Annotated in this window: 50 protein-coding genes (1 of these 50 only partly in view); 17 read left to right on the forward strand and 33 right to left on the reverse strand. The window is 66.0% G+C overall.

Features of this window, described 5'->3' with window-relative positions; translation table 11 throughout:
* The first annotated feature begins 19 nt into the window (after positions 1 to 19).
* Together VFA60_07740 and VFA60_07745 are read left to right on the forward strand one after the other, a co-directional pair.
* Positions 20 to 1045: a hypothetical protein gene (locus VFA60_07740; GenBank protein HZQ91665.1), complete on the forward strand. Its 1026-nt coding sequence runs from the start codon at positions 20 to 22 to the stop codon at positions 1043 to 1045.
* A gap of 179 nt (positions 1046 to 1224) precedes the next feature.
* Positions 1225 to 2355: a beta-propeller fold lactonase family protein gene (locus VFA60_07745; protein HZQ91666.1), complete on the forward strand. Its 1131-nt coding sequence runs from the start codon at positions 1225 to 1227 to the stop codon at positions 2353 to 2355.
* A 99-nt stretch (positions 2356 to 2454) separates the two neighbouring features.
* Here the strand turns inward: VFA60_07745 and priA are convergent, their stop codons facing one another.
* The 9 genes from priA to rapZ form a co-directional block, all read right to left on the reverse strand.
* On the reverse strand, positions 2455 to 4878 hold the full coding sequence (priA, locus tag VFA60_07750; GenBank protein ID HZQ91667.1) for a primosomal protein N': 2424 nt from the start codon (positions 4876 to 4878) through the stop codon (positions 2455 to 2457).
* A 224-nt stretch (positions 4879 to 5102) separates the two neighbouring features.
* Positions 5103 to 5885, reverse strand: coding sequence for a uracil-DNA glycosylase (locus tag VFA60_07755; GenBank protein HZQ91668.1), 783 nt, complete (start codon positions 5883 to 5885; stop codon positions 5103 to 5105).
* Positions 5886 to 6015: 130 nt separating this feature from the next.
* Positions 6016 to 7227 (reverse strand): bifunctional phosphopantothenoylcysteine decarboxylase/phosphopantothenate--cysteine ligase CoaBC, encoded by a 1212-nt coding sequence (coaBC, locus tag VFA60_07760; protein ID HZQ91669.1) that lies wholly within the window; start codon positions 7225 to 7227, stop codon positions 6016 to 6018.
* Between the two features lie 138 nt (positions 7228 to 7365).
* Entirely contained in the window at positions 7366 to 7599 is a 234-nt protein-coding gene (rpoZ, locus tag VFA60_07765) for a DNA-directed RNA polymerase subunit omega (GenBank protein HZQ91670.1), read from the reverse strand.
* Between the two features lie 17 nt (positions 7600 to 7616).
* Entirely contained in the window at positions 7617 to 8309 is a 693-nt protein-coding gene (gene gmk / locus VFA60_07770; GenBank protein ID HZQ91671.1) for a guanylate kinase, read from the reverse strand.
* Positions 8310 to 8447: 138 nt separating this feature from the next.
* On the reverse strand, positions 8448 to 9347 hold the full coding sequence (locus VFA60_07775) for a YicC/YloC family endoribonuclease (protein ID HZQ91672.1): 900 nt from the start codon (positions 9345 to 9347) through the stop codon (positions 8448 to 8450).
* Complete coding sequence (locus VFA60_07780) at positions 9347 to 11233, reverse strand: ABC transporter ATP-binding protein (protein HZQ91673.1); 1887 nt, start codon at positions 11231 to 11233, stop codon at positions 9347 to 9349. The genes VFA60_07775 and VFA60_07780 overlap by 1 nt, the downstream gene beginning before the upstream one ends.
* A gap of 154 nt (positions 11234 to 11387) precedes the next feature.
* Positions 11388 to 12155 (reverse strand): hypothetical protein, encoded by a 768-nt coding sequence (locus VFA60_07785; protein HZQ91674.1) that lies wholly within the window; start codon positions 12153 to 12155, stop codon positions 11388 to 11390.
* A gap of 164 nt (positions 12156 to 12319) precedes the next feature.
* Positions 12320 to 13273 (reverse strand): RNase adapter RapZ, encoded by a 954-nt coding sequence (rapZ, locus tag VFA60_07790; GenBank protein ID HZQ91675.1) that lies wholly within the window; start codon positions 13271 to 13273, stop codon positions 12320 to 12322.
* A 196-nt stretch (positions 13274 to 13469) separates the two neighbouring features.
* On the opposite strand from rapZ, the gene VFA60_07795 reads away from it, so the two are divergent.
* Positions 13470 to 14264 carry a hypothetical protein gene (locus VFA60_07795; protein ID HZQ91676.1) on the forward strand — a complete coding sequence of 265 codons (795 nt, stop codon included), beginning with the start codon at positions 13470 to 13472 and terminating at the stop codon, positions 14262 to 14264.
* A gap of 644 nt (positions 14265 to 14908) precedes the next feature.
* Here VFA60_07795 and raiA read toward each other — a convergent pair.
* From raiA to lptC, 4 genes are all read right to left on the reverse strand, one after another.
* Complete coding sequence (gene raiA, locus VFA60_07800) at positions 14909 to 15505, reverse strand: ribosome-associated translation inhibitor RaiA (protein HZQ91677.1); 597 nt, start codon at positions 15503 to 15505, stop codon at positions 14909 to 14911.
* A gap of 124 nt (positions 15506 to 15629) precedes the next feature.
* Positions 15630 to 17462: an RNA polymerase factor sigma-54 gene (gene rpoN, locus VFA60_07805; GenBank protein ID HZQ91678.1), complete on the reverse strand. Its 1833-nt coding sequence runs from the start codon at positions 17460 to 17462 to the stop codon at positions 15630 to 15632.
* A gap of 120 nt (positions 17463 to 17582) precedes the next feature.
* Entirely contained in the window at positions 17583 to 18311 is a 729-nt protein-coding gene (lptB, locus tag VFA60_07810) for an LPS export ABC transporter ATP-binding protein (protein ID HZQ91679.1), read from the reverse strand.
* Between the two features lie 6 nt (positions 18312 to 18317).
* Positions 18318 to 20624 carry an LPS export ABC transporter periplasmic protein LptC gene (gene lptC, locus VFA60_07815; GenBank protein HZQ91680.1) on the reverse strand — a complete coding sequence of 769 codons (2307 nt, stop codon included), beginning with the start codon at positions 20622 to 20624 and terminating at the stop codon, positions 18318 to 18320.
* Between the two features lie 200 nt (positions 20625 to 20824).
* Between lptC and rlmB the strand changes: the two genes are divergently transcribed.
* From rlmB to VFA60_07830, 3 genes are all read left to right on the forward strand, one after another.
* A complete protein-coding gene (gene rlmB / locus VFA60_07820) occupies positions 20825 to 21598 on the forward strand; it encodes a 23S rRNA (guanosine(2251)-2'-O)-methyltransferase RlmB (GenBank protein HZQ91681.1) in 774 nt (257 codons plus the stop codon).
* 142 nt (positions 21599 to 21740) lie between these two features.
* Complete coding sequence (locus VFA60_07825) at positions 21741 to 23465, forward strand: hypothetical protein (protein ID HZQ91682.1); 1725 nt, start codon at positions 21741 to 21743, stop codon at positions 23463 to 23465.
* Between the two features lie 94 nt (positions 23466 to 23559).
* On the forward strand, positions 23560 to 24993 hold the full coding sequence (locus tag VFA60_07830) for an MBL fold metallo-hydrolase (GenBank protein HZQ91683.1): 1434 nt from the start codon (positions 23560 to 23562) through the stop codon (positions 24991 to 24993).
* 131 nt (positions 24994 to 25124) lie between these two features.
* Here the strand turns inward: VFA60_07830 and trpD are convergent, their stop codons facing one another.
* On the reverse strand, positions 25125 to 26234 hold the full coding sequence (gene trpD / locus VFA60_07835; protein HZQ91684.1) for an anthranilate phosphoribosyltransferase: 1110 nt from the start codon (positions 26232 to 26234) through the stop codon (positions 25125 to 25127).
* Positions 26235 to 26380: 146 nt separating this feature from the next.
* Here trpD and VFA60_07840 point away from each other — a divergent pair, with 146 nt between their 5' ends.
* From VFA60_07840 to VFA60_07875, 8 genes are all read left to right on the forward strand, one after another.
* Complete coding sequence (locus tag VFA60_07840; protein HZQ91685.1) at positions 26381 to 28411, forward strand: adenylate/guanylate cyclase domain-containing protein; 2031 nt, start codon at positions 26381 to 26383, stop codon at positions 28409 to 28411.
* Positions 28412 to 28515: 104 nt separating this feature from the next.
* The gene (locus tag VFA60_07845) at positions 28516 to 28938 is read left to right on the forward strand and encodes a hypothetical protein (protein HZQ91686.1); all 423 of its coding nucleotides are present in this window, start codon (positions 28516 to 28518) and stop codon (positions 28936 to 28938) included.
* A complete protein-coding gene (locus tag VFA60_07850) occupies positions 28935 to 29993 on the forward strand; it encodes a M48 family metalloprotease (protein ID HZQ91687.1) in 1059 nt (352 codons plus the stop codon). Before VFA60_07845 ends, VFA60_07850 begins: the two co-directional genes overlap by 4 nt.
* Positions 29994 to 30158: 165 nt before the next feature.
* On the forward strand, positions 30159 to 31376 hold the full coding sequence (sucC, locus tag VFA60_07855) for an ADP-forming succinate--CoA ligase subunit beta (GenBank protein ID HZQ91688.1): 1218 nt from the start codon (positions 30159 to 30161) through the stop codon (positions 31374 to 31376).
* Entirely contained in the window at positions 31373 to 31723 is a 351-nt protein-coding gene (locus VFA60_07860; GenBank protein ID HZQ91689.1) for a VOC family protein, read from the forward strand. The genes sucC and VFA60_07860 overlap by 4 nt, the downstream gene beginning before the upstream one ends.
* Positions 31720 to 32607, forward strand: a complete 888-nt coding sequence (sucD, locus tag VFA60_07865; GenBank protein HZQ91690.1) for a succinate--CoA ligase subunit alpha — start codon at positions 31720 to 31722, stop codon at positions 32605 to 32607. The genes VFA60_07860 and sucD overlap by 4 nt, the downstream gene beginning before the upstream one ends.
* Before the next feature lie 89 nt (positions 32608 to 32696).
* Positions 32697 to 33125 (forward strand): nucleoside-diphosphate kinase, encoded by a 429-nt coding sequence (gene ndk / locus VFA60_07870; protein ID HZQ91691.1) that lies wholly within the window; start codon positions 32697 to 32699, stop codon positions 33123 to 33125.
* A gap of 63 nt (positions 33126 to 33188) precedes the next feature.
* The gene (locus VFA60_07875) at positions 33189 to 33377 is read left to right on the forward strand and encodes a 2-hydroxymuconate tautomerase (protein ID HZQ91692.1); all 189 of its coding nucleotides are present in this window, start codon (positions 33189 to 33191) and stop codon (positions 33375 to 33377) included.
* Between the two features lie 161 nt (positions 33378 to 33538).
* Here VFA60_07875 and VFA60_07880 read toward each other — a convergent pair whose 3' ends face one another.
* Positions 33539 to 33829 (reverse strand): putative quinol monooxygenase, encoded by a 291-nt coding sequence (locus VFA60_07880; GenBank protein ID HZQ91693.1) that lies wholly within the window; start codon positions 33827 to 33829, stop codon positions 33539 to 33541.
* A 56-nt stretch (positions 33830 to 33885) separates the two neighbouring features.
* Complete coding sequence (locus tag VFA60_07885; protein ID HZQ91694.1) at positions 33886 to 35292, reverse strand: adenylosuccinate synthase; 1407 nt, start codon at positions 35290 to 35292, stop codon at positions 33886 to 33888.
* 169 nt (positions 35293 to 35461) lie between these two features.
* Here VFA60_07885 and mutM point away from each other — a divergent pair, with 169 nt between their 5' ends.
* Together mutM and VFA60_07895 are read left to right on the forward strand one after the other, a co-directional pair.
* Entirely contained in the window at positions 35462 to 36280 is an 819-nt protein-coding gene (gene mutM, locus VFA60_07890) for a bifunctional DNA-formamidopyrimidine glycosylase/DNA-(apurinic or apyrimidinic site) lyase (protein HZQ91695.1), read from the forward strand.
* Positions 36281 to 36412: 132 nt separating this feature from the next.
* Positions 36413 to 37441: an ROK family protein gene (locus tag VFA60_07895; GenBank protein HZQ91696.1), complete on the forward strand. Its 1029-nt coding sequence runs from the start codon at positions 36413 to 36415 to the stop codon at positions 37439 to 37441.
* Between the two features lie 3 nt (positions 37442 to 37444).
* On the opposite strand, the gene VFA60_07900 is transcribed toward VFA60_07895, so the two are convergent.
* From VFA60_07900 to VFA60_07930, 7 genes are all read right to left on the reverse strand, one after another.
* Positions 37445 to 38362 carry a hypothetical protein gene (locus VFA60_07900; protein HZQ91697.1) on the reverse strand — a complete coding sequence of 306 codons (918 nt, stop codon included), beginning with the start codon at positions 38360 to 38362 and terminating at the stop codon, positions 37445 to 37447.
* Positions 38363 to 38468: 106 nt separating this feature from the next.
* Entirely contained in the window at positions 38469 to 39593 is a 1125-nt protein-coding gene (gene hisC, locus VFA60_07905; protein HZQ91698.1) for a histidinol-phosphate transaminase, read from the reverse strand.
* Between the two features lie 194 nt (positions 39594 to 39787).
* On the reverse strand, positions 39788 to 40573 hold the full coding sequence (locus tag VFA60_07910; protein HZQ91699.1) for a pseudouridine synthase: 786 nt from the start codon (positions 40571 to 40573) through the stop codon (positions 39788 to 39790).
* 85 nt (positions 40574 to 40658) lie between these two features.
* On the reverse strand, positions 40659 to 41357 hold the full coding sequence (scpB, locus tag VFA60_07915) for an SMC-Scp complex subunit ScpB (GenBank protein HZQ91700.1): 699 nt from the start codon (positions 41355 to 41357) through the stop codon (positions 40659 to 40661).
* 132 nt (positions 41358 to 41489) lie between these two features.
* Positions 41490 to 42323, reverse strand: a complete 834-nt coding sequence (locus tag VFA60_07920) for a segregation/condensation protein A (GenBank protein HZQ91701.1) — start codon at positions 42321 to 42323, stop codon at positions 41490 to 41492.
* Between the two features lie 102 nt (positions 42324 to 42425).
* Positions 42426 to 43484, reverse strand: a complete 1059-nt coding sequence (gene trpS / locus VFA60_07925; GenBank protein HZQ91702.1) for a tryptophan--tRNA ligase — start codon at positions 43482 to 43484, stop codon at positions 42426 to 42428.
* Entirely contained in the window at positions 43484 to 44278 is a 795-nt protein-coding gene (locus VFA60_07930; GenBank protein ID HZQ91703.1) for a site-2 protease family protein, read from the reverse strand. The genes trpS and VFA60_07930 overlap by 1 nt, the downstream gene beginning before the upstream one ends.
* 382 nt (positions 44279 to 44660) lie before the next feature.
* Here VFA60_07930 and VFA60_07935 point away from each other — a divergent pair, with 382 nt between their 5' ends.
* Positions 44661 to 48176 (forward strand): TonB-dependent receptor, encoded by a 3516-nt coding sequence (locus tag VFA60_07935; protein ID HZQ91704.1) that lies wholly within the window; start codon positions 44661 to 44663, stop codon positions 48174 to 48176.
* 143 nt (positions 48177 to 48319) lie between these two features.
* Here the strand turns inward: VFA60_07935 and VFA60_07940 are convergent, their stop codons facing one another.
* The 10 genes from VFA60_07940 to VFA60_07985 form a co-directional block, all read right to left on the reverse strand.
* The gene (locus VFA60_07940) at positions 48320 to 48817 is read right to left on the reverse strand and encodes a DinB family protein (GenBank protein ID HZQ91705.1); all 498 of its coding nucleotides are present in this window, start codon (positions 48815 to 48817) and stop codon (positions 48320 to 48322) included.
* A complete protein-coding gene (locus VFA60_07945; GenBank protein ID HZQ91706.1) occupies positions 48814 to 49653 on the reverse strand; it encodes an acyltransferase in 840 nt (279 codons plus the stop codon). The genes VFA60_07940 and VFA60_07945 overlap by 4 nt, the downstream gene beginning before the upstream one ends.
* Positions 49654 to 49761: 108 nt before the next feature.
* The gene (locus tag VFA60_07950) at positions 49762 to 50361 is read right to left on the reverse strand and encodes a hypothetical protein (GenBank protein HZQ91707.1); all 600 of its coding nucleotides are present in this window, start codon (positions 50359 to 50361) and stop codon (positions 49762 to 49764) included.
* A gap of 5 nt (positions 50362 to 50366) precedes the next feature.
* On the reverse strand, positions 50367 to 52928 hold the full coding sequence (locus tag VFA60_07955; GenBank protein ID HZQ91708.1) for an AsmA family protein: 2562 nt from the start codon (positions 52926 to 52928) through the stop codon (positions 50367 to 50369).
* 52 nt (positions 52929 to 52980) lie between these two features.
* A complete protein-coding gene (gene lepB / locus VFA60_07960; protein HZQ91709.1) occupies positions 52981 to 53763 on the reverse strand; it encodes a signal peptidase I in 783 nt (260 codons plus the stop codon).
* A gap of 24 nt (positions 53764 to 53787) precedes the next feature.
* A complete protein-coding gene (gene lepB, locus VFA60_07965) occupies positions 53788 to 54549 on the reverse strand; it encodes a signal peptidase I (protein HZQ91710.1) in 762 nt (253 codons plus the stop codon).
* A gap of 23 nt (positions 54550 to 54572) precedes the next feature.
* Entirely contained in the window at positions 54573 to 55421 is an 849-nt protein-coding gene (gene lepB / locus VFA60_07970; GenBank protein ID HZQ91711.1) for a signal peptidase I, read from the reverse strand.
* A gap of 35 nt (positions 55422 to 55456) precedes the next feature.
* On the reverse strand, positions 55457 to 56317 hold the full coding sequence (gene rnc / locus VFA60_07975; protein HZQ91712.1) for a ribonuclease III: 861 nt from the start codon (positions 56315 to 56317) through the stop codon (positions 55457 to 55459).
* 48 nt (positions 56318 to 56365) lie between these two features.
* Complete coding sequence (locus VFA60_07980) at positions 56366 to 57343, reverse strand: hypothetical protein (GenBank protein HZQ91713.1); 978 nt, start codon at positions 57341 to 57343, stop codon at positions 56366 to 56368.
* A gap of 40 nt (positions 57344 to 57383) precedes the next feature.
* Positions 57384 to 57671 carry the final stretch of a tetratricopeptide repeat protein gene (locus tag VFA60_07985; GenBank protein ID HZQ91714.1) on the reverse strand. It continues 1176 nt past the right edge of the window, so 288 of the gene's 1464 nt are visible here — the last part of the coding sequence; its start codon lies beyond the right edge, outside the window; the stop codon is at positions 57384 to 57386.

The raw sequence follows: 57671 nt of genomic DNA on the forward strand, positions 1-57671 counted from the left end.
TAAACTGTAAACTGTGAACTTGTTCCACCATGCAATTCTGCTGCTCGCGTGCGTTGCCGCGCTGCATGCCCAGATTCCCGTACCCCCGGCCGCGTCGGCCCCGTCTTCCACCGGCTCCCACACCGATAGCGCAGATGTCGCCGAGCTCGCCTCGAACTTCGCCTACGATCCTGAAGAGCCGGCCGACGTGAAGCAGGTCTCGGCCGAGCGTCGCGATGGCGTGATGCTCTATGACATCACCTACGCCAGTCCGCGCGGCGGACGCGTGCCCGCCTACGTCGTCATCCCGCGCGGCAAAGGTCCATTTCCGGCCATCCTGTGGGCTCACTGGATGATGGCCGGCTCGCCGCTGCGCAATCGCAACGAGTTCCTGGAGGAAGCGCTGGTGATGGCGCGCGCCGGCGCCGCCTCGCTGCTGCTCGACGCGCCGCTGGTGCGTCCCCATGTGAAGGAAGACGACGACCCGATGAGCACGCAGGGCATCTACGCCTCGCAGCAGGAGGTGCTCGACTTCCGCCGCGGCATCGACGTGCTCACCGCGCGCTACAACGTCGACGCCAGGCGTATCGCCTTCGTCGGGCACAGCTTCGGCGCGCACGTGGGCGCCATTCTGCTGCCGCTCGACCGCCGCGTGAAGGCGGCGGTGCTCATGGCCGGCGGCTTCGCCGACGAAGAGTATGTCTTCCGCCCCGACGCCGGCCAGAAAATGCAGACCCTGCGCGACCGCTACGGCGACGAAAAGGTCCGCGAGTTCCTGCACAAATATCGGTGGGACGATCCGGTCTACTACGTTGGCCACTCCAGCCCGGCCTTCGTGTTCCTGCAGTTCGGCAAACAGGACCCGCCTATCCCGGAACCCCTCGCCCGCCACTACTTCCAGATGTTCGGCGATCCCAAGAAGCTCGCCTTGTACGACGCCGGACACGCCCTCGACGCCGCCGCGCGACGGGACCGGGCGCAGTTCCTGCGGGAGCAGTTGGGATTGGGTGACGTGGAGACGGCGGCGCTCGACAAGATCCCCCAACTCAACGGAAAGCCCAATTGAACGCCTTCGGACTGTGAGTGCTGTTTGCTGGACGCACGAGCAAGTCTTTTTCGCTTTCCTGAATCAAAGCAGCTCAACGAACATCCAAGCTCCAAACCAGTTGCTCGAACGTTCTTCCCGTGGGGACGCGTGGCCGCGACCCACTCCCGAACGATCCCGAACGATGAGGAGCTGCGATCATGCGGAAGAAGTGTGTGCTGTTGGGCCTCGTTTTGCCGATTGCGCTGTTGCTCGCCGGCTGTAGTGGCGCTGTTCACGTTGGGGGAGGCAATACCGGCGGCGGTCCGCAACACTCGCGGTTCGTCTACGTGGTGAACACGGTCTCGTCGAGCGTCTCGGGATTCTCGGTGAATCCGGTGAACGGCTCGCTGGCGCCGGTGGGGCCCGATGTTCCCGCCGAGGCCAACCGCACGCCCAGCTACGCCGCGGTCACGCCGTCTTCCAGCTTTCTTTATGTCGCGAATACCGGCGGCAACACGGTCTCCGGCTACAGCATCAACGGCATCACCGGAGCGCTCACGCCGCTGGACCCGCCCGCGTTCGTCACCCAGGGTGACACGCAGCCGTTCGGCATTGCCATCGATCCCGCTGGAACGCACCTCTACACCGCAAACCAGAGCAGCGTCTCGGCATTCAACATCAGCCCACTGACCGGCGCGCTCACGCCGGTGCAGGGGACGCCGGTAGCAGTGACCGGTTTCAACGCGCTCCCGGAACAGCTCAAGGTCACCGCGAACGGGAAATTCCTGTACGTGACGAATGGCCCGGCGAACAGCGTCTCCGGATACACCTTCAACAACGCCGGCCTGCCGGTTTCGATCGGCGCACCCTTTGCCGCCGGCAATTTTCCCCTCGCACTCGTAATCGATCCCTCAAGCCGCTTCCTTTACGTTTTCAATATCGGCTCGCACGATATTTCCGCGTTCAGCATCAGCGCGACGACGGGCGCGCTCACGCCGATTGCAATTCCCATCGTGCTGCCCACGAGCTGCCGCAGCGCCGAGCTGGCGGTGGACAAGGATTCCAGGTTCCTGTTCGCGACCTGTCAGGAGCTGAACACGGTCGCCCAATTCAACATTGACGCCATCACCGGCGCCCTCAGCCAGGTGAACACCACGCTGGTCACGAGCGGCGCTCCGCACGGCATCGCGCTCGACGCGTCCGGTTCATTCGCTTACGTCACGCTTAGTAACGTGGCGCAGGTCCAGACGGCAAACGTCGCCGCCAACGGCGCGATGACGGCCGCGACGGTTGCGCCGGCAACCACAGGCGCCAATCCCATCGGTGTGGTGGTGGCGGGGACGCAGTAAGCGCGTGGAAGCGTGTGTTTCTCAAGTTGGCCGCGCCGCTCACGCCGGCGCGACGGCCCTGCGGCGAAAAACAAGAAACGTGAAAACGGAAAACGGCAGTCAGAGCAGCGACTGCGCGTCCACGTCCACGACCAGGTTGCCGCGGGAGATCTTTTTCTCGGCCGCGAAGGCGACCAGCGACCGCAGGGCCGCGTTCAGCGCCTGCCGGCTCTCCGACTTCACCAGGAAGTGATAGCGGTAGTCGCGCTTCAGGCGCACGATCGGCGCCGGCGCCGGCCCGAGCACGCGCACTTTCGGCAGACGTCGCGCCTCGAACCATTTGCCCACAGCGCCCGTGATCGTCAGCGCTTCGTCGAGCTTGCCGCTGCGTACCAGCACGTTCGCAACCGACGTGAACGGCGGATAGTGCATCCAGCGCCGAAAACGGATTTCCTTCTCGAAAAATCCCGGGTAGTCGTGCTGCGCCGCGTACTGGATGGCGTAGTGATCGGGAAAGTAAGTCTGCAGGATGACCTTGCCCGGCGTGGTCCCGCGTCCGGCGCGGCCGGCGACCTGCGTGAGCAGTTGGAAAGTGCGTTCTGCGGCGCGGAAGTCGGGAAAGCCCAGCGCGTGGTCGGCGCCGAGAATGCCGACCAGCGTGACGCCGTGCACGTCGTGCCCCTTGGCGATCATCTGCGTGCCCACGAGGATGTCAATTTCTCCGGCATGCATACGGTTGAGCACGCGCTCGAAGTCGTTGCGCCCGCGCACCGTGTCGCGGTCGAGCCGCGCGATGCGGGCCTGCGGGAACAGCCCGTGCAGCAGCTCTTCCAGGCGCTCCGAGCCGGCGCCGAGAAATTGCACGTACTCGCTGCCGCACCTGGGGCACGTTTGCGGCACGCCGCGGGTAAAGCCGCAGTAGTGGCACTCGAGGCGCATCTTGCGCAGGTGGTGCGTCATTGAAATCGCGCAATTCTTACATTGCACCGTCTCGCCGCAGGCGCGGCACAGCACCACCGGCGCGTAACCGCGGCGATTGAGCAGCACCAGCGTCTGCTCGTTGCGCTCCAGGCGCGCGGCGATCTCGGCGTGCAGGCGCTGCGAGACCACCTGCTCGCTGCCCGCTTCGCGGAACGCCGCGCGCATGTCCACGATCTCGACTTCCGGCAGCGGACGCTGTTCCACCCGCTGGCGCAACTGGATGAGCGCGTACTTGCTTTCGCGCGCGTTGTGGAACGATTCCATCGCCGGCGTCGCCGAGCCGAGCACAACCGCCGCTCCGCCCAGCTTGCCGCGCATGATGGCCACGTCGCGCGCGTGGTAGCGCGGCGTTTCCTCCTGCTTGTAGGACGAATCGTGCTCCTCATCCACCACGATCAGCGCCAGGTCGCGCACCGGCGCGAACACGGCCGAACGCGTCCCGACGGCGATGCGCGCGTCGCCCGCGCGCAGCCGCCGCCACTGTTCGGCACGCTCGTCGTCGCTCAGCGCCGAGTGCAGGATGGCAACCTGGTCACCGAATGCTTCTGCCAGCTCGGCGGCGGCCGCAGGCGTGAGTCCGATTTCCGGGACGAGCAGCAGCGCGCCGCGTCCGGAATCAAGCACGTGCTGCATGGCTGCGAGATACACGGCGGTTTTTCCCGAGCCGGTCACGCCGTGCAGCAGCGAAACAGAAAATCCGGAACCGGCAGCCTTGGTGGTCCGCGCCAGCGCCTCCTGCTGCGCGGCGTTCAGCTCCAGCACGCGCGGCTTGCGCTTCAGCGACGACACTTCGAAACCGGCCGGCTCTTCGACAATGGCAATCAGCCCGCGGCGGACGAGTCCTTCGGCTGAGCTGCGCGGCACGTCCAGGCGCAGCACTTCTTCCCACGGCAGCCGTCCGCCGGCCTTGGCCAGCGTCTCGACCAGACGCCGCTGATTGTCGTTCAGCTTGCCTTCGGCGCTGGCCAGCGTCGCGAACTTCACCGTGCGCGCCGCGTCGCGCACGCGCGACACGTCTTCGCGCACGATCCAGCGCTTGCGCATCATGCCTTCGAGCAGCTTGCGGGTTGCGCCGGTGGCCGAGCGCAGCGCCTGCTCGCGCGAGGGGCCGCGATCCGCCAAGTGGTCGAGCACGCTGTACTCGGCGTCTTGCTCCTCGGCGGTGAGCCTGGTCCGGCGCGACGAGCCGCCGGTTGCGCCCGCGTGCAGCGCCATCAGGCCGTCGTCGGTGATCCGATACTGCTTAGCGCGGCTCACCTCGGCGCTCAGCGGCAGCATGGCGCGGAACACTTCTCCGATTGGCGCCAGGTAGTAATCGGCGATCCACGCCGCCAGCTTCATGAGCTGCGGAGCGAGCACCGGCGCGGCGTCGAGGACGTTGAGCACGTCCTTGATCGCGACCGGCGGCGGCGCATCGTGCAGCTTGACCACCACGCCCGGCAGCCGCTCGCTGCGGAAGGGAACCAGCACGCGCCCGCCCACGACCGGTTCGGCGCCGTTCACGCGGTACGTGAACACCGCGTCGAGCGGCACCGGAAGGGCGACGTCGCAGTAGGCGGGCATCGTTCAGAGATTAACGCGGGCGCGGAGAAAACACCTACCACAGACACAGAGGCACAGAGAAAAAAGAGAAGTCATGCTGAGCGGCGGACGCCCGCCAAAACGGGCCGGAGTCGAAGCATCCCTACCCGACCCGTGAATATCGGGCGAGGGTAGGGGTCCTTCGACTCGCCTTCGCAGCCGCTCAGGTTTCGCTCAGGATGACGATGGAAAAACGGCGTTAGCCGTCAGCCCTTCGCCGGCGCCTTCAGCCCCAGCTCGCGCATGACCATTTGCAAGTCCTTCCACGTCTCCGCCTTCTGCCGTGGATCGCGCAGCAGGTACGCCGGGTGATATGTGACGGCGAGCTTCACCGGCTCGGGCGGCGGACCCTGATCGGAAGAGTGAAGTGGCGGCGTGATCTCGTAGAAGCGTCCGCGCAGGTTGCTCATCGAGTCATTCAGGCCCAGCAGATACTTCGCCGCGGTCGCGCCGAGCGCCACAATCACCTTGGGCCGGATCGCCGCGATCTGCCGCATCAGGAACGGCCCGCAGGTGTCGCACTCGTCGCGCTCCGGCGTGCGGTTCCCCGGAGGCCGGCACTTGACCACGTTGGCGATGTAGACGTCCGAGCGCTTCAGCCCCATGGCGCCGATCATGTTGTTCAGCAGTTGCCCGGCGCGGCCCACGAACGGCTCGCCTTGCGCATCTTCGTCGGCGCCCGGGCCTTCGCCCACGAACATCAATTCGGCATGCGGATTTCCCACGCCGAACACGATGTTGGTGCGCCGCGCGTGCAGGCGGCAGCGCCGGCAGTCAGTGCCGATGTCGTCGCGGATGAGTTGGAGCACGCCGTCGGCCGTCGGCCGTGCGTCGTCGACTACCGGGCGGCTCACGCTTGTAGCGGCGGGCGCCTCGCCCGCCGGCACTGATTCCGGACGCGCAACTTCCCGGCGATACAGTTCGTAGATGCCAAGGTCGCGGTAGAAGCGCACGCGGGCGGCGATAGCGGATTTCAGATCAGAGTCCATGAAGTTGGATGCGAGGGCCTTTGGCACTTAGCGATTGGCATTTTGCCCCTCCACTCTTCGAGCGCGCGAGCACAAACCCGCACGGCCAAATGCTAATTGCTAAATGCTAATTGCTAAATGCTAATTGCCGCTACCTCGTGGCTGGCTGCTTCGTCTTGAGCCTCACCACCGCGTCGAGTACGCGCTGCGCGACCTCAAACTTGGTGTTTTCGGGGACCTCGGTTGTCCCCTCGGCTGTGATGATGGTGACCGCGTTGCGCTCGGAGTCGAAGCCAATGTCCTTGCGCGAAACGTCATTCACCACAACCGCGTCAATTTTCTTCGAGGCGAGCTTCTTGCGCGCGTTCTCGATTACGTTTTCGGTTTCGGCGGCGAAGCCGATCAGCAGCCGCGAGCCGGCCTGCGCCGCGGCTTCGGCCAGGATGTCTTCCGTCGGTTCCAGCTCAATGTTCAGCTCCGCGCTGCTGCGCTTCAGCTTGTGTCCGGAGACGGCGCGCGGCCGGTAGTCGGCCACCGCAGCGGCCTTGATGACGATAGTCGCTTCCGGAATGCGATCGAGCACGGCGCGGCGCATTTGCTCGGTTGTTTCTACATTCACAATCTCAGCGCCGCTGGGCGGCGCAATCGCCACCGGCCCGGAGACGACAATCACGCGCGCGCCGCGGCGCAGGGCAGCTTCGGCCAGCGCGTATCCCATCCTGCCGCTGGAGCGATTGCCGATGTAGCGCACCGGGTCAATCGGCTCGCGCGTCGGCCCGGCGGTGATCAGCACAGTCTCGCCCTTCAAATCTTGTCTGGCGCCGAGCGCTTCCATCACCGCGCCGACAATCGCTTCGTTGCCGGCCAGCCGTCCCGGCCCGATCATCCCGCAGGCCTGGTAACCCGAACCCGGCTCCACCACGCGAACGCCGCGCTTTTCCAGCAGCGCGATGTTGGCGCGCGTCGCCGGGTTCTGCCACATGTTGATGTTCATCGCCGGCGCTACCACGACCGGAGCGGTTGCGGCGAGAAAAACTGTCGTCAGGAAATCGTCGGCCAGTCCGTGCGCGAATTTCGCCAGAACGTCGGCTGTCGCGGGCGCCACCAGCAGCGCGTCGAGCGACTGCGCGATGGCGATGTGCTCCACCGCGGCGTCGGTGTCCGGGTCGCGGCCCGGAGCAGGGAACAGGTCGGTGATCACCTTCTCGCCCGAGAGCGCGGCAAACGTCAGCGGGCGCACGAACTCCTGCGCGCCGCGCGTCATGATCACCTGCACGCGCACGCCGCGGTCCTGCAAAAGGCGCAGAATTTCCGCCGCTTTGTAGGCCGCTATGCCGCCGCTGACGCCGAGCCCGACCTTCATGCAGTGATTGTACCTTTCAGAAGCAGCAATCCCAATTTACAGGATGATCCGACGCCGGCGACTGATTCATCGGCGCCCGGGCACACCACGACGCCAACGTAAGTAGCAGGAATACGAGAGAGGAAGGACTAGGTACTGCTAGCTCTGCGACATGGCGCGGTCGAGCATTTCGCTCACCACTTCGACCGGGCGCTTGGCCGGCTCCAGCGTCCACTTCACTTTGCCGGCCTTGATCTCTTCGCGCGCGATGCGGCAAGGCTTGCGCGACGAAATTTCAACCATGGGCCGTGCGCCCGACTGGATCTGGCGCGCGCGACGTGCCGCCACCAGGATGTAGCGGTAGTTGCTGTCGAATCCATCCATCAACTTCATGTTCTTCCTCGTCAACTTCAGGGTTCCTGGGGCCGGAACGATGCCAGGATGGCCCGAATCTGGGGCTGCGCGTTCGGCAGCAGCAGGCGGCGGGCTGTTTCCACCATGCTCTGCTGCTCGGGGGTGAGCGGTTTGCCGGAGCGTTGCAGGCGTTCAGACAACACTATGGCTTCCAGCAGGTCGGTGGATTGTTCCAGGCGATCGTTGACGAGAATATAGTCGTATTTCGAGTAATTCTCAATCTCTTTCGTCGCCGTGCGCAGCCGCCGCTCGATCACGCCGTTGTCGGCAACGTGTTCGGCCTGGCTGCGCTTGCGCAGCCGGCGTTCCAATTCGGCACGCGACGGCGGCAGCACGAAGATGCTCACCGCATCGGGAAACTTCTGCTTCACCTGTGCAGCGCCCTGCACGTCGATGTCGAGCAGCAGGTCGTGTCCGCTCGCCTGCGCCTGTTCCAGGAACCGGCGCGCCGTGCCGTAGTAGTGGCCAAACACCTCGGCGTGCTCCAGGAACTGGTCGCGCCGGACCATGTCTTCGAATTTCTCGCGTGTGACGAAGAAGTACTCGTGCCCGTCGCGCTCGCTGCCGCGCGGCGGCCGCGTGGTGTAGGAAATGGAAAAGTCCAGGTTGGGGACGCTCTTGCGCAGCTCGTTCACCAGCGTGGATTTGCCCGAGCCGGAGGGCGCCGAGATGATGAAGAGATCGGTCATGCTCGATTGCCGAATTGCCGAATTGCGGAACCGCGGAATTGAGATTCCCCGGATAGGGTCCCGGTTCGCCGCGCCCGAGGCGCGGCATTCGGTGGTTGCCTTGAAATTCGGCGATTCTGCGATTCCGCAGTTCGGCAATTATTCAATGTTCTGTGCCTGCTCGCGCGATTTCTCCACCTCCGACTTCATGGCCAGCCCAAGCTCGGTCAGCCGCAGCGCCTCGCCCACCACGCCTGAAGTCTTGGAGAGCAGCGTGTTGGCTTCGCGGTTCATCTCCTGCAACAGGAAGTCGAGTTTTTTGCCGATTTCGCCGTCGGCGGAGAGCAGTCCCAGGAAGTGATCGATGTGCGTGTTCATGCGCACCAGTTCTTCCTGGATGTCGCCGCGTTCGGCCAGCAGCGCGGCTTCCTGCAGCAGGCGATCGGGATCTGCCTGGACGACAAGCTCCTTCATCCGCGTCTGCAGCTTGTCCAGGTGCGCGCGCAGCACCACGCCGCGCAGCTTTTCGATTTGGCCCACGGCCTCGCGCAGCCGCGCCATGCGCTCGCGCAGCTCGCGTTCCATGCTGCGCCCTTCTTCTTCGCGCATGTGGTTCAGGCGCGCGATGGCATCGCTGGTCGAGGCCAGCACCGCGGACTCGGTACCCTCATCCATGGACGCGCCCGCCGGGCCCATCGCTCCGGGCAGCCGCAGGACCACGTTCAAGTCTGGCTCCGACGCCACCCCGAATTCCCTGGCCGCCGCGCGAAAAGCCGCAATGTAGCCGGCCACCAGCGGCCGATTCAGGGCGAATCCGTCCGCCCCAGCCTGCTCCAGCGAGAGCGTGAGTTCCACGTGGCCGCGCGCCAGCTTCTCTTTCAGCAGGCGGCGCAGCTTCATCTCCAGGCCATCGCTCTCGGAGGGCAGCCGCAGATGGAGATCGAGGAAGCGGTGGTTCACCGACTTGAGCGACACGGTGTAGTTCAGCGCCGCGCCGCCGGGTGAAGTCGCAACCTGTCCCTTCACCTGCGCGAACCCGGTCATGGAACGGATTGCCATCAGCGTTTTCTTTCCCCGACGGGCGCATTCATCGGCGGCGCGGGTACGCCGAGTGTGTCGCCATTCTTCGGCGCATCCATCTCCACGAACTGCAAATCATAAAGCCTGCGATACGTGCCGAAGCGCGCGAGCAGGTCTTCGTGGCTGCCCACGTCGGCAATGGTGCCGCCTTCGAGCACCACGATGCGATCGGCGCGGCGCACTGTCGTGAGCCGGTGCGCTATGACGAACACGGTACGGCCCTCCATCAGGTTCTGCAGCGCCGACTGCACCAGCGCCTCCGATTCGGTATCGAGCGACGAGGTGGCTTCGTCCAGAATCAGAATCGGCGCGTTCTTCAGCAGCGCGCGCGCAATCGCCAGCCGCTGGCGCTCGCCACCGGAGAGGCGCACGCCGCGCTCGCCGATGACCGTGTCATAGCCCTGCGGCAGCGCGGTGATGAAGTCGTGCGCCAGCGCCGCGCGCGAGGCCGCCAGCACCGCGTCGGAGGAAACATGCGGCTGCCCGTAGGCGATGTTGTTGCGCACCGTGTCGTTGAACAGGATCGTTTCCTGGGTCACGATGCCGATCTGCGCGCGCAGCGAGGCCAGCGTCACCTCGCGCACGTCGTGTCCATCAATCAGCAGCCGCCCGGAGCTCACGTCGAAGAAGCGCGGGATCAGGTGCACCAGCGTGCTCTTGCCGGCGCCGCTGGAGCCGACCAGGGCCACCACCTCGCCCTTGCGGACGTTGAGGTTCACGTCGCGCAGCACGTCGCGGCTCTCGTCGTCGGAGTATGCAAAGCCCACGTTCTCGAACACCACGCTGGCGCCAAACGCGGGCAACGTGTGCGCTCCCGGGCGCTCCTTCACGTCGTCGCGCTCGTCCATCACTTCGAAGATGGACGACGAGGCTCCCAGCGCCTGCTGGAAGTTGTTGTAGAAGAGCGCAAACTTGCGCACCGGTTCATAGAGTTTGAAGACGGCCACAATGAACGCCAGGAACGTGCCGGTGGTGAACACGCCGCTGCGGATCTGGTCGCGCCCGAGCAGCAGGAGCACGGCAATGGCCGCCGCGCCCAGCACGTCCATGAGCGGCGAGCTGATGGCCGCCGCCGACACCGAGCGCAGGTTGGCACGGAAGAGCCGCCGCGCCGCGCCGCGGAAGCGCACCGTCTCCCACAGCTCCATCCCGAAGGCCTTCACGATGCGGTTGCCGGTGATGGTTTCGTGCAGGATGTTCTGAATCTCAGCCAGCCGGTCCTGCCCGCGGCGCGTGGATTGCCGCACCCGCGTCCCGATGCGCCGCGCCGACACCAGGATCACCGGCACGAACAGCAGCAGCACCCACGCCAGCTTGCCGCCCAGCAGCACCACCACGCCGGCCGTGAAGATCAGCGTGAACAGTTGCTGCAGCAGCTCCGCCAGCACCTGCGACATGGCGAACTGCACGCGCTCAATGTCGTTGACGATGGTGGAGAGCAGTTGCCCCGTCGGATTGCGATGGAAGAACGCCACCGAGCGCCGCAGGATGGCGCCGTACAGGTCGTCGCGCAGGTCGGTGATCGTGCCGAAGCCGGCGTAGTTCACCAGGTAGGTGCCGGCGTAGTCGAAAACGCCCTTGAGCACGGTGGAGGCGACCAGCGCGAACGCCACCACCGTCCATGCGTTGTGGAAGCGATCGGGCACCAGCTGCCGCAGGTCGAGCGAAACGTTTGTCCCCGGCAGCGTGAAAAGGCGCAGGGAAGTCGCCTTCGACGCCGGGTTGAGCACCTGGTCAAGCACCGGGCCGATCAGCAGCACGCGAAATGCATCGAGCAGCCCCACCAGCGACATCAGGAACACAGAAGCCGCCAGGTGCAGCATGTAGGGCCGGACGTAGCGCAGCAGGCGGGTTAGCTGGCGCATGAAGCCTCGCGCCGGGGAAAGGATGTCGGCTGACGGAGCAAGTCACAATTCTACTGGAAGCGAGCGCGCCCATGAACGCAAAGCCCCATTTGCGGCAGCGCAAGCAGAGAAAGGCAGCCCGTTGCGGGCTGCCTCGATTGCCGGACCGGATCGTCTACTTGTGGGCGTACGCCGTGACGTTGGCGTAGTAATCGCGGTGCATCTTGCCGTCACTGACGGCGGCAACCTGGAGCGTGATCGTCTGGCGCTCCTGCTCGGTCCGCTTCTCATTGGCCGCGTTGAGCGCCGCGCCCACCTTGTCCACGCCGTCGGGGCCGCTGGTCGTGTACCAGACATAGCGTCCGTTGGGATCGGAGGTGTGCACCTGCTCCACGTCGAGACCGTACTGCGTGATGGCGCCGTTGGCGACCAGCTCGTCGAAGATCGGCTTCTGGTTCTTCTCCCAGAGCTGCCGCCAATCGTTCCCTTTTCCGGGCAGCACAAGGTTGTAGCTCACCACCAGGAATCCGGGTCCAGTCTTCACGCTGCTGCCCTTGTGGATGAGCGAGCGCAGCAGGTAATCGCGGTGCTTGGCCTGGAGCTGTCCTTGCGTCGGGGTCAGCTTCAGCAGCTCGACGCGCGCTTTGTCGAGGTTGGCAATCGAACTGGCCGTCCACCATGTGCCGTGGGTCGGTCCGTCGATTTCGTGGACAAACGTCTCGTACGTTCCGTAGCCGATCAGCGTTCCGCTCGAGACCAGCCGGTCGAGAATCGGTTGGGCGCTCTGCGCGAAGGCCCTGTAATCGGCCCACTGCGCGCGCGGGATGTTCCACTCCGCCACGTAAGTGAACACGGGCGGCGCGCTCGGCGGCGCCATCTGTGCGGCGGCGGCGCTCGCGAGCAGCAAAACAACGGCAAACAGACTCAGCCTCTGTCGGATCATCTGTCCTCCTGAATTTTTGGACTGGAAACGTGGGCCTGTGGACCTAAGGAGTGGAACGGACATCTGGGACGGAAAGGTCGCGGCGTGAATCTATGCCCTTGCCCACACATTGTCAAACGACGGTGCGGCTGGTTGCGGCAGGTCAAAGCGGGCCGATCAGCAGCTCACCCCTTCGGCGAATCGCGATGCACGACCTTCAGGTTGTAGCCCGCCTTCTTCAGCCGCCTGGCCACTTCTTCGGCGATCATCACTGAGCGGTGCTGTCCGCCAGTGCAGCCGAAGCCGATCGTCAGGTAGCTCTTGCCCTCGCGGATGTAGTGCGGCAGCAGGTACACCAGCAGGTCGGAGATGCGCGAAATGAACTCCTGCGTCTGCGGAAACGAGCGGATGTACTTGGCCACTTTCGGATGCCGCCCGGTCAGCGGGCGGAATTCCGGCACAAAGTGCGGGTTGGGCAGGAAGCGCACGTCGAACAGCAGGTCGGCGTCGTTGGGAACACCCTGCTTGTAGCCGAAGCTGACGCACGAGACGAGGATGTTCCGGTCGGTCGCCTCGCGCTGGAAGCGTTCGAGCACGTGGGCGCGCAGCTCGTGGACGTTGAAGCGCGAGGTGTCAATCACCACGTCGGCCACGCCGCGGATGGGCGCCAGGCGCTTGCGCTCGGCGGCCAGCGCCGCGCGCACGGTGTCGCCCGAGCGCCCCAGCGGATGCGGACGCCGCGTCTCGCTGAAGCGGCGCAGCAGCGCATCGTCGGAGGCTTCCATGAAGACCACCGTGGTCTTCAGCGTCTTCTTCAGCGATTGCAGGTATTGCGGCAGCCGCCCCAGGCGCGTGCCCTCGCGGATGTCCACCACCAGCGCGGCGCGGTCAATCTCGGCCGAGTGCCGCACCAGTTCGCCGAAGCGTGGAATCAGCTCGACGGGAAGATTGTCTACCGCGTAGTAGCCCAGGTCTTCAAATGCTTTTAAGACGCTGGCCTTGCCCGAGCCGCTCATGCCGGTGATGACCACCAGCTCGGTGCGCCGGCCGGCGCCGTTGGCAGGCGATTTGCCGGTGGCGCGCCGGGCGCGCTTTCGGGAACGCGCCGCGGTATGCGTGCGAGCTGTGCGTGCAGGCATGAACGAGCTTCCATCGTATCACCGCCCATCCGCGGGCCCGCAGCAGCGGAGCGGGAGAATCCCACGCCGCGGATCCGGTCAGTGCGGCGGCAAGCAATGCCGCGACGCAAGCGGAGAGCACTCGCCAGCCACAGCCGGGACAAACTCCCGCTGCTCGCAGCACATCTCACAGGGTGTTCCCCGGAAAGCGGTCACCATGCTTCGCCAAGCCGCTCTGCTGGCCCTGCTGGGGCTGGCCGGAGTATGGGCCGGATGCGGCAGCAGCAACTCTGTCAGCTCCACGCCTCCGCCCACTCGCACCACGCCCAGCCCGACGCCCACGCCGAATCCCTCCACCGCGCCGGAGGCGTTCTTTGCCACGCTCTTCAACAGTGTGGGCGCGGTCCGCACGCCCGCCGGCCAGGTGACGGTGGACGCGGCGGCAAACCATGGCGCCGGAAACGTTCAACTGACCAACGGCGTCGCCCTCACGACGACCCAGGTTCTGCAGTTCTGTCCGTTCGCAGGGGCGTTCGGCGACTGCATCACCATCCCGGTGACGCCTGCGCCGGCGGGCTCGAACTTCCAGTTTCCCAGTACCGGCTCGTTTGCGGGCATCTTTCACGTGATCGAAGGCGGGCAGGAGACCTTCGTTGGAGCCATGGGGGGCACCGCCGGCGTCAGCTTCCGGGCGGCGCTGTTGCCGGCATCGTCTATCACGTTCGGCATCGGCCAGATCGTGGGCGCTGCGCCCATAAGCAGCGGTTCGGTCTCGATTACCGGGCAGACGATGCAGGTCATCATTGACGGCACTACGCCGAACCAGACCTTCGGTGTGTCGATCTGCTCGATCCTTGGAACAATCAACTGCCAGACGCTGGGCTCAGTTACATCGAACGCCACGGGCAGCGTGTCGGGCAACGTAACCAGCGTGCCCTCAGGATTCGCCGGCGTGGTGCTGATCAGCGACAGCGCCGGGCCGGAGTTCATTTCGGGATTCCGGGTCCAGTAGGGCTTCGCGTCTCGCACCCACGCCGACCAGTCACTGTCGTAGGCCCCCACCCCCGGGTGGCGCTGTGGTTTTTCAGTGGCTTGCGGGGCAGGTTCCGTGTAACTGGTGCAGGTGCTCGGGTTAAGACCGAGGTCTTAACTTGTTTGTTTTCAGTTATGGTGATTGGATTGCGCGCTATCGCGCTCCGGCGCCCTTGAAAGCGATGTCAAGATGGCGGCGGGCGACGGCGCCCGCCGCTACAGCGTGAAAAGCTCTCCCTACTTTGAGAATAGCAAATTGGGGTGGGGGAATGAGAAAGCGCGGGAAGTTTTTATTGTGAGCGGATGGAATGGGTTGCGGGGAATTGGGGCGGCGCGAGGGCTTGACATGGAATGTGCGATCGCACAAGGCGTCGTCTCGTCGGGTGGTCCAACTCCCAGGCGCTGGGCTCAGGTACATCGAATACGGCGGGCAGCTTGGTCGCCGATGTCGCCCCGGCGCCATCCGGTTTCGCCGGCGTCTTGCTGGTCAGTGACAGCGCGGGTCCGGAGTTCGTCTCCGGCTTCCGCGAGACCGAAACCTCTCGCAATGAGAAAGGGGCGCCTAGCGGCGCCCCTTTGTTTTCATTCACGCGGGCGAGGCCGCCCGCGTCCACATCGGCAAATCTACGGCGCCTCGATCAGCTCCATCTTGCCGTCTTTGGTGCGGTGCAGGACCTTGATCTTGCCTTTTTCGTCGCGGAAGACGAAGACCTCGCGGTCGCGGAACTCGGCCTCCTTGATGGCCTCTTCCAGGCGCATGGGGCGGAGCGCGACGGCGTCCTGCGCCGGCACGACGTGCGCTTCGGTGGTGCGCACCAGGGCGGGATAGGTATGCACGACCACCGGCACGGCGGTGGTGGCGCTGGCGCCAACGGCCACCTGCAGGGCGCGTTCGCGCGGCTGCGCGGCGGCCCATTTGCGCCGCTGATGCCGCTTGCGCGCGCGCCAGCGCGCCTTGTACTTGATCGCCTGCCGCTCGATGCGGCCCAGCGCCTCGCCGACCACCATGGTCATCTCGGTGCCTTCGGCCGCGCCCACAATCGAGTGGTCGCGCACCAGCACGGTGATCTCCGCGATCTGACGGTACTTTTCCGCCGTCAGGATGACGTGGCTTTCAAAATTCTCGCCAAAGATTTTTTTGATTTTTCCCAGGCCGTGTTCCACCTGTTTGCGGATTGCGGGAGTGATTTCGTACTGCCTTCCGGTGTACTCAACGTTCATTGTGCTCCCTCCTTAGGGAACGCCGGACTCGAACGTCCCGGACCCCGGCAGGGCGCCGGAACCGGGATACAGACTTCACTCATCGCTTGGGGGAACTTTGGGGCGCGCTCCGGCTGCCCGTCTTTTACTTCCTGATCCTCCTCTGGTGCGTGCTCGGAATCTTCATGTCCTCCCGGTATTTCGCCACCGTGCGCCGCGTCACCTGGATGCCCTGCGACTGCAGGATGCGCGTGATCTGCTCGTCGGTCAGCGGGCGCGACGGGTCTTCGTCTTCGATGAGCTTTTTCACCCGGCGCTTCAGGATCAGCAGGCTGGTGCCGCCGCCTTCCGGGCCGTTCACGCTCTCGCTGAAGAAGTAGCGCAGCTCGAAGACGCCCTGCGCCGTGTGCGCGTATTTGTTGGCCACCGCGCGGCTCACCGTGGAAGGATGCACCCCGATCTCTTCCGCCACTTCCTTGATCATCATCGGTTTCAGGTGATCGATGCCATGGTCCAGGAAATCGCGCTGCCTGCCGAGGATCGCGTAGCAGACCTTCAGGATGGTCTGCTTGCGCTGCTCGATGTTCTTGATCAGCTGGATGGCTGACTTATACCGCTCTTTGACGTAATTGCGCACGTCTTTTTCGGCCGCTTCGCGCGCCAGCAGGCGGCGGTAGGTCGGGTTCAGCCGCAGGGTGGGCACGTCCTCGTCGTTCATCACGACGATGTACTCTTCCCCCTGCTTCACGAAGGCCACGTCAGGCTCGATGAGCCGCGCGGAAACCTTGTTGTAGCGCAGGCCGGGCTTGGGATCGAGCGTCTTGAGGAAGTCGAGGGCCCGGGTCACCGCTTCGATCGGCCGCCCGATGGCCTTGGCGATCTCCTTGTGCTGCTTGTTCTGGACTGCCTTGAGGTGGCTGCCGACGATGGCAATGGCGTCGTCCAGCACCTGGCCGGTGTCGCCGTTCAGCGACGCGCCCATTTCGCGGCCGTCCTCGTGCGCCACTTTGAGGTACTGCAGTTGCGCCAGCAGGCACTCGCGCAGGTCGCGCGCCGCCACACCCACCGGGTCCATCTGGCGAACCAGATTGATCGCTTCCTGCAGGTGCTTCACGGTGAAGGGCGGCGTGCGCGGCGCCATCTCAATGAGCACGCCGCGCTGGGGCGCTGCCGGACGATCTGTTTCGGCTCCGGCGCTCGGCCAGTCCACCGGCGCAGCGGCCGCAACTGGTTCCGGCGCTTCCGCCACGGCGGTCTCGGCGGTTGTGGCGACTGCGGCAGCCTGCAATCCGGGTCCGGCAGCGCCCAGTTCCGCCTCGCCCGCCTCGGCGGCAGCGGCCACCGATTCCGCCACGGTTTCGCCCCTGGGTTTCTCCTCTTTCTCCTCTTCGTCGTCCGCCACCGGCTCGGGCGGTTCGGCCACGCGCTGTCCCGCAGCGGCGGCCATCAGCTCTTCGTTGCTGGCGGTCAGGTATCCGTCTTCGTTCAGGTTGCCGATCACCAGTTCGGCGGCGGCATAGACCTCGGGCTTTACGTGCAGCGACCCGAGCTGCCACATCAGGTGCTCGGTCAGCGTGGTGGGCTTGGAGAGGAAGTTCTCAAACGACGGCCGCTCCACATACTCCGACTCCGGGCTGCGATAGCCGGGATCGAGGTACTCCTGGAAGAACGATCCAAAATCAATCTCTTCAAAGGGATCGCTGCTCTTGGTTTCGCCCGGGGGCGGGGTTTCGTCGTGGCTGGCGCCGGGGGCGGTCGCGGCCCGGTCGCGGTCCTCTTCGCGCCCGGCCACCTCGTCGAGCAGCGGGACAGCCGAGTCCAGCTCCTCCAGGACCGGGTTTTCCATCATCTCCGCGTTGATCATGTCCTTCAGCTCAAGCTTGTTGAGCGCCAGGACGGAGACCATCTGCACCAGGCCAGGAGTCAGGATCTGCTTCTGGCTGACGCGAAGATTCAGTTTGGGCTGGAGCAATACCATTGCCAGAGGCCTACAGTACCACGGTTACGTTAGCACTATTTCCTCAGACGCCACGCCGTCAGATTACTTTTGTTACCGGCGCCGCGCGCCAACTTCGGCCTCGATCGGGCCCAATTGCCACTAAACCAGCGAAAAACTCTCGCCCAAATAGACCCGCTTGACTTCCGGGTCGTTGCCCAGTTGTTCGGGCGTCCCGGTGCGGAAAATTCGCCCGTCGTTGATGATGTAGGCGCGATCGGTCACGCTCAGCGTCTCGCGCACGTTGTGGTCGGTGATGAGGACGCCGATGCCCGACGTCTTCAGCTCCGAGATGATCTTCTGCAGGTCGAGCACGGCGATCGGGTCGATGCCCGAAAACGGCTCGTCCAGCAGGATGAAGCGCGGCGAAATGCACAGCGAGCGCGCAATCTCAACCCGCCGCCGCTCGCCGCCGGAAAGCGAGTAGCCGCGACTTTTGCGCAGGTGGTCGAGCCCCAGTTGCTCGATCAGCCTGTCCATGATGCGGCGGCGCTCACGCCAGCTCATGGGTTGGGCTTCCAGCACCGCCAGGACGTTTTCCTCGACCGTCAGCTTGCGGAAGACCGAGGGCTCCTGCGGCAGGTAGCTGACGCCGTAGTTCCGCGCCCGCAGGTACATGGGCACGTCGGTAATGTCGTCGCCGTCGGCCATGATCCGCCCGGTGTCGGGCCGCGTGAGGCCGACGATCATGTGGAACGTCGTCGTCTTGCCGGCGCCATTGGGACCCAGCAGCCCGACGACTTCCGCCTGGTTGATGTGGAGGGAAACCCCGTTGACCACCCGGCGGCCCCGAAAAGACTTGCCAAGCTCGTCAGTGGCCAGGGTCAGCATTCAAATCTACTTGCTAACTCGCGTCTGGGTGACCGTTCTAGACGTGCCGTTACTCTCAACCACAACCCTATCATCGCGTTGGAAGAAGGTCAACGAATCGCCCGTAATCGTGCCGTGTTCGGCATCAAAAATGCTAGGCGGCCCGCCGGTCAGCACGAACTTGCCCTCCGCCGCCGAGTACACCAGCCGCGTGCCGGTCGCTTTGCGGCCCGGTTCCTCGATGGTCACGCGCCCTTCCGCGACGATCTGCTGCACCTGACTGGGCCCCTGCGCCTGTCCGGAGCCGCCGCTCTGGCCCGCCGGCGGGTTGCGCGGGTGCAGGATGACGTCGGCATGGTCGGCCGTGAGTGTGGTTTCAGCGCCGCGCGCCACCACGCCGCCGGAGAAGCGCGCCCGGCGGTCGCTATCGGAGTAGGTGAGCCGCGCCGCGCTCACGTTCACCGGCGCGGCCCTTCCCTTGCTGTCGATCTGGGTGAAGACGGTGGAAACCGGCTTCAACGTACTTCCTTCCGCCAGCATGCTGCGGCGGTCGCGGTCGAATTCGATCGTTGGCGCTTCCACGATGTTGGCGTCCTGCCACAGCCGGGCGCCGCCGGTGTAGCGCGCAACAGCGGAGGCGCCGCCCGCCGCCCGCCGCGCCGACATCGCCGCGGCCGTGACGTGCACCGGGCTGCCCGAGGCGAGCATGGCGCCGCCAGGCGACTGCTTCGATTCGGTGTAAGTGGTCTTCACGTCGCCTTCGGCGCTCACCTCGCCCGTGCGCCGCAGCACGCGCATGCTGTTGGCGGTGAGCGCCAACCCGCTTTCCGAGTAGCGCGGACTGCCGTTGAGCACCAGCAGGTCGTCGGCTGCTGTGTAGCGCGCGCTCTCAGCCCGCGCCTCGCGCCCCGCTTGCTGGTAGTGGAAGTCCCCCTGCTGCACGATGGCGGCAACGCCGCGCCCGCCCGGAGCAAACGTCACGTCGAGCTCGCGGCTGGTGGTCACCTGGTCGGGCTGGCCCGCCGTGCGCGAGACCAGCTTCGCGCCGGGCGAGCCGTGCATTGACTTCAGATGATTGCTGCCGTCAAAAACCGTCTCAAAGCGGCCGGCAGTGACGACGCTGGTTGTCGGCTGCGCTTCAGCCGGCGCCGGCGCCTGCACCAGCGTGATCTGTGCCGCGCCGCTGGTGATCGCGCGCTCCAGGATTCGGCCATCCTTCACATCGGCATCCACCGCGTCAGCGGCCAGGTCAAACGACTGGCTGTCGGCCGCCGTTTGCGCCCGCCCGCGCGGCGCGGCCTTGGGCGGCAGTTGCGCGATGCGCACGTGTTCGGTGGCTTTCACGTGCGCGACGCGGTTCTGCCCGACGAAGTCCGCCACAACGCGTCCCGCTTCGGCGTGCATCGGGCGGTCGCCCGCGGCATCCAGCACCGCGTTGCCGGTGAAGATTGCCTGCCGCACCCGGTCCTCGCCCGCCATCAACAGCTCGGCGTTGTTCGACTGGAAGCGTCCGCCGCCCGGGCCCGCGCGCGCCAGCACGACGCCGCCGGAAGCAAAAACGTGTTCCACCGTGTTGTCGCGCCGGAACAGCGCCCGGACGGTGCCCGCCTGCAGCGTGGAATCGCCCTGCTCGCCGCGCACGGTTTCGAACACCGCCTGCGCCGGCTCCTTGCTGATCACGCCGTGCTCGGCGGTGAATACGGCCGGATTATTGCCGCTGATGCTCGCCGCCACGCGCGAACGCAGCGTGAGCGTTCCGGCTTTCGTGTCGTACACGGCGCCAACCGCGGCGCCGTTGGCCTGTGGGGTGTTGAACTCAATGGTCTGGTCGGTGGTCGCGATGCCGGTCTTCTGGTTGAACGTCAGGCCGCTGGTCTTCAGGTGGATGGGGTTCTTCAGCTCGCGCGGCGGCGCCTGGTCAGGATGCGCCGCGCCCTCCGTGTCGGCCTGCAGGTCAATCTGCACCTCGCCCGGCGCGCTGACGGCGCCGGTCTGCGGGTCGTACTGGAAGACGGCGCCGTAGATCTGGTCGTAGCGGTTCGACTCGCGCCCGTAGAGCACGATGCTCACGTCGTGCAGCTCGGCGCGCCCGCCTTCCTTGTATTGCAGCGTCTTGGCCGCGCGGATGGTGAACAGCGTGCGCCCGCCCTCGCTTTTCGAAAGGGTGAATTCTTTCGTGCTCTGCTGGATCTCGACGCCCAGCTTCTGCGGCAGTTCGGCCAGCGCGCGCTGCGCCCGCATGCGCGCGTAGAAATAGAAGCCGGCCAGCACCAGAACCAGCAGCGCCGCCGTGGACGCCATCCACCAGCGCAGCCGCCGCACGTTGAGGGGCATGGCAGTATGGTAATTGACGCTGCTGAAAAGGCGCTGCTCGCAGGTAGCTGCTGGCTGGAGCCAAAGCAACACAGTCTGCGTGACTTCGTGTCTGCGTGGCGCATCACGCATCTCCGCGCCCCGATCGTGCCGGCAGCCAGAAGCCAGCAGCCGGCGGCGTTTTACCCGGCAGCGCCTTTCTGTATCCTTGAGCTTCCGCGATGAGCGTGATCTACGGCATCAACGCGGTGCTCGAGGCCATTCGCGCGCGCGGCGAAGCGATTGAGTACATCGCCGCCGCCCGCGAGCGCCATGATGGCCGCATCCAGCGGGTGGTGGACGCTGCCCGCGCCGCCGGCGTTGCCGTGCGCTTTCTGCCGCGGGAGCAGGTGGCGCGCCTGGCCGGCGGAGAGCAGCACCAGGGCGTGGCTGCCGTCGTCGCGGCGAAGCCGTACGCCGATCTCGGCGAGCTGCTCGCCGCGCCCCGCGGCCGCCATCGCTTTCTTGTTTTGCTCGACGGCGTCGAAGACCCGCACAACCTCGGCGCTGTCCTGCGCACCGCCGACGCAGCCGGGGCCGACGGCGTGGTGATTCCCGAGCGCCGCGCCGCCGGCGTGAACGCCACCGTGATGAAGGCATCGGCCGGCGCCGCCGCGCACGTGCCCGTCGCGCGCGTCACCAATCTGAACCGCGCGCTGGAGGAACTGAAGCGCCAGAACATCTGGACCGTCGGTCTGGACGAGCGTGCCAGTCAGGGCTACGACGAGCTCGACTACAACATGGACTGCGCGCTCGTCCTGGGCGCCGAGGGCCACGGCCTGCACGAGCAGTTGCGCAAGAAATGCGACTTCCTCGTTCGTATACCGATGGCCGGCCAGGTGCCGTCGCTCAACGTTTCCGTGGCCGCCGGCGTGGTGATGTACGAAGTCGCGCGCCAGCGACGGACGAAGGTCCCCAACGCAGAGGACGCAACGCGCGCAAAGGGCGCGGAGTAGTGGCATTCGTTGTTTCGTGACCGGGGTTTTGAAGGGGCACGGCTTCAGCCGTGCCGGAAGCGCTCATTCAGAATTTGTCATCCCGAGCGCGCCGAACCGAGCCGCGCGAGGGAGGCGCAAGCGAGGGGACCTGCTTTTGCCAATGCGAACGTTAGCGCTCGCGCTTCTCCTGACCGCGCCCTCCTTCGCCCTCGACCGTAACGCCTTTACCTTCACGCGGTACGACCTGGCGGTCACCGTCACGCCGGAAAAGGGTGAGCTGCGCGCTTCCGGCCGTATCACCGCGCGCAACGACTCGACCGCGCCACAGCGCAACTTCACCCTGCAAATTTCCTCGTCGCTTGCCTGGACCTCGATCACCGCCGGCGGCAAGCAGGTCACCGCCGTCCGCCAGCCCTACCAGTCCGATATTGATCACACCGGCGAGGTGAACGAGGCCATCCTCAGCCTGCCGGGCGACGTCGCCCCGGGGCAGAGCATCACCGTGGACGTCGCTTACGAAGGCCAGATCTCGAGCGACGCGACGCGCCTGATGCGCATCGGCGTGCCGCAGGCGGTAGCGCAGCGCAACGATTGGGACCAGATCAGCGCCACGTTCACCGCCGTGCGCGGCCTCGGCTACGTCGCCTGGTATCCGGTCGCGATGGACGCAGTCAGCCTGAGCGAGGGCAGGGAAGTGTTCGACGCGCTCGCCGACTGGAAGCGCCGCCACGCCGCGTCGAGTATGGCGGTGCGGATCGAGTTCCCCGCCGGCTTCAGCGTCGCGGCTGACGCTGAGGGCATGGAAACTGTGCGCCCGGCGCCAACGCCGGCAGTGAACCTGCAATGGCCCTCGCTGGCCCAAGTCGTCCCCGCCTTTAGCCTCGCCAGCTACGAAGTCCTCGAGCAGCCGCCGCAATCCAGGCCGGTGGTCATCTGGTATCTGCGCCCGCACGGGCAGGTCGCTCGCGAGCTGGCCGCCGCCGCCTCGCGCACCGCGCCCCTCCTCCAGGACTGGTTCGGCGCGCAGCGCCACCCTGTCCGCGTGGCCGAGCTGCCATATGCCGAGGCGTCGCCGTGGGAGGGCGGCGCCATGCTGTTCACGCCGCTGCGTCCGGCGGCGTCGCAGGAGCTGGAGCTCGTCATGGCCCACCAGCTCGCGCACGCCATGTTCGATTCGCCGCGCCCGTGGATCTACGAAGGCCTGGCGCACTTCGCCCAGGCGCTCGTCCGCGAAAAGCAGGCGGGACGCGAAGCCGGCATCGCGCTCATGAACGCGCAACTGGGCCCGCTGGTCGAGGCCGAGCGCGAGAACACCGCGCCGGAAACCAGCTCCAGCCGCGCCGGCCGCGCGCAGGCCGCGCCGCCCGGCCAGGGCGATCCGCTGGCCACCTCCAACGACGAAATCATGTTCCGCACCAAGGCCATGTTCTGCTGGTGGATGCTGCGCGACATGATAGGCGCCGAAAATCTTCAGCACGCGCTGGCCAGGTACCGCGTGGCGGCCGACAAAGAGCCCGCCTACCTCCAGCGCCTGGTGGAAGCCGAAGCCAGGAAAAGCTACGAGTGGTGGTTCGACGACTGGATCTATCGCGACCGCGGCCTGCCTGACTTCCGCGTGGAATCCGCGTATCCTCGCGAGACCGTCGCCGGCGCTTATGGCGTGACCGTGACGGTCGAGAACGCCGGCGCCGCTGCCGCAGAAGTACCGGTCATCGTCCGTGCCGAAAGTGGCCAGCGCGTTTCGCGCACTCAGGTTGCCGGACACGCCAAGGTTGTCGCCCGCGTGCTCGTACCGGCCAGGCCCGTCGAGGCCACGGTCAACGACGGCAGCGTGCCGGAGATGAGCGCCAGCAACAATGCAGTGCCGATTGAGGTGAAGCAGTAGGGACAAATTTTCAAGTTTCGCGTTTCAAGTTTCACGCCGGTTGGTTTTCGCTTGAAACTTGAAACTCGAAACTCGAAACTCATTCAAACCACGGATGCCATACATACAGTTTCTCGGCGCGGCCGGCACCGTCACCGGCTCCAAGCACCTCATCAATACCTCCACCGACGGCCCCGGCGACGGCCTGCAAGTGCTGGTCGACTGCGGCCTGTTCCAGGGCCAGAAAGAATGGCGCGAGCGCAACTGGCAGCCGCTGCCGCTCGACGCGGCGGCCATAGACGCGGTCATCCTTACGCACGCGCACATGGACCACGCCGGCTGGATTCCGCGGCTGGTGAAGCAGGGCTTCCGCGGCCCGGTCTACGCCACGCCGGCGACGATTGATTTGTGCGGCATCCTGCTGCCCGACAGCGGCCACCTGCAGGAAGAAGAAGCCGCGTTCCACAACAAGCACAAAACGTCGAAGCACACGCCCGCGCTGCCGCTCTACACCTTCGCCGAAGCGCAGCAGTGCCTCGCGCAGTTCCAGCCGGTGAACTTCGGCGAAGTGAAGCAGCTGCGCCCGGACTTCTCGTTCCGCTTCTTCCGGGCGGCGCACATTCTCGGCTCCGCCATGACCGAGATCACGCTTCCGGCGCACGATGGCCCGCCGCGCAAGCTCGTCTTCACCGGCGACATCGGGCGCGTGTGCAGCAACCGCGAGGCGCCGGGCAAAGTCGTCGGGTGCGGGCCCGAACCGGCGCCCGAGCCGCCGGGCGTTCTGGTGATGGAATCCACCTACGGCAACCGCGCGCACCCGGCAGCGGACGCGCGTCCCGAGTTGGCCCGCCTCATCCGCGAAGCCGTCGCGCGCGGCGGCACGGTCGTTGTCCCGGCCTTCGCCGTCGAGCGCACACAGAAATTTCTTTTCATGCTGAAGGAGCTGATGGAGTCGGGCCAGGTTCCGCGCGTGCCCGTGCACTTCGACAGTCCGATGGCCATCGAAGCCATCCAGATCTACCTCAAGCACGCGGACGAGTTCACGCCCGAAGCGCGCGCCCTCGTCGAGCGCTACGGCTCGCCGCTGGACTGGCCAGGGTTTTACTGCGACAGGACGCAGCAGGACTCCAAGAAGCTGAACGACGCGCGCATGCCCATGATCATCGTGTCGTCGAGCGGCATGGTGACCGGCGGACGCATCCTGCACCACCTGATGCTGCGCCTGCCCGACCCGCGCAATGTCGTGCTGTTCATCGGGTTCCAGGCGCCGGGCACGCGCGGCGCCATCATCAAGAGCGGCGCCAAGTCGCTGCGCATCTTTTCCACCGACGTTCCCATTCGCGCCCAGGTCGCCGCCCTCGAACAGTTCAGCGACCACGCCGACACGCCCGAGCTGCTCCAGTGGCTGCACACCTTCCCGCAGCCGCCCAGGACGACCTACCTCGTCCACGGTGAACCGCCCGCGGCCGCGCAGCTGCAGTCCGCGATCGCGAAAGAGATGAAGTGGAACGTCCAGATCGCGCAGTGGATGCAGAAGGTGAGCGTGTGACAGCGGAAGCACCGGCCTTCAGGCCGGTGAGAATGGTGGAAGCGCCGGCCTTCAGGCCGGTGAAACAAGACCGCGCGCGAGAGGGGCCTTGGCCCCGGTACGACCGATCCTTCAAGTTGTCTGCGTTTGGCTCAGCCCGGTGCGCGCTCACCGGCGGTGGCCGCTTTGGTCCGCGTGAACTCCACCAGCGCTTCCAGCTTGCGCCGGGCCGCGCCCGAATCAATCGACTCGGCCGCCAGCGGTACGCCCTCGGCCAGCGTCGCAGCGCGGCCCGCCGCCACCAGCGCGGCCGCCGCGTTCAGCAGCACCACTTCGCGGCGCGCTGACCTGCCGCCGGCGAGCACCTCGCGGATCAGCATCGCGTTTTCCGCGGCATCGCCGCCGGCGATGTCGGCGAGCGACGCCCGCTTCAATCCGAACTGCTCGGGCGTGACCTCGTAGAGCGTGATTTGTCCGTCGCGCAGCTCGGCCACGCGCGTCGAGTCGGTGATCGTGATCTCGTCCAGCCCGTCGTTGCCGTGGACCACCAGCGCGCGCGTGACCTTGAGCATTCGCAGCGCCTCGGCCAACCGTGGCACCAGGTCGTCGGAATAGACGCCCACCACCTGGCACGACGCGCCCGCCGGGTTCGTCAGCGGCCCGAGCAGGTTGAAGACCGTGCGCAGCTTCAGCTCACGGCGCACCGGCTGCACGTGTTTCATCGCCGCGTGCAGCGCCGGCGCGAACAGGAACGCGATGCCCACCTGCTCCAAGCACGCGGCCAACTGCTCCGGCGCCAGGTCCACGCTGACGCCGAGCGCCTCCATCACGTCGGCCGAGCCGCACTTCGAACTCAGGCTGCGATTGCCGTGCTTGGCCACGCGGACACCCGCGCCCGCCACCACCAGCGCCGTCGCCGTCGAGATGTTGAACGTGCCCGCCGCGTCGCCGCCGGTTCCGCAGGTGTCGAGCAGGGAAGCATCGAGCAGCGCGTCGCGCCCGGCGCCGCTCGCGTCCAGCGTGGAAGCGCCGGCCTCGCCCGCCGCGCCGAAACGCAGCGCCGTGGCCGCGCCGCGGATCGCCTCGGCGAATCCCACGATCTCGTCCACCGTCTCGCCGCGCATGGCCAGCGCCGCCAGGAACGCGCCAATCTGCGCGCCGCTCGCACGGCCGGCCAGGACTTCGCCCATCGCCGCGCGCGCTTCTTCCCGCGACAGCGTGGCGCGCTGTCCCACGATCCGCTGGATGGCCTGCTCGAGCATCACGCCGGCTTCGCTTCCATCATAAATGCGCCCAACACGAAAACAGCCGCCGCGCCGATTCGGTGTATCTTTACTGCTCCGGACTTTCCTGCGGACCGGGGCGCGGCGCACGGCGGGCGCCGCCGCTCGCTCCAGGACCGGCTGCTATGGCGGGCCTTCAGCGATCTCGACGCCAATTCGTCCGCGGCGCACTGCTCGCCGCCACCGCTTCCGCCGCTTTCGTGCTGCTGCTGGCGCCCACCGGCGCGCTCCGTTGGCTCGAGACCGGCACCTACGACGCCCGCGCCCGCTACGCCGCCCGCAGCTCGCCCCCCGACCCGCGCATCGTCATCGTTGACATCGACAACGTCAGCTTCGAGAACCTGAAGAATTCCCTCAGCCGATGGCCCTGGAGCCGTGCCGTCTGGACGCAGCTCATCTGGTACCTGCATCGCGGGAGTCCGCGGACGATCGCTTTCGACAGCATCTTTGAGGGCAAAGAGTCCGACGCCGTGGACAGCGATTTCGCCGCTCAAGTTCACGCCGCCGGAAACGTGGTGCTTGCCTACGCCTTCGTTCCCACCGGCGAGAACACCGACGATCCCGAAGTTGCGCGCGCCTGGCAGTCTCTCGATCGCGAGGCCTCCGCCGCCGGCGCCCGCAGCATCGGCGAGCTGACGCCGAAGAGCGAATACACCGTCACCATGCCTCTGGAACAGCTCACCCAGGCCGCCGCCGGCTTGGGCTCGATCACGGCACTTCCCGATTCCGACGGCGCCACCCGGCGCATGCCGCTGGCGCACCTGTTCGGCAGCCACAGCGTGCCGTCATTTCCCGTCCGCGTGGTGGACGCCGCCGCCGGACGGGCCAAGTCGAGCGGTTTCACGCGCGAAGGCAGGTCGGCGATTGCCGATTCCATTCGCGTCCCGATTGATGACGAAGGGCGGCTGTTGTTGGCGTGGCGTCGTGGCGGTTCGCAGGCCTACCAGCGGGTATCGTTCTGGGAAGTGATCTGCTCGATGTATCCGCAGAACTGCCTGCCGCAGGACCGCGGCAAGTATCCCTCGGCGTTCTTTCGCGACAAGATCGTAATCATCGGCGCCAGCGCGACCGGCGCCTATGAAGTCCGCCCAACGCCAATGGACGCGCATGCCCCGGGGTTCATCGCGCACGCCACAGCCATCGACAATCTCCTGCACGGCGATGGCATTCGCATCGCCCCGGCTTGGGTCCTGCCGCTTGCCGTGGTGCTGCTGGCCGCCATCGGCGCCGGCATCCTGGTGTATATCAGCGGCACGGTTCCTGGCGCCGCGTTCGCGTTGGCCGTGGCCGGGCTCTATACCGGCGCCGCGTTCGCCGTCTTCAGCCGCTGGCACGTGTGGCTGCCGATGGCCGCGCCGCTGGTGGCCTATGGCCTCGCGTACGCATCCAGCGGCGCGGTCCGCTACGCCACCACTGGACGCGAACTGCGCCGCACGCGCGGCACGCTCGACCGCTACATCGCGCCGCAGCTGGTCGAATACGTGCTCGACCACCTCGACGACATCGAGTTCGGCGGCGAGAAACGCGACCTCACGATCCTGTTCTCTGACGTGCGCAACTTCACCACGCTCACCGAGGCTTCCGATCCGCTTCAGCTCATTTCGCAGCTCAACGACTACCTCAACGCCATGACCGATGTGATCTTCAAGTACCACGGTGTTGTGGATAAGTTCATCGGCGACGGCATCCTCGCCCACTGGGGCGCGTTCAATCCCGGCCAGAACCACGCCGAGCTCGCCGCCCGCGCCGCGCTGGAAATGTTCGAGCGCCTGGCGGAACTCAACATTCGCTGGAAGGAACAAGGCCTGCCGCAGCTCGATATCGGCGTGGGCATCAACACCGGTGAAGTTGTGTTCGGCAACGTGGGCGCGGGCAAGAAGATCGAGTTCACCGTCATCGGCGACCCAGTGAACCTGGCCGCGCGGCTGGAGAGCCTGAACAAGGAGTTCAAGGCGCACATCATCATCAGCGAGTTCACCCTCGCCCGGCTTGGCGACATCGCCCAGGTGCGCTCGCTCGGCGGCGTCAAGGTAAAGGGCAAGACGATCGAAACCGCCATCTACGAACTGAACGGCCTCGGACAGGCGGGCGCCTCGCCGGCCGCGAAACCCGCTCCGGACGCGGCACAGACCGTTTCAGCCCGCGCCGACGACTGACCAATCGCGCAGAAAACAGCGCCGGGATTCTTCCAGCTTGGGTTAGAATGTCGCGCCAGACCAGAAGCGCGGCGGCGGCCCGCGCACTCAGCCGGAGAAGTCGGATGCGATTCCTTCATGCTGTCCTTGCCGTACTGCTCGCCACCTCAATCCTGGTTCCGCTGGCTTTTGCGCTGGCGCCCCAGGGCCGCTCGCAGAAGAAGCCTGACCAGAAGCAGCAGCCAGCTCCGCCCCCCGACGATCAGCAGCAGCAACAGCAGCCAGCGCAACAGCAGGACCAGCCCAAGCCGGTGCTCAGCGGTAACGTGTCCGTTGTCGCGCGGCGCCAGCCCAAGGACCAGTCTTCCCAGGGATTCAAGGGAGTGGACCCGGCCGGCAAAGTGGACGTGGCCCGGCTCAACACGCCGCCCACCGGCGACGACACGAACAAGGTCCTGCAGATGTCGGTTTACGTCGTCTCGCAGTCCGAGCTCGACGCCTTCATCAAGGAAGGCAAGCTGAAGAGCGGAACGGCGGTGGCGCGATGAACAGCCGCGCGCTTTCCATCGCCGTCCTGGTGCTGGGGCTCGCGGCTTCCGCCGCGGCGCAGTTCCCGCGACTCCCTGATTCGGTCACGAAGCACAAGGACAAGCTCGACAAGGCGCAGAAAGTCGCCGAAGCCAACAAGCCCTGGACGCCGGAGCAGGAGCAGGCCTTCGGCGAAGCCACCGCCGCCAAGCTCATCCACCAGTTTGGTCTCTACGAAAACCCGGACATGACCAAGTACGTCAACCTGGTGGGCAACGCGGTCGCTCGCGCCGGCGCCCGTACCGACATTCAGTATCACTTCGCCATCCTTGATACCGAAGTCGTCAACGCCATGGCCGCGCCCGGCGGCTATATCTTCATCACCCGCGGCGCGCTCTCGCTCATGGACAACGAGTCTGAGCTTGCCGGCGTGCTCGCCCACGAGGTCGCGCACGTTGACGGACGCCATGTCGAGAGGGAAGTACGTCAGAAGAGCAACATGACGTTCATCGTTCAGGAAGGGAAGAACACAAGCGCTGCTCAGTCTGCCGCGAACTCGATTCCAGGCGGACAGCAACTCCTCCAGGCCGGCGCGACGATCGTCACCCAGCTCCTCACCGCGCCTTATGGCCGCGCCGAAGAGTCGGAAGCAGACACCCGCGGGCTCGCGTTCGCCTCCGCGGCCGGATACGCGCCCGCCGGGCTGCGCGACTTCCTGCAGGCGCTCTCCGACCAGAACCCGAACCCGCAGAAATTCAGCATCCTCACCTCCACGCACCCGCCGCTCGCCAACCGCATCGCCGCGCAGAACGCGCTGCTGGCCACCTACACCGATCCGGGCCAGCCGAACAAGCCGCGCTTCGACAAGTTCGTCAACCCGCGCACCTTCGCCGGCATGCCGCCGGGCACGCCCGAACCGTCCGTCGTGACGGCCGGCGCGAAGGGCGCGACGCCCGCCGCCGCCGCGCCGCAGGAACTCGACGGCGTGGTCGGCGCCACCGGCGGCTCCGTCACCATCACCGGCGGCAAAAAACTGAAGCCCGGAACCAGGGTGAAGGTCCGTCCCGCGCAATAGCGGCGCGCCAGGCCCCTCACACGAAGAACACTCGGGGGACCGGAAGGATCGCGGCCGAAGCCCTTCGAGTGCCGTTCGTGTCCTTTGTGTGGAACGCGTTTGATTTTCGCCGCATCCTTCGCGGTTTGAAGTCTGGTTTGCCGCATTCGCATCCCGTCCTATAGAATCGTTGGTTTCCACGGCAAGTCTGCAACCCGCAATCAACGCATGAAAATCCACGAATACCAGGCCAAGAACCTGCTGGCGCGCTACGGCGTCGCCGTGCCTCGTGGCGACATGGCCACCACCCGCGAGGAAGCCGAGACCGCCGCCAAGAACCTGCTCAGTTCCGGCGCGAGCGGCGTCGTGGTGAAGGCGCAGATCCACGCTGGCGGACGCGGCAAGGGCGGCGGCGTCAAGATCGCCAGGACCGCGGAGGAAGCCGGCGCCATCGCGGCGCAGATGCTCGGCATGCGGCTGGTCACGCACCAGACCGGCCCCGAAGGCAAAGACGTTCGCCGCCTGCTCATCGAAGAAACGCTGCCCATCGAACGGGAGCTTTACCTGGGCATCGTGGTGGACCGCTCCGCCGGCCGTCCCGTGTTCATGGCCTCGGCCGCGGGCGGCATGGAGATCGAAGAAGTTGCCGCGCGCGATCCCAACGCCATCCTGAAGGAATCCATCGAGCCGGGGCTCGGCCTTCAGCCCTTCCAGGCGCGCAATCTCGCGTTCCGCCTCGGGCTCAAGGGCGAGCAGGTCGCGCTCGCCGTCAAATTCATGAGCGCGCTCTACCGCGCTTTCGAAGAGTCCGACGCGTCGCTGTTCGAGATCAACCCGTTCATCACCACCCGGGACGGGCGCCTGTTCGCGCTCGACGCCAAGGTCAACTTCGACGACAACGCCCTGTATCGTCATAAGGACTTCCGCGAGCTGCGCGACATCAGCGAGGAAGACCCGCTCGAGGTCGAGGCCTCCAAGTACGGCCTGAACTACATCAAGCTCGACGGCAACGTGGGCTGCATGGTAAACGGCGCCGGCCTGGCGATGGCCACCATGGACATCATCCAGTACGCCGGCGGACGCCCCGCCAACTTCCTCGACGTGGGCGGCGGCGCCAACGCCGAGCAGGTAGAAAACGCGTTCCGCATCCTGCTCAGCGACAAGAACGTACGCGCCGTGCTCATCAACATCTTTGGCGGCATCCTGCGCGTGGACACGCTCGCCACCGGCGTCGTGCAGGCCGCGCGCAATCAGAAGATGACGCTGCCCATCGTCCTGCGCCTCGAAGGAACGAACGTCGAGGAAGGCCGCAGGATTCTGAAGGACAGCGGGCTGAACTTCATCGTCGCCGAGACCATGAAGGATGCGGCGGAAAAAGTTGTCGCCGCGGCGGGGAAAGCATGAGCAATCCCATCTGCCACTTCGAGATCGGCTGCCGCGACCAGGCGAAGGCAAAGCAGTTTTACTCGTCTGTATTCGCTTGGCGCTTCGAGATCGGTAAGAGCGGACAGGAGATGATCCGCACCGGCGCCGACGTCGGCGGGCACCTGAACCCGCTCGAGCACCTGCCGCACAACTACACGATTTTTTACGTCATGGTGGGCGACATCCGCGCCACGATCGCCAAGGCGGAATCGGCCGGAGGCAAGAAGCTGGTGGGTCCGATTCCGATGGACGGCGGCAAAAGTGAATATGCGTGGATTGCGGACCTGGAAGGAAACATCATCGGCGTCTATTCGGAATCGAAATGAGCATCCTGGTCGATAAATCCACGCGCGTCCTCGTTCAGGGCCTCACCGGCCGCGAAGGCACCTTCCACGCCAAGGCGAGCGCCGACTACGGCACGCAGGTTGTGGGCGGCGTCACGCCCGGCAAGGGCGGCGCCACGCACGAAGGCTGGCCGATCTTCAATACAGTGGCGGAAGCGGTCGCCAAGACCGGCGCCAACGCTTCGCTCATCTTCGTTCCGCCGCCAGGCGCTGCCGACGCAATCATGGAAGCCGCCGCCGCCGGCCTGCCGCTGATCGTCTGCATCACCGAGGGCGTCCCGACGCTCGACATGGTGCGCGCCGCCGAATTCCTGGCGCGCCGCGGCAAGTCGCGCCTCATCGGACCGAACTGCCCCGGTATCATCTCGCCGGGAAAAGCCAAGCTCGGCATCATGCCGGCGCGCATTCACAAGGAAGGAAACATCGGCATCGTGTCGCGCTCGGGCACGCTCACCTATGAAGCGGTGCACCAGCTCACGCAGCGCGGCATCGGGCAGAGCACCGCCATCGGCATCGGCGGCGACCCCATCATCGGCACCAACTTCGTGGACGCTCTGCGCCTCTTCCAGGCCGACCCGGAGACCGAAGCCGTCATCATGATCGGCGAAATCGGCGGCAACGCCGAGGAAGCCGCCGCCGAATTCGTGAAGCAGCACATGACCAAGCCCGTGGTCGCCTTCATCGCCGGACAGACCGCGCCCCCGGGGCGCCGGATGGGCCACGCCGGCGCGATCATCTCCGGCGGACACGGCACCGCCGCCGAAAAAATCCGCGCGCTGGAAGCCGCCGGCATCGGCGTGGCCAGATCGCCTGCTGCCATCGGCGAAACCTTGGCCGCCGCCATCGGCGCGACGGCGCGCGCATGATGCCGCTTTCGCAACCCGGCAGAGGCCTCCACGGCCAAGTGCCAATTGCTACAGCCTAACTGCTTGTTCGGAGAGCTGAGAACCAGGGAATGAAAACACTGCAACGCACGCTCGCCATCATCAAGCCGGACGCGGTCGCCAAGGACGCCACCGGCGAAATCATCTCCATCATCCTCAAGAACGGCTTTGCCATTGTCGGCATGAAGATGCTGCACCTCACGCAGGAGCAGGCCGAAGGCTTCTACGCCGTGCACGCCGGCAAACCGTTCTTCGCCTCGCTGACCAAATTCATGTCCAGCGGCCCGGTCGTCGTCATGGCGCTGGAGAAGGAAGAAAACGCCATCGCCTCGTGGCGCACGCTGATGGGCGCCACCAACCCGGCGAACGCCGAGGAAGGCACCATCCGCAGGCGCTTCGCCGAGAGCATCGAGCGCAACTGCGTCCACGGCTCCGACGCCGAAGACACCGCGCGCTTCGAAGTCAGCTACTTTTTCGCGGGATACGAGTTGGCGCGATAAACCGGTCCTCAGTTCTCAGTTGTTTTTCACTGGGAACCGGGAACTGAGAACTGAGAATTTGCAATGCCTCACGTCGAAATCACGCTCGTCAAAGGCCGCAGCACCGAGCAGAAGCGCCGCGCCGCCGAGAAGATTACCCAGATCATCGTCGAGGAAATTGGCGCCCGCCGGGAAGACACCACCGTCGCCTTCATCGAAACCGAGAAGGACTCCTTCGCACACGGCGGCCAGTTGGTGATTGATCGGAAATAATGGCTTGCGTTGTACAGACGCAGCTTGCCCCGTCTTCCTGCGCCAGAGACGTTGACGTCGCTACGGGCCTTCAGAGGCCCGCTTTCGCGCGCGGCATTCGGCAGCCCAAAGCGTGAGCCCTGGGTGGCATGCGATGTTGGTCCGAGTCCCGCAGGGGGACGCTACTGCTCCAGTGGCAAATACAGCGCGCCTTCTTTCCTCTCCGCCACTTCCAGCAACGAGCCGCGCGCGATGTCCTGGAAGTGCGCCGAGGCCCGATGCGCCTCCAGCGCCGCCTGGTCGCGATACTGCTCGTAGATGAAAAACGTCCGCGGATCGTCCTGTTTGCGGTGGACGATGTACATCGCGCAACCCGGTTCCCGCCGCGACTTCTCCGTCAGCTCGCGAAACAGCGCCGCCGCCTTCTCCTCGGCTCCCGCCTTCGCCACCCACGTTACAGCCAGCACGACCATGGTGTTTCTCCATGAACCGCGGAACAAACAACGGGAAACGAACAACGGGCAACGCCCTACTTCGCCTTCGCCGCCTTCCGCCGCGGCGCCTTCGCGGGGCGCTTCGCTCTCACCGCGGGCCTTGCCTTCGCTACCGCCCGCTGCGCCGGCGCCAATTGCGCCAGCTCCGCGGCGAACTCCTCCAGCAGGATGGTCTGGTTGCGGTCCGGCCCGGTCGAGACCATTCCGATCCGCGCGCCGCTCTCGCGCTCCACGAATCGCAGATACTCGCGCGTCTTCTGCGGCAGCTGGTCGAAGCGCGTGATGCCCTCGGTCGGCGTGCGCCAGCCCGGCATCTTCGTGTAGATGCACTCGATGGTGTCGAAGCCGCTGGCGTGCGCCGGGACCTCGCTCACCTTCTTGCCGTTGATCTTGTAGCCCACGCACACCGGAACCTCGGCGAGCTCATCGAGCACGTCGAGCTTGGTGACGACCCACCAGCGCACGCCATTGATCATCGCGGCATAGCGCAGCAGCGGCAGGTCCACCCAGCCCACGCGCCGCGGACGCCCCGTCACCGCGCCGTATTCGGCGCCGCGTGCGCGCAGCGTCTCCGCGACGGGAGCGCTGATCTCGGTTGGGAACGGCCCGCCGCCCACGCGGGTGCAATACGCCTTGGTCACGCCGATGACCATGCCGACGGCCGTCGGCGCAACGCCGGTGCCGGTCACCGCGCCGCCCGAGGTCGCACTCGACGACGTCACGAACGGATACGTTCCGTGGTCAATGTCGAGCATCGTGCCCTGCGCGCCCTCGAACATCACCGACTCGCCCCGCGCCAGCGCTTCGTTCAGCAGCGCCGCCGTATCGGCCACGAACGGCGCCAGCTCCGCCGACGCGGCGGCGTACTCTTCGTAAATCTTGTCGGCATCGAGCGGCTCGGAGTTGAACAGCGCGTGCGCGATCAGGTTTTTCTCGCGGCAGGCGTTCTCCACGTGGGTGCGCAGCAGCTTCAGGTCGAGCAGGTCGGCCACGCGCAGCCCGCGGCGGCCCATCTTGTCTTCGTACGCCGGCCCGATGCCGCGCGACGTGGTGCCGATCTTCACCCGCCCCGGCGCGTTCTCCGCCGCCAGTTCGATCAGCCGGTGATAGGGAAGGATCACGTGCGCGCGATTTGAGACGAACAGCCGCCCGCTCACGTCCACGCCCGCCTCGCCCAGCCCCTTCACCTCGTTGAGGAATGCGATCGGATCGAGCACCACTCCGTTGCCGATCACCGAGCGCCGCCCCTGGCGCAGCACGCCGCAGGGGACAAGCTGGAGCACAAACTTCCTGCCGCCGATGATCACCGTGTGGCCGGCGTTGTGCCCGCCCGCGTAGCGCGCCACCACGGAGAAGTTCTCCGCCAGCACGTCAACGATCTTGCCTTTGCCCTCGTCGCCCCACTGGGCGCCCACGATCACGGCGGTCTTTGCTGGATTCATTGCGTTTGCCGATCTGTTCATCAGCCGCGCACACAACTCTCCCGGGACCTTCTCAACTCTGCAATGTCCAGGATAGGCGCGCGAAAGGAACTGTTAACAACACATTCTAAATTGCCGCGCGCCAGCGCGCCAACTTGAAACTTGAAACTCGAAACTGGAAACTGTCTTTGTGCCTGAGCTTCCCGAAGTCGAAACCATCGCGCGCGGCCTCGCCCGGCGCATCATCGGCGAGGCGATCGAGTCGGTCTGGATCGGCCAACGCAGCCAGCCGCTCAAGTCGCCCGCGAAGGAGATCGCGCGCACGCTCACCGGCAAGCGCATCACTGCGGTGCGCCGCATGGGCAAGCACATCGTCATCGACCTCGAAACGCCCAACGGCGCGCCCAGGCCGGCGCAATGGATCGTGCATCTCGGCATGACCGGGCGGTTGCTGGTCTGCCAGCCATCGGACGCCGTCGAAAAGCACACGCACCTGGTCGCGCATCTCGCCTCCGGGCGCGAGCTGCGCTTCGTCGATCCCCGCATGTTCGGCAAGCTGAGCGTCGTCCGCGGCAACGGATTCACCACCGCCGGCTCCGAGCCGCTCGACATCGGCTTCGAACTCTTCGCCGGCCTGTTCCGCGGCCGCAGGACGCCGATGAAGAGCGCGCTCCTGAACCAGAAGCTGCTGCGCGGCGTGGGCAACATCTACGCCGACGAGTCGCTGTTCCGCGCCGGCGTCCGCCCGCGCCGCCGCGCTGCCCGCGTGCGCCGCGACGAGATGCAGCGCCTCTTCGACGGGCTCCAGGCGGTCCTCAACGAAGCCATCGCCGCCGGCGGCTCCTCGGTTTCCGACTATGTCGACGCAAACGGCGACGCCGGCTTTTTCCAGCTCGAGCACCGCGTTTACGGGCGCGAAGGCGAACCCTGCCTGGTCTGCGGCACGGCCATCAAGCGCGTTGTCATTGGCGGCCGCAGCTCGCACTACTGCCCGCGCTGCCAGAAGTAAGTTTCGAGGTTTCAAGGTTTCGAAGTTTCGACGCGCGCGAACTGCTGATTGCGCATGGCCGAACCATGAAACCTCGAAACCTCGAAACCTCGAAACCTCTTCCTGCGCTCCCATGCACTACAATCGTGGTTTATGCCGGCTTTCGCCATCGGTGTCGATCTTGGCGGCACCAACATGCGCATCGCCGCCGTCGATGAGACGGGCACGCTGCTGGAAAAGGTCACCACCGGCACGCAGGTCTCGCGCGGCCGTGAGCGCGTGCTCGACGAAATGACCACCGACATCCAGGCGCTCGCCGCCAAGTTCCAGCGCGGCGCCACGCTCCTCGGCATCGGCGTCGGATTGCCCGGCATCATCGACATCCACACCGGCTTCCTGCACGAGTCACCCAACCTGCCCGGCTGGGACGACTATCCGGTGCGCGACGAAATCGAGCGCCGCCTGGGCGTGCCCGTCGTCCTGGAAAACGACGCCAACGCCGCCGCGCTCGGCGAAAAATGGATCGGCGCGGCGCGCGACTTCGACGACATGTGCATGCTCACGCTCGGCACCGGCGTTGGCGGCGGGCTGGTCTTCGACGGCCGCATCTGGCACGGCATGACAGGAATGGCCGGCGAGATCGGCCACATTAACGTCGACCCCGAAGGCCACATCTGCGGCTGCACCAGCCGCGGATGCCTCGAGCAGTTCGCCTCCGCCACCGCCATCGTGCGCATGGCGCGCGAGGCCGGCGCCACCGGCAACGCGCCCGCGCTCGCGCGCGCCATCGGCGACAATCCCGAGTTCAGCTCGAAGGTGGTTTACCAGATGGCGTTGCAGGGCGACGCCTCCGCGCGGCAGATCTATCGGCGCGTGGGCTGGGCGCTCGGCATGGTCGTCGCCGACCTGGTCAACGCCCTCAACCTGCCCATTTACGTGATTGGCGGCGGGGTGGCCAGCGCCTGGGAAGCGTTCGCGCCCGCCATGTTCGAGGAAGTGAAGAAGCGCTCGTTCGTCTATCGCGCCACCGCGCCCGAGCAAACCGGACGCATCGAGCCCGGCACGACCATCATCACGCGCGCACTCATGGGCAGCGACGCCGGCCTGTACGGCGCGGCGCGGCTGCCCATGCTCCGGGAAGAGACCCAGCACCACGTCGCCCGCCAGGTTCGGCGGGCCTAGGAGCTACTGCATACTGCCGCGAATCGCCACCGGCCCGTTCACCGTGCTGATGCGCACCACCACCGGCGCTCCCGGCGCGCCCAGCCGCGCGCGTCGCGTGCCGTCGTTGTCCCAGGTGCGATTTGCCGCCGTGCACGGCTCACAGCGGAACGGGCTGTGCCCGTCGGAAACGACCTCCACGCCCGAGCTGTAGCCGGAAGGAAGCGACAGCTCCAGCGGACCGTTGTGCGTGCTCGCGTCCAGGCCCTCGCCCTTCCATTGCTGATCGCGCAACCGCACGTCGAGTGGCCCGTTGTACGCCGCGATCTTCACCTTGCCGCTCGAGTCGTTGAGCGCGATCGGCCCGTTCTGCGCCTCGGCGTCAATCGAACCGGTGCAGCGCTTCAGCCCGATCGGCCCGTTCGTCGTCCGCGCCACGATCGTTCCGCTCACGTCGCGCAAATCAATCGGCCCGTTGTGGGTGTTCACCTCCAGGTTGATGTTCGCCGGCACGCGCACCAGGAAGTGCACCGACCACTCGTCCTCGCCCGGCCCTTCGGCCGTCACGTTTCCGCCGTCAATCTTCATGCGGATGCTGTCGAGCCGGCGCTTGGCCGCGGCCTCGTCATCCGCCGGAACCGCCTTGCACGCGGTGACGGAAATCTCCTTGCGGTCCCAGCCCTCCACTCTCACCCCGCCATTTTTCGGCGGACGCACCGAGAGCTTGCTGATTGCGGCTGCCGACAGCGTGCGCTGCTCCTCGGCGTAATAGGTCGGCCGCCTGCGCCCGTACTGCACCATGTCGCATTGCCCGGGATCGGTCCGTACAGCGTTCTCCGGCGTCGCCGCCGTCGCCTGCGTCGCCGCGGCGGCGGCCGCCGCCGCGCTCAACAGCAGCGAGCCGGCCAGCAATATCCATGCCTTTGGATGTTTCGTCATCATGGGCCACCTTCCTGCCCGATAGACGAAGCCTGCCAAACCAGGTGAGCAGCTTTTTCTGGGGACGTTTCTGCAGACCGGCAACTGGCAACCGGCAACTGGCGCTTGGCTACGCCGGCACCCGCTCCAGCGCCTTCTTCAGCGCGGCGAGGAACTGCTGGTTCTGCTCCGGCGTCCCTACGGTGACACGCAGCGCGTTGGGCGCGCCCCAGGCCGTCAGCGGACGCACGATCACGCCCGCCTCCTGGATACGCTTGGCCATTGCGGCGCCGGGTCCAGGCACTTCGAAGTAGATGAAGTTGGCCGAGGTCGGCGCCGGTTGCAGTCCCAGTTCGCGAAGCCGCGGCTCGAGCCATGCAACGCCTGCCACGTTGTTCTCCACCGCGCGGCGAACGTGCTCGGCGTCTTCCAGGGCCGCCACCGCCGCGGCCTCCGACACGTTCGAGACGGCAAACGCCGGCCGCACCCGCGCGAAGTGCTGCACGACCTGCTCGGGCGCGTATCCGTAGCCCACCCGCGCGCCCGCCAGGCCATGCGCCTTCGAGAACGTGCGCAACACCACTATCTGCCGGCCCTCGCGCACGTACTCGAGCGACCTGCTCCAGCGCCTACGATGCCGCGCCGCGTAGTCGTCGGCAAAATCGCTGTACGCCTCGTCGAGCACCACCAGCACGTGCGCGGGCACGCGCTCCAGGAACGCATCCATCGCCGCGGCATCGAACATCGTCCCGGTCGGATTGTTGGGATTCGCCAGGAAGACCACCCGCGTGTGGCTGTCGATGGAGCGCGCGATCGCGTCCAGGTCGAACCCGTGCCCGCGCATCGGCGCCTGCACCAGCGTGCCGCCCGCCGCGCGCACCACCATCGCGTACACGATGAACGTGCGCTCGCTGGTCACCGCCTTCAGCCCGGGCCGCAGCAGCGTCCGCGCGATGATGTCGAGAAATCCCGTCGAGCCCGGCGTGACCAGCACGTTTTCCGGCGCCAGCCCGGCGCGCTGCGCCAGCCGCAGCCGCAATTCCAGGTTGTCGTTGTCGGGATAGAAGTTGGATCCGGCCGCGGCGCGCGCCATGGCTTCCACCGCCAGCGGCGACGGCCCGAAGGGGTTCTCGTTCGACGCCAGCTTCACGCAGCGGACGCCGCTTTCGCGCTCCGCCGCGCGCACCGGCTTGCCCGGCACGTAGGCGCTCAGCGCGCGGACATGCTCCGGCACCAGCTCATCGAATCGGCTCATTTCATCCTGTGCGGGGCAACGAAAAGCGAGTTTCCCGTTTCTCGTTTCCCGTGCTGCGTGGGCCGCAGCCTGCCCAGCATAGAGGATTACGCAACAGCGCCGGCGGAAGATTCCCGCGCGCGGGCTAACCAATCATGTACGCCGGACGAAGACATCGAGGGCGCCCCAACGTTCGCGCCGCGCTTTTTGCGGCGCTAACGCGGGAAGCCTGCTCCTCCCCGTTCCGTCCACCGCCGCAACTGCCGCACCTCCGCATCCGTCAGATGCCGGAACTGGCCCGGAGGCACATCCAACTCCAGCGGGCCGTAGCGCACGCGCCGGATTTTCTCGACGTGGTGGCCGATCTTCTCGAACATGCGGCGCAGTTGCCGGTTGCGCCCCTCGACCAGCGTGACCTCGTACCACGGGTTCTCCGCGTCGCGCAGCAGCGTGATTTTTGCCGGCGCCGTCTTCACCGGACGCATTGCCGCGCGCGCGCGCGCGCCCATCCCACCGCCCGTCCCGCCAATCACCACGCCGCGCCGCAGCCGCTCAATCGCTTCGGCCTCCGGCCTGCCGCTCACCTTCACCACGTAGGTCTTGGGAAAATTCGACGAAGCGTGCATCAGCCGCTGGGAGAGTTCGCCGTCGTTGGTGAGCAGCAGCAGGCCCTCGCTGTTGTAGTCCAGCCGTCCCACCGGATACAGCCGTCCGGGCACGCCGCGCACCAGGTCGAGCACCGTGGCGCGGCGCTCGGGATCGGACACCGTGCTCACAAACCCGCGCGGCTTGTTCAGCATCAGGTGCACGCGCCGCTCAGGCCCGCGCAGCAGCCGCCCATTCACGCGGATGTGGTCGCGCTCCGGATCAGCCTTCGTGCCCAGCCCAGTCACCACCTGCCCGTTCACCGACACCAGACCGGCTGTGATCAGCCCTTCCGCCTTGCGGCGCGAAGCAATGCCGGCGGCGGCAATGATCTTTTGGAGTCGTTCGGTAGGCATGGGAAGGCAAGTTGCCCTTGCCGGTTGCCAATCGCGCACTGCCAAGACGGATTTTTCCGGTAACTGCCAACTGAAACCGGCAACTCTACTCGGTCCTGACCTCGTCCGCGGTGTCGTCTTGCGCCGCGGGTTCGGCTTCCTCGGCGGGCGCATCCGGCACGCCGGTCGCGTCGGCCTCCGCCGCATTGGCCGTGGGGAACAGGTCGGCCTGCTCGCTGCCCGCCGCGAGCTTCTCGAATTCTTCCATGCTGGGCAGCTCGCCAAGGTCGCTCAACCCGAAGCGCAGCAGAAATTCTTTCGACGTCTTGTACAGAATCGGACGCCCGATCACCGCCTTGCGTCCCGCCGTGGTGATCAGCTTGCGATCCAGCAGCGTGCCGATCACGCCGCTGGCGTCCACGCCGCGAATCTCGCTGATCTCCGGCACCGTGACCGGTTGCTTGTAAGCGATGACCGCGAGCGTCTCCAGCGCCTGCAATGACAGCCTTACCGGCGGCTTCAGGCTCTTGGCGAAGGCGCGCACCGCGTCGTGGTGCTCCGGCCGTGTCGCCATGCGATACCCGCCGGCCACCGCGCGAATCTCCATACCGCGCTCGGCCAGGTCGTACTCCGCCGCCAGCTCGGTAATCGCCTCGCGCACCTGCTGCTTGAGCGCGGCGAGCGCCGCCTTGCGGTCTTCACCCGCCGGCGGCTCGCCCTCGGCGATCACCCCGGCAATCTGCTCCACCGTCACCGGATCTTCAGCGGCGTAGATGATGGCTTCGATTTTGGATTTCAAACTCATTGAGGGTATCTGCACTGCCTCGTTGTCTGGGCACGTGGCGCTGGGCACCTGGCATTGGGCCCCTGGGCGGCACGGCCCTCGACGGCCAAGTGCCAAGCGCCAATCGCCAGGCGCCGCACCACCAAGCATTCACTAGCGCCAATCATCTTTCAACGGCCCGCCCTCGGCGAAAGCCGTATCGAACGCCAGGTGCTTCTTAATAATAATGTCGCCGAAGATCTTTTCCTGACGCACCTGGATCGCCTGCAAGCGAACCAGCTCCAACAGCGCCAGGAACAAACAAATCAGCGCGCCGGTCGAGTGGACGGTGCGCAGCAGCCACTTCAGCCGCACCGGGCGGTCCTCCAGCAGCAGCCGCCGCCGCACGTAGTCAATCATCTGGCTCACGCTGGCGCTGTCTTCGTCCACGTTCAGCACGGGACGCGACTTCGCCCGCTCCAGGATCGCCCGAAACGTCTTCACCAGGTCCACCACGTCGGTGACCAGCTCGGGCTCGGCGCCCTCGGCGTCCTTGAAGTCCTTCAGCGCCGGATTCGACCACACCGCGTCTTCAATCTGCTGCTTCTGCAGCAACATCTGCGCCGCGTTCTTGAACTTTTCGTGCTCCAGCAGGCGGTTCACCAGCTCGTTTCTCGGATCTTCCTCCTCCGCCGGCGCCTCCGGATCGCGCGGCAGCAGCATCTTTGACTTGATGTGGATGAGCACCGACGCCATGTAGATGAACTCGGCCGCCACGTCCACGTCGAGCTGCTTCATGCGCTCCACGTACGCCAGGTACTGCGCCGTGATCTGCGCGATTGGGATGTCGTAGATGTCAATGTCCTGCCGCCGGATCAGGTCCAGCAGCAGGTCGAGCGGCCCGTCATAGACGGCGCCCACCGTGACCGCGAAGGGAAATTCTTCGCGCGGGGGCTGCGCGGCCGCCGGCGCGGCGGCGGGTTGCGCGGGTTGTTGCGGACCTGGCAATGCGGTTCTCAGTTCCCGGTCCTCAGTCCTCAGTTTGGGGCTCGCGTGGGTTCACGTTTCGGTCTGGCTGAGAACCGAGAACTGAGAACTGAAAAGCGAAACTTATTCCGAGGTGGCGCCGCGCGAAGGCGGCTCGTACTCGCGCGACATGCGCATCGCGTCGCGCGCTTCCTTCATCGCCGCTTCGGCGGCCTTGCGCGCCTTCGCCGAACCCGCTTCCAGAATATCCCATGCCAGCTTCGGATTCTGCTCGTATTTTCGCCGCCGCTCCTGGATCGGCTTCAGCACGCTCACCAGCGAATCGGCCGCCCAGCCCTTGCACTCGATGCACCCGATGCCCGCTGACCGGCAGCCTGCGTCCACTTTGGCGTTGGTTTCGCGATCGCTGAAGATTTTGTGCAGATCGCCAACGGGGCACACATCGGGATTGCCCGGGTCGGTTCGCCGCACGCGCGCCGGATCGGTGACCATGGTCTTCAGCTTCGCGCGGACCGATTCCTCCGGCTCGGAGAGCAGGATGAAGTTCCCGTACGACTTCGACATCTTCCGCCCGTCGGTCCCGGGCAGCTTGGCCGTCGGCGTGAGCAGCGGCTGCGGCTCGGGGAAGACCTCGCCGCGCTTGCCGGCGTAGAACATGTTGAAGCGCCGCGCCACCTCGCGCGTCAACTCCACGTGCGCCACCTGGTCCTGCCCGACCGGCACGAAGTCGGCCTGGTACACCAGAATGTCGGCCGCCTGCAGCAGCGGATACCCGAGGAACCCATACGTATTCAGGTCACGCTCCTTGAGCTGCTCTTTCTGTTCTTTGTAGGACGGAACGCGCTCCAGCCACCCCAGCGGCGTGATCATGCTGAACAGCAGGTGCAGTTCGGCGTGCTGCGGCACGTGCGACTGGATAAAGATGGTGCTGCGCTCCGGGTCGAGCCCAACCGACAGCCAGTCGAGCACGATCTCGATCGAATACTCCTTGATGCGCGAGGGGTCGGCGTAATCGGTGGTGAGCGCGTGCCAGTCGGCGACGAAGAAGAAGCACTCGTAGTTGTCCTGCAGCCGCACCCAGTTTTGCAGCGCACCCACGTAATGCCCCAGGTGCAGCTTGCCCGTGGGACGCATTCCGCTCAGCACTCTTGGTTTTCGGCCAGGTTTCTGGTTGTTGGCCATCACATTCTCAGCAGCAGGGAGTTGAAGAAGTTCACGAAGGGCATCATCAGGAGGCCGAGAAAGCGCCCGCCCACCAGGAACAGCAGGATGAACGCCACCGTGCCGAACATCTGGTAGGCGTGCATCGCGCTCGCCGGCAGGAAGTGCCGCAGCACGTGACTGCCATCCAGCGGCGGAATCGGGATCAGGTTGAACACCGCCAGCAGCACGTTGATGATCATCGCTTCGTAGAGCAGCACGCAGAGCGGCACCAGCGCCGACCCGGTGTCGATCAGCGCGCCCTGCGCGATGCCGGAAACGATCAGCTTCCCCTGCCCGCTGGCGAGGGAAATCACCGCCAGCAGCACTACCGCGCCGGTCGCCACCACCAGGTTGCTGACCGGCCCGGCGACGCTGGTCAGGATGTCGTCCCGCATGGGATTGCGGAAATTGCGCGGGTTCACCGGCGTGGGCTTCGCCCATCCGATCACCGGAAAGTGCGTGAGCAGCGCGATGAGCGGCAGGATGACCGTGCCGAACGGATCAATGTGCTTGATGGGATTCAGCGTGACGCGCCCCAGCATGCGCGCCGTGGGATCGCCGCAGCGCGACGCCATCCACGCGTGCGCCGACTCGTGCACGCTGATCGCGAACAGAAACGCGATGATCTGAAAGATGGCGAAGACGATTTCGCTGCTCATGCGCACCAAAAATTTGAGGATACCATGCGGCTTCCGCGCCCAGCCTTCCCCTTCCGGCAGCGGGCCGGGCCGATGTCCGTGCTGGCGGCCGGCGGCGCACCTCAACGTGGCCAAAAAGTGCCATCCCAAACCCGCCAGAAAGGGCCTGCAACTACAGAGTTTCACAAACGAAAACGCCCCGTATTCCAAAAAACATATTGGCGCAGTTTGACGCTTAAGGTAAGAACCTGAATCCAAAGGATGTTTATCCCCTAGGTGCGGTTGGTAACAGATTTGCGGCCATTCAGCCCAAAATGTCGCCGTTGGAACCAGAATGGCGACATCTAGTTTCCGAAAATCTTCAACAGGTCAAGGTAGAAACAGCTTGCGCATACGATTTTTCCGGGGCCGTTCGCCGCTCGTTCGGTCGTTCATCGGCGAGCCCCGCCATGCGTCGGCGGGCCGTAGGTTTTTCCGCCTTTCTCGCACGACAGCCGTGCAAATCACAGGAGGGAATATGCTGCTTGGCAGCAAAAGAGGAACCACAAGACTACTGCCTTTTGCGGTCCTGGCAATCGTCGTAGCGCTCAGCGCGCTGCCGGCGTTTGGCCAGGGCATCGTGACCGGCACCATGTCGGGAACCGTGCAGGACGCGCAACAGGCAGTCATCGTCGGCGCCAACGTTCGCGTGGTGAACGTGGGCACCAACATCGAGTCCAACACCCAGACCGACGCCCAGGGCTTCTTCATGGTGAAGAACCTGGCGCCCGGCACCTACGACGTCACCATCACCGCGCCCAGCTTCTCCAAGCTGGAAGTGAAGAACCTGGCCGTGGTCGTGGGCAGGAACACGAACCTCGGCACGCAGGTGATGCGCGTCGGCGGCGCCACCGAGATCGTGACCGTGGAAGCCTCCGCGCCACTGGTTGACGCGCAGACCTCGCAGGTTGGCAGCACGTTTACCACCCGCACGGTGGGCTCGGTACCGTTGGGCGGGACCGGCTTCGACTTCCTGGCGCTGTTCGTCCCCGGCGTGGCCAACAACGGCTCCGCGAACTTCAGCAACACCAACGGCGCGTCCATCGCCAACAACGGGTTGCGCGGCCGCTCTAATAACTTCCAGATCGACGGCCAGAGCAACAACGACAATTCCGTCGCCGGTCCGTCGCTGTTCCTTAACAATCCCGATGTGATTGGCGAGGTGCAGATCATCAACAACAACTTCAGCGTGGAGTACGGCCGCAACTCCGGCACGGTGGTGAACTACATCACCAAGAGCGGCACTAACTCATTCCACGGTTCGGCGTTCAACTACTACACCGGAAGCTGGAGCTACTCGCACGCCAACCAGGAAAAGAACCCGGTGCAGGGGTTCTGCGTCAACGGCCGCGTGGATCCCGTGGCCAATGGTTGCACGCGCCCCACAGTTCCGCGCTTCGTTGAAAACCGCTGGGGCGGAACCATCGGCGGTCCTATCGTCAAGGACAAGGCCTGGTTCTTCGCCAGCTACCAGCAAGACCCGCAGCGCGGCTCGGCGACCGGTACCTCATCGAGCCTCACGCCCACGCCGGCCGGCATCGGCATTCTCGACTCGGCGTTTCCGGGCAATGCGGCCGTCGCCTGGCTGAAGGCGCAGGGACCCTATGCCATCACCGCCGGCAATCCAGCGCAGGCGGGCGCGGTGCAGACGATCCCTGTTTCCGGCACCACCACCACCGTCAACGTCCCGTTCGCGTTCATTACGCGCTCCATCGGCAACAACCAGGACGACCGGCAGATTACCGGCCGCGGCGACTGGCAGATGTCCTCCAAGGACAAGTTTTTCGCCCGTTACATCTTCCAGAAGACGCTGACGGCGTTTGGCGCCGGGACCATCTCCAGCGGCGCCTTCGTTGCCATTCCTGCCAAAGACCAGCAGATTGGCCTCGATTACACGCGCACCTGGACTTCGCACCTGGTGCAGCAGCTGCGTTTCAGCTACTCACGCGCCGGATTCGGCTTTGAGGCCGGGCAGGCGCGTCCGAACTGCGACCGCAGCAACTTCAGCGTCTGTCCGCCGAGCATCGCCTTCAGCGACGCGACCAACAGCTACACCACCCTCGGCCTGGCCAACAACCTGCCGCAGGGCCGGCTGATCAACGTCACCCAGTACCAGGGCAACAACGCCTGGAGCCGCGGCCGGCACACCGTCAAGTTCGGCGGCGAGTATGCCCGTCAGCGCTCTCCGAACCAGTTCCTGCCGAACGTGAACGGCACGTTCACGTTCTTCTCCACCGGCGCGGTGAGCGCGTTCAGCAACTTCATTCGCGGCGCGGCTGGATGCGCGGCAGGTGCGACCTGCTCCACCCTGACCCTGGCCGATGGAAACTTCAGCGCGGAGTACAAGGAACAGGACGTCTCCTGGTACGTGCAGGATGACTGGCGCATCAAGGACAACCTTACCCTCAACCTCGGCTTGCGCTGGGAGTGGAACCAGCAGGCGGTCAATCTGCTGCGCGACATCACCCTGCGCAACGTGGCCAACGGCTTCTGGTCGTCGAGCGCGCCGACTTCCGTTACCACGCTGCCCGAGATCCCCGAAGACCTCAACAACTACGGTCCGAACTTCGGCTTTGCCTGGACGCCGCGCATCGCCGAGCGTCTGTTCGGCAAAGACAAGACCGTCATTCGCGGCGGCTACCGCATCGCCTATGAGCCGGCGTTCTACAACATTTTCCTGAACGTTCAGACGGCGGCGCCGGTGGTGAACCTGGGCTCGGTCAACAACGTCGGCGTCACCGCGGCCGGGACCGGCGCGTCGGTGGCGGCGGCTTACCTGTCGTTGATTCCGCGCGGCGCCAATCCCGGAAGCCGCAACCAGACGCGTGTGAGCCCCAACTTCCACAACCCGTACACCGAGCAGTGGTCGTTCGGCATTCAGCGCGAGCTCAACAGCAAGATCGCCGTCGAGTCGCGCTACGCCGGCAACCACGCCATCGGTAATTTCTCCACCATCAACGGCAACCCGAACATCTCCGGCATTCCGGCCAACCTGCTGCCCCCGGGCGTTACCCCCTGTCCGGCAGGCGCGGCCGGAGTCGGCTCTGGCGCGGTGGGACGCCTGGATTGCAACTTCACCAACGTCCGCACGCGCAACAACGGAGCGTGGTCCATCTACCACGGATTGCAGAACGAGCTGCGGATCCGCAACTTCCACAACTTCACGGCTAACTTCGCCTACACGTGGAGCAAGGCGATCGACAACGTCAGCGAGATCTTCGCGGCCACCGGCGGCGGCATCGCCAACCCGGCCCCGCAGAACCCCTTCGACCCCAACGTCGGCGAGCGCGGGGTGTCGGCGCAGTCGTTCCCGCATGTGTTCAACACGTTCTGGTACTACGACTTCCCCTGGATGAAGAGCCAGCACGGCGTGCTCGGGAAGATCGTGGGCGGCTGGACGTGGGGAGGCACGTACCGCTACCAAACGGGCGCCCCGCTGACGCCGTTCCAGAACACCACCAACCCGGCGTGCGACACCTCGTGGAACACCGCGTTTATTGGTCAGGACTCCTGCCGGCCCATCCTCAGCAACCCCAAGGCTCCGTTTGATGCGGCGGGCCGTTACCTGACCGCAACCCAGTTGGTGAACAACAGCACCTGCGTCAGCGCCGCTGCCGTTGGCACGGCCGCCTGCCCGTTGGTGACACCCAACGACGTGCGCTTCATCGTCAACAACACGTTCGCAGACAACGCGCTGTGCGGCGGCAATCCGTTCGCCTGCTCGGTCAGTCGCGACGTCTACCGGGCCCAGAGCCGTAACCAACTGGACCTGTCAGTGGCCAAGGGATTCAAGATCCGCGAAGGCATGAATCTGGACCTCCGGATTGATGGCTTCAACGTTGCGAACCGCATGTTCTTCGGTTCGCCGGGCTTGAACATCAACAGCCGAAACATCAACCCGGGCGCGGGCGCTGCTCAGGGCAGCTTTGGCAACACTGCCTTCAACACGTCCAATCGCCGCAGCTTGGTGCTGTCAGTGCACTTTGGGTTCTAAGCAATTCGGGGAGGAGCTTCTGCTCCTCCCCTTTTGATTTCGCCTGGATCAAACCCCCTGCTTCTCCAGGTGGCCCCGGAGACTTCTCCGGGGCCTTTTCTTTGCAGCCCCAGCCGGCCTCGGCCGTGCCTTGGCCGCCCACATCATTCCATCGCATCGGAGAACATGATGTCGTGCATCCACGGCTGCGGATACCCGCCCTGCCGCACCGCCGTGGCCAGCTGCGCGTAGTGCCGGATGCCATGCAGCAGAATGTGCACCGCCAGCTTGCGTTTGCTGGTCGTGACCTCTCCCGCAGTGATCGTCACGAACGTCAGCACCTGCCGCATGTCGTTTTCCGTCGCAGTGCTCAGGAACTGCGTCAGCTTGCCGCGCCCGGCCCGCGCCACGCCGTAGATTTCATCCAACGACTGCTTGCTCACAAACTGCTCAGGCGGCGTCACCGGTTCGCCCAGCAGACGCTCCGAGTGCCGCTGCTCCACGGCAAAGATGTGCATGAGCAATCCGCGCGCGGTCTTCTGCCCGGCAATGTCGAGCGGAGCATCCAGCGCTGCCGGCTGTTGTTCAAAGAACGCACGCCAGCGTTCCGCCTCCTGCCCGGTGTATCGCATCAGCTCTTCGAAGCTCGGGCCCGCCGTCATCGCGGCTCCTTCTTCTCCGCTGATTTTTCACTGAAAGCGCGCTGCACTTCTTCCGGCGCGATCGACTTCACCTTCAAAGTCTTCGCCGGAATCCCGCCCACGATGTGATACGGCGGCACGTCCTTCGACGCCACCCCCATCGATCCCACCATCCCGTGCTCGCCTACCTTCACGCCGCTCAGCACCGTGGCATGGTAGGTGATGCGCGCCCGCGGGCCGATCTCGGTTTTCTGGTTGCTCACGATCATGCCGTCGTTCAGGTCGTGCGCGTGCGAGTACACGTTGGCGTAGTCGGAAATCGAGCTGCCCTCGTGGATGATGATTTCGCCGCGGTCGTCGAGAAGAACGTACTTGTGGATGGTGCAGTTGTCTTCCACCGTCAGGTTGTAGCCGTAGGAAACCTCCACCCCGTGGAAAATTTTCACGTTCTTCCCGCAATGTTTGAACACGTGCCGCGCCAGCATGGCGCGCACGCGATGGCCCAGCCAGTGGTTCAGCCCCGCCGGCGAGCGGTCGTACATCATCCAGAACCAGATGAGCGGCTTTCGCTCGCTGTACTTGGCCACATCCACGTCGCCGTACGACTCCGGCTCCAGCGTCGCGTTGCGGGGATCGAAGCTGTGCACCAGCGCCGCCCGCGCCATGCCGTCGCGCTCGGGATCGGGCGCCTGCCAGGGCCGCCCCAGGTACAGCTCGTGCAGCGCGCCGCGCACCACTGCGCTCCGGTGCTCCGGATCGCGGTCCTGGAAATCGCGCTCCAGCTGCTCGATCCACGCCAGAAAAAGCTTCTCCGCCTCCGGCGTGGGATGCAGGTCGCGATATTCGTAACGCGGCATGGCAGCCTCTATGGTGCGACTTGAGTGAATTTCGAGGGTAACACGAGGACAGTTGTCAGTTGCCGGTTGTCGCCACAAGTACGATGAGGCAAAACTGGCAACTGGCAACTATTTCTGCACTATCGTCAGAACGTGCCGGCCCACCACGGCCGTATCGATGCGCGCCGGCATGACGAACGTCGAGTCCAGGCCCACGTTCGGATACTTCGGCTTCAAATAGTGGCCGGCGAAGTATTCCAGCGCCATGCGCGGTATCTGCACCCCGTCAATCTCCACCGACTGCACGTGCACGCTGCCGCGACGATTGGCCCCGCTCGCCAGCGCCGAGACGCGCACGTTGTGCACGCCGCTGAAGATGGCCAGCAGCGGATTTCCCGACGTCCGCCCCTCCTTGAGTTCGTCGAAGTCCACGCGCGCCGTGCCCGTCACCGTGCCGCCATCGCCGGTCAGGTGGAGGTTGCGCACGCCGCGCGGCAGCGGCGCCTTGCCTGCGTCGAAATAAGCGTTGATCTCCTGCTCGGTCAGGTCCGTCGGCTTCGGATTCGGCTTCGGCTGCCGGCCGTTGCGATCAATGTAATCGAGCTTGCTCGTCGCCGACTCGGCCAGCGATCCAGAAGGCGTGGGACCCGAAGCGGCTTTCTTCTGCGCCGCGGCAAAGGCCACAGCCACCAGTGTGAGCAGCAGCGCCACCCATCGGGAGATTTTCATCGGCATCATTCAGGAACGCGGTTGTGACCCGCGGCAGCCAGCCGTGCCTGCACCCGCGGTGAATCCAGCGTTCCTTCCACGGTAAACGACTGCGCGCCGCTCAGCAAGGTGAGCGCTAGTTGACGCCCTGGCGACGCCGTCCCACTTACGACGTACGATCCGCCGGCCGTTTCCATTTTGGTCTGTTGCAGCGTCAGGACGCCGTCGCGCAGCAGCGCGCGTCCCCGGAAAAGGTGGATGCGGACCGGCGCGCCGGCTGCCGACGGCTTGCGTTCGTGCCCGTGCGGAGCCAGGACCACGTGCTTCAGCATGCCATCGCGCCACTCGAAGTCCGCCGAGCCTGAAACCGAAGACGCCAACTCACCCGCCGACCATCCGGAAGCCGCCAGCTTGAACGTGGCGCCCGCCGTGCCCGTCGCCCAGTTGTCCCGCATCGCCTGCGACACCTGCGCCATGGATGCGCGCTGCAGCGACCCGGAAAGCGCGTACGCCGGCGCCGCGCCCGCGAATTCGGCGCGCAATTCCCCGTGCAGCGTGCCGCCAAACATCGTCGCCGAGATGTCGCTGAGCGTCAGCGTGCCGTCGCCCATCTCAGCCTGCGCCGAAAAATTCTGCGCGATCGCATCTTTCATCACCAGGTGGGCCACCGCAATCGTGCCGCGCGCCCGCAAGCGCTCAAAACTTCCCGCCGGCGTGGGGCCGCCCGCCAGCCGCCGATACCAGGGCTGCTGCTGCGCTCGCGGATTCAGCACGCGGTTCAAGTCGGCGGCGCTCACGCGGTCCCCGGCAATGCCGAACTCGATCGTGCTCTCGCCGCTGCAGCCCCGCGGCCGGCGCAACCAGCCGCTCAGCGCGATCGCCCCGTCTGCCAGCGACGCCTGAAAGTTCTCCAGCGCAAACGAACCTTCGCTGAGCCGCGCCGACGCGCTCGCCATCCGCACGCCGCCCTGCACGCCGGGAATTTCCGCGCCAACGCCGCGCAGGTCCGCCGTTCCCGTGACCACCGGCGCGCCGAAGCCGGCCCACGTGCCCGCGCCCGCCAGTTGCACGCGCGCGCTGCCGCTCAGCACCGCCTTGGTTGCCGGAATGCCGAACACGCGCGCCGCCGCCAGCAATCGCGGCAGTTGCGCCGGACCGTCGAGTTGGAAGGCGTACTCTTTCGCGGAAAACCAGGCCTGCGCCCGCGCCGGCTGCCCGCCGCCAAGCGCCAGCGGGAAGGGCAGGACCCGCAGGCGCGCCGCTTCCGCCGGATCATGGCTCCTGGGCGGTCGCCGGCCGCGCGCGTGTGTGGCGGCCGCCGGTTGCGCCGGCGTCTCCACCGCGAACTCGACCCTGCCCAGCTCCAGTGGCGTCTCCAGCTCGCGCGAACGCAGCAGGACCGCCTCCGCGCTGCCGCCGCCCTGCCACTCGGTCCGGCCGCCTTGGCGCGAGCGCGCCACGAACGCGGCATTTACCCGGCCGTCGCCCGTCAGGTCGTCCGGCAGGTCGCGCTTCATCTGCCGCGCCAGCGCGGTCAAGTACGACGCCGGCACGTCGCGCAGCGCGAGTCCGAGCTCATAGCTCCGGTTGCCGGGCAATCCGGCTGCGCTGCCGCGCAGCGTCACCGCGCCATCCCGCGCGGGCAGCTCGCAATGCAGGTCCTGCACCTGCTGGCCGCTCACCAGCAGGGTGGCGCTGCAAGCCGCCGCCAATGCGAACGACTCCGGCGAGGTGATGTCGTACCGATGGAATCCGTCCACCTTCGCCTCGGCCGTCACGGCCACCCTCGCCGGTGTCCCGGTGAGCGCCACCGTCGCCGAGCCTTCGCCGCGCCAGCCGCGGTCGCGCCCGAAGATGAACGTCGAGAGCTGCCCGAGTTGCGCGTTGCTCAGCCGCGCATTGATTCGCAGCGAGGTCTCATTCGGACGCGTCCCGCGCCGGAAGCTGCCCTCGGCGCGCACCACGCCCACATTGCCCAGGTTGGCGTCGCTGCGCACCGGACGCGCCTCCAGCCGTGCCCGCCACTCGTCTTCCGACGCGAGCCACAGCGCGAAGTCGGCGTCGGTCAGCGCCCACACCTTCTTCTCCTGGCCGAGCTTCAGGTTGATGCGCCCCGAATCGGCCTCGACGTAAGGAAATCGCGGACGCGCCTCGGGACTGCTCTTGCCCGTCGGCGCCGACGCCGTCTGCCGCGTGCGCGCCAGCACCGGTTCCAGGTTCCACTGCCCGTCGGGACGCCGCACCAGGTTCAGGCTCGGCTCTTTCAGGCCCAGCCGCGCGATTTCCAGCCGCCCGCGCCACAGCGAACTCAGCCGCAGCACGGCCGTGACTTCGCCGGCGCGCAGCAGCGGCTCGGCGCTGAAGCTGGGATCGTCTTCCACCACGAAGTTCTGCAGGGTAAAGCCGGGCTGCGGCACCAGCTGCAGCCTCACGGAGTCCACCGTCACCGGACGTCCAAGCGCGCCGCTGATCGCGCTCACCACGCCTTTCTTGAAGCGGTTCACGTTGACCGAAGGCGGCGCCACGGCCGCCAGCGCCAGCACCAGCGCCAGTGCGACCAGGAAGCGGAATTTAGCGCTCCGTGCCATCACCCTCGCTCATCGGACAGTCGTCCAGCGGACCTCTTCTAGTGGACCTCTTCTAGTGGACCAGGTGAAACATTCTCCGCCAGCGCGTCTGGTCGAAAAAGTGGATCACCACTTTGAAGATGAACCCGATCCGCTCCGCCATGCCGCGCTTCTCGTACTGGTCGGGCGGCGTCTCGAACGACCAATAGATGAATGTCGGCCGCCCGATGATGTTTTCCCGCGGAATGAATCCCCAGAAGCGGCTGTCGTAGCTCACGTCGCGGTTGTCGCCCATTCCGAAATACGAATCGGGCGGCACCACCAGTTCGCCGTTCTCGATGTAATCGCGCATTCTCACGTGCCACTCCGGCGTGATGCTGTTGAAGTCCGGCGGAGGCGCCGCGGGGAAGTTGTCGCGATATGGGATGTAATCGTGGCGCGAGTGGATCACGTACGGCTCATCTTGGCGCACGCCGTTCAGGTACAGCACGCCGTCGCGCAGCCGTATGCGGTCGCCCGGAATGCCGATCACGCGCTTCACCACGTACAGCCCGGGCTGCGCCGGCGAGAGGAACACCACGATCTCGCGCCGCTTGGGCGTGGTGTAGGGAGTGAGCGGCATCCAGCGCGTCGGCGGCGCGTACGAAATGCGGTCCACGAATACGTGGTCGCCGATCAGCAGCGTGTTCTCCATCGAGCTCGACGGAATCTCGAACGCCTGGATGTTGAAGGTGATGATGAACAGGCCGGTGGCCAGCACCACCGCCATCGAGGCGATGAACTCCAGCCACGTCTCTTTGTGCTCGGCCTTTGCCGGCTGCTTTGCCGTCCCCGGTTTCGTCTCGCGTCTCGCCAAGGTTGTGGGTCGTGGTCCGGGCCGTTATTGCACGCGGCGCAGGGTGCGGCGCCAGCGCGTCTGATCGAAGAAGTGCAGCGCCGTGCGCGCCATCGAGCCCAGCCGCTCGCCGATTCCGGTCTTCAGATATTCGTCGCCCGGGGAGTCGAACGACCAGTAGATGAACAGCGGTGTTCCCAGGATGTTCTCGCGCGGCACAAAGCCCCAGTAGCGGCTGTCGAGGCTCACGTCGCGGTTGTCGCCCATGGCGAAGTACATGCCCTCGGGCACCACCAGCTCACCGTTGCGGATCCATCCCGGCAGCGCCGCCCGCCATGCCGCCGTCACCGGGTCGGTCTCCAGCGGACGTACGGAAGGGAAGTTGTCGCGAAACGCGTTCGCGTCCCCCAGGCTGCGGATCACGTACGGCTCGTTCTGCGCTTCGCCGTTCACGTACGCAATCCCGTCGCGCAGCCGTATCCGGTCGCCCCCAACGCCGATCACGCGCTTCACCAGCCGCAGGTCCGGTTCGCCGGGCTTGAGGAAGACGATGATGTCGCCGCGCCGCACGTCGCGATGCGGCACCAGCGGCATGCGCGACCCGACCGGATCGAACACGCTCCGGTCCACCACCAGGTGGTCGCCGATCAGCAGCGTGTTCTCCATTGAGCCGGAGGGAATCGCGAAGGTTTGCCCGGTGAAGGTCAGGATGAACAGCGCCATCACCGCCGTCACCGCCATCGAGGCCACCGACTCGGCGAAGCTCTCCTTCGGACGGGCTGGTTTCTCTTTGTTTTTCTTTGCCAAGCTTTGTCAGGTTGGAGGGAGCGCTACTTTACGACGAGGAACGTGCGCTGCCACCGCGGCAGGCTGGCCAGCTGGCCGAGCACGCCGAAACGTGCCAGTTTATCACCCGGCGCCGGGGGCTCCGGCTCGGTCAGGCTGCGCAGCGAGAGATAAATCACCAGCGGCCGCCCAATGATGTTTTCCCGCGGAACGAAGCCCCAGTAGCGGCTGTCGAGGCTCACGTCGCGGTTGTCGCCGAGCACGAAGTAGCGGCCTTCCGGCACCTGCAGCTCGCCGCCGTGCACCAGGCGCCGCATCTCCAGCCACCAGTGCGCCTCCAGGTTGGGCGAGACCAGGTTCGGCTGCGGAAACTCGTCGCGGTACAGGTCCAGGTCCGCCGCGCGATGGACAACGTACGGCTCCTCCACCGGAACGCCGTTCACGAACACCTGCTTGTTCACCAGCCGCACGCGGTCGCCGGGCACGCCCACCACGCGCTTCACAAAGTGCTGCTCCGGATGCACCGGGTAGCGGAACACCACGATGTCGCCGCGATGGATCGTGGTGTAGGGAAGCACCCGCCCCCACACGCCGCCCGAGGCGAAGTGGACCTTGTCCACCAGCAGGTAGTCGCCCACCAGCAGCGTGTTCTCCATCGAGTACGAGGGGATCTGGAACGCCTGCATCAGGAAGGTGATCACGAACACCGCGATCACCACTGTCCCGGCCAGCGACTGAACCACGCCCAGCGGACCGGCCGCATCGATCCGCTTGCTCCTCGGCGCGACCGGCGCCTCGCAGGGTCCCGCTCCGGCCCCCGCTGGCGCCTCCGCGCTCGCCTCGCCGTTCGCCGCGGCCGCGAGCGGGTTGCTTACTTCGGGCGGCTCCAGCATTCGGGCGGTTTCGGCGGCGCTTTGCGGTTCGAAATTCATTGGCTGGCGCCCGTCCGCACGCCGGCGCGGCCGGATCGGTTTGCTCCCGGCTGCTTCGCTTCGGGGTCTCCGCCTTCCAGCCCCGGATCCAGCGACTCCAGGTAAGCCAGCGCGAGCCGCGCCGCCTCCTGCTCCGCTTTCTTCTTGGTGGAGCCTTCACCCCGGCTGGCGTACTCCGGCTTGGACCGCGTGCCCGCGGCGCCGTGGATGCGCGCCTCCACCGTAAACATCTTGCGATGCTCCGGTCCCTCTTCCTTGGTGAGGACGTAATCCGGCTGCGGACGCCCCAGCGCGTGCACCATCTCCTGCAGCGCCGACTTGTAGTCGGTCACCGGCATCACGCCGCCGCCGCTCTCGTCCAGCCGCGCCAGCTCCGGCTCCACGATCCGGCTCAGCACGAACGCCCGCGCCGCTTCGAAGCCGGCATCCACGTACATGGCGCCCAGCACGGCTTCCAGCGCGTCCACCAGCAGGGCAGGCTTGCGCCGTCCGCCGCTCTTCTCTTCGCCGCGTCCCAGCCGCAGGTACTCGCCCAGCTTGATCTCCTCCGCTGCCTCGATCAGGTGTTTCTCGCTCACCAGGTGAGCGCGCAGTTTGGAGAGCTGGCCTTCGTGGAAGGATGGATAGCGGCGGAAAAGTTCTTCGCTGGTGATCAGGCCCAGCACCGCGTCGCCCAGGAACTCCAGCTGCTCGTTGTGTCTCGCGGCCGCGCCGCCGTTTTCCCCCAGCCGCGCCTGCGCCTCGTGCGCGTGCGAGGTGTGGGTCACCGCCTGCTCCAGCAACTCGCGATTGCGGAAGCGGTGCCCCATGCACTTTTCCAGGCTCGATAGCGTGCGCGCCTTCGGCTCTTTCGCCATGCGGGTGCTGCCCTGGTTTGCTCTCGGTACTCCCTGCTCAGTACGGCTCTATTTCGGCGGTGGCGGCGGAGTGTTCGGCTGCGCCGGCGCCGCCGGTGCAGCCGCACCCGCGGCGGGGGGCGTTCCCGCGGCCGGACCCGCCGCCGGCGCGGCCGGCGTGGTGAGCTTCACCAGCCGGTCGCGCTCCTGCTTCACCAGCGTGGCCACCGGCTCCTGCGCGTCGGGCACCGCGCGGTTGATCACCTGCAGCGCTTCCGCATACTTCTTCTGATGATCCAGCGCCAGCGACAGCCGGAACAGCGTCAGCGGATCAGGCTGCACGCCCGGCGTGTTGACCGCCTTCTTGAGGTTCGTCTCCGCCGACGTGTAGTTCTGGTTCACCATGTCGGCCGTGCCCATCGCGCCGTATGCCAGCGACTGCACCGTCGCCTTGGCCGCGGCCGCCTGCTCCGGCGTCGGCGTGCCGCCCAGGTTGATCTTGTCCACGTTGGCCAGCGCGGCTTTGGCGTTCTTGTCCACTTCGCCCAGGCGCTCGTCTTTGTCGAGATCGGTGTCGCGCGTGCGCTCGGCCAGCACCGTCGCCACCAGCACCAGCGCCACAGGATTATCGGGCTGCAGCGCAATCACCTTGTGTCCCATCTCCACCGTCTTCTCGGCGTTGTTGGCCGCCTGGTAGCGGTGCATCATCACCTGGAAGAGGCGCGCCTTCAGCTCGCTCTGCGGAAACTTCTCGGCGAACTCGTTCGCCGCCTTCTCCGCCGCGGCCATGTCGGGGTTCTGCGCCGCGGCCTGGAAAGCGTCGAACTCCTCCTTCGTCTTCGCCTGCGGCTGGTTCGAAGGCGGCGCCGCCTGCTGATTGTCAGACTTGATCTGACCCTGCGTCATGCTCTGTTCGCGGGCGCGGTCCTGCTGCTGCTGCACATTGCCGGGCTTGCCGGCCAGGCCCTGCTGCTGGGCGGCTGCCGGAAGGGCCATTGCGGCCGCCAGTGCCATGACCAGCGTCACTGTGATTGCTCCTCGTTTCATTGGCTCTCCTTCGTCGAACTCGTGCATGTCGGAATTTCGTTCACGGCCGGCGCACCGGCTCGTAGGGCTGCGCGATGCCGCGTTCGGCCGCCGCCCGCGTGTCGGGCGAGACGTCGCCCGCCGCCAGCGCCGCGCGATAATGCACCACCGCCGACTCGCGCTGCTCCTTCAGGTCCAGAATGCGCGCCAGATAGATATGCGACCACGCCAGGATGCGCGGCTCGCGCGCCAGCTCCAGCGTCCGTTCGAAATATGTCTGCGCGCCCTGCACGTCGCCCTGCATGCTCGCCGCCCGCGCCAGCACGAACATGGCGCGCGCCGGATCTTC

Source organism: Terriglobales bacterium (assembly GCA_035651995.1).
GTDB lineage: Bacteria > Acidobacteriota > Terriglobia > Terriglobales > Acidobacteriaceae > DASRER01.

Coding starts and splice junctions, on each gene's coding strand:
- VFA60_07745 (HZQ91666.1), top strand. CDS start 1,225: ATGCGGAAGAAGTGTGTGCTGTTGGGCCTCGTTTTGCCGATTGCGCTG.
- priA (HZQ91667.1), bottom strand. CDS start 4,878: ATGCCCGCCTACTGCGACGTCGCCCTTCCGGTGCCGCTCGACGCGGTG.
- VFA60_07755 (HZQ91668.1), bottom strand. CDS start 5,885: ATGGACTCTGATCTGAAATCCGCTATCGCCGCCCGCGTGCGCTTCTAC.
- coaBC (HZQ91669.1), bottom strand. CDS start 7,227: ATGAAGGTCGGGCTCGGCGTCAGCGGCGGCATAGCGGCCTACAAAGCG.
- rpoZ (HZQ91670.1), bottom strand. CDS start 7,599: ATGAAGTTGATGGATGGATTCGACAGCAACTACCGCTACATCCTGGTG.
- gmk (HZQ91671.1), bottom strand. CDS start 8,309: ATGACCGATCTCTTCATCATCTCGGCGCCCTCCGGCTCGGGCAAATCC.
- VFA60_07775 (HZQ91672.1), bottom strand. CDS start 9,347: ATGGCAATCCGTTCCATGACCGGGTTCGCGCAGGTGAAGGGACAGGTT.
- VFA60_07780 (HZQ91673.1), bottom strand. CDS start 11,233: ATGCGCCAGCTAACCCGCCTGCTGCGCTACGTCCGGCCCTACATGCTG.
- VFA60_07785 (HZQ91674.1), bottom strand. CDS start 12,155: ATGATCCGACAGAGGCTGAGTCTGTTTGCCGTTGTTTTGCTGCTCGCG.
- rapZ (HZQ91675.1), bottom strand. CDS start 13,273: ATGCCTGCACGCACAGCTCGCACGCATACCGCGGCGCGTTCCCGAAAG.
- VFA60_07795 (HZQ91676.1), top strand. CDS start 13,470: ATGCTTCGCCAAGCCGCTCTGCTGGCCCTGCTGGGGCTGGCCGGAGTA.
- raiA (HZQ91677.1), bottom strand. CDS start 15,505: ATGAACGTTGAGTACACCGGAAGGCAGTACGAAATCACTCCCGCAATC.
- rpoN (HZQ91678.1), bottom strand. CDS start 17,462: ATGGTATTGCTCCAGCCCAAACTGAATCTTCGCGTCAGCCAGAAGCAG.
- lptB (HZQ91679.1), bottom strand. CDS start 18,311: ATGCTGACCCTGGCCACTGACGAGCTTGGCAAGTCTTTTCGGGGCCGC.
- lptC (HZQ91680.1), bottom strand. CDS start 20,624: ATGCCCCTCAACGTGCGGCGGCTGCGCTGGTGGATGGCGTCCACGGCG.
- rlmB (HZQ91681.1), top strand. CDS start 20,825: ATGAGCGTGATCTACGGCATCAACGCGGTGCTCGAGGCCATTCGCGCG.
- VFA60_07825 (HZQ91682.1), top strand. CDS start 21,741: ATGCGAACGTTAGCGCTCGCGCTTCTCCTGACCGCGCCCTCCTTCGCC.
- VFA60_07830 (HZQ91683.1), top strand. CDS start 23,560: ATGCCATACATACAGTTTCTCGGCGCGGCCGGCACCGTCACCGGCTCC.
- trpD (HZQ91684.1), bottom strand. CDS start 26,234: ATGCTCGAGCAGGCCATCCAGCGGATCGTGGGACAGCGCGCCACGCTG.
- VFA60_07840 (HZQ91685.1), top strand. CDS start 26,381: ATGGCGGGCCTTCAGCGATCTCGACGCCAATTCGTCCGCGGCGCACTG.
- VFA60_07845 (HZQ91686.1), top strand. CDS start 28,516: ATGCGATTCCTTCATGCTGTCCTTGCCGTACTGCTCGCCACCTCAATC.
- VFA60_07850 (HZQ91687.1), top strand. CDS start 28,935: ATGAACAGCCGCGCGCTTTCCATCGCCGTCCTGGTGCTGGGGCTCGCG.
- VFA60_07860 (HZQ91689.1), top strand. CDS start 31,373: ATGAGCAATCCCATCTGCCACTTCGAGATCGGCTGCCGCGACCAGGCG.
- sucD (HZQ91690.1), top strand. CDS start 31,720: ATGAGCATCCTGGTCGATAAATCCACGCGCGTCCTCGTTCAGGGCCTC.
- ndk (HZQ91691.1), top strand. CDS start 32,697: ATGAAAACACTGCAACGCACGCTCGCCATCATCAAGCCGGACGCGGTC.
- VFA60_07875 (HZQ91692.1), top strand. CDS start 33,189: ATGCCTCACGTCGAAATCACGCTCGTCAAAGGCCGCAGCACCGAGCAG.
- VFA60_07880 (HZQ91693.1), bottom strand. CDS start 33,829: ATGGTCGTGCTGGCTGTAACGTGGGTGGCGAAGGCGGGAGCCGAGGAG.
- VFA60_07885 (HZQ91694.1), bottom strand. CDS start 35,292: ATGAATCCAGCAAAGACCGCCGTGATCGTGGGCGCCCAGTGGGGCGAC.
- VFA60_07895 (HZQ91696.1), top strand. CDS start 36,413: ATGCCGGCTTTCGCCATCGGTGTCGATCTTGGCGGCACCAACATGCGC.
- VFA60_07900 (HZQ91697.1), bottom strand. CDS start 38,362: ATGATGACGAAACATCCAAAGGCATGGATATTGCTGGCCGGCTCGCTG.
- hisC (HZQ91698.1), bottom strand. CDS start 39,593: ATGAGCCGATTCGATGAGCTGGTGCCGGAGCATGTCCGCGCGCTGAGC.
- VFA60_07910 (HZQ91699.1), bottom strand. CDS start 40,573: ATGCCTACCGAACGACTCCAAAAGATCATTGCCGCCGCCGGCATTGCT.
- scpB (HZQ91700.1), bottom strand. CDS start 41,357: ATGAGTTTGAAATCCAAAATCGAAGCCATCATCTACGCCGCTGAAGAT.
- trpS (HZQ91702.1), bottom strand. CDS start 43,484: ATGGCCAACAACCAGAAACCTGGCCGAAAACCAAGAGTGCTGAGCGGA.
- VFA60_07935 (HZQ91704.1), top strand. CDS start 44,661: ATGCTGCTTGGCAGCAAAAGAGGAACCACAAGACTACTGCCTTTTGCG.
- VFA60_07940 (HZQ91705.1), bottom strand. CDS start 48,817: ATGACGGCGGGCCCGAGCTTCGAAGAGCTGATGCGATACACCGGGCAG.
- VFA60_07945 (HZQ91706.1), bottom strand. CDS start 49,653: ATGCCGCGTTACGAATATCGCGACCTGCATCCCACGCCGGAGGCGGAG.
- VFA60_07950 (HZQ91707.1), bottom strand. CDS start 50,361: ATGAAAATCTCCCGATGGGTGGCGCTGCTGCTCACACTGGTGGCTGTG.
- VFA60_07955 (HZQ91708.1), bottom strand. CDS start 52,928: ATGGCACGGAGCGCTAAATTCCGCTTCCTGGTCGCACTGGCGCTGGTG.
- lepB (HZQ91711.1), bottom strand. CDS start 55,421: ATGCTGGAGCCGCCCGAAGTAAGCAACCCGCTCGCGGCCGCGGCGAAC.
- rnc (HZQ91712.1), bottom strand. CDS start 56,317: ATGGCGAAAGAGCCGAAGGCGCGCACGCTATCGAGCCTGGAAAAGTGC.
- VFA60_07980 (HZQ91713.1), bottom strand. CDS start 57,343: ATGAAACGAGGAGCAATCACAGTGACGCTGGTCATGGCACTGGCGGCC.